Genomic DNA, 48,034 nt, shown 5'->3' with positions numbered 1-48,034 from the left:
GGAAGGCATCCTGCCGGGCGGCGGTACCGCCCTGCTGTACGCCACCCGCGCCCTCAGCGACATCAAGTTCGCCAATGACGACCAGCGTGTGGGCGTGGATATCATCCGCCGTGCCCTGCAGGCTCCCGTCCGCCAGATCGCCGAGAATTCCGGCGCTGACGGCGCCGTGGTTGCCGGCAAGCTGCTCGAGAGCACCGACACCAACTTCGGCTTCGATGCGCAGACCGAGACCTATGTGGACATGGTCAAGGCCGGCATCATCGACCCGACCAAGGTTGTCCGCACCGCCCTGCAGGGCGCCGCGTCCATCGCGTCCCTGCTGATCACCACCGAAGCGATGGTCGCTACCCGTCCGGAGCCGCAAGGCGCCGGTGGCGGCGGCATGGGCGGCGGCATGCCCGACATGGGCGGCATGGGCTTCTAAGCCCCGCCGCACCGAGGAATGGGAGAGGGCCGCCGCGCGGTCCTTTCCCAGATCTTCCCGGACATCCAGACCGCACGCCTTCTACCCACAAATGGAGCACCGTCATGAACGAAGACTGGAACCGCCACCGCGAGATTCAGGAACTCGGCGAGTCAATACAGCTGGAGCGTGACGCCATTTCGAAGCTGAAGATCAGCGATCCGTTGAGAAACGATCACTCCGCACGATTGAATACGCTGCTGCGAACGCGCAACAACCTGAAGAACAGTTAGGCCTTCCCCGCCGATTCACGGCCGTCAGCCGTCTGATCACGCCCTGCGCGACACCAGGACAACGCGCAGCAATTCATCGAAGGTGAGCGTTTGGCCATCGACCCGGATCCTGATGTCGGTTCCGGGCGCGCCCACGCTGCGGGCGTACCGCACAGCTTCCTCTGCTGACAGACGGTCTGTCTGCATGGCCACCCGGTCTGGCCCTGTCCACATCAACGTATAAATCATCGCCGCCGGCACTCTCGGACTTCTAGAAGTCCGACACATTGAGCGTGTACCAGACCTTGCTTCCCCGACGGTACAGCCTGACCGCGACCAGATGGATCTGCTCGCGATTGAAGTCGAAGGCATCGAGATAGCCCTCTTCGCCGCGCTGGTTGCGCGGCGCGATGCGCGCCAGCGCGTCCTCGCTCACGCCGAACGAGACCTCCCGCATGTCGTCGTGGCCCAGAAACCGCACGCAGTGCCGGGCGGGATCGTGAAATCGGCTGGAATTGGGAAAACTCAGGGCCATTGTGCGACTCTACGAAGAGGAGGACGATTTCAGATGCTGCTTCGGGAAGCGCCGGCGCGGCGCTCACGGACGACACCCCGCCCACAAGCGGCGAGGGACCATCGCCGAAACTTCACCATGATTGCTGAATCAAATTTTGGGCCCGACGGGCATGAATGTCCCGTGCCAGGACGGCGCTGATGCGACACGTCTTCACTTAGAGCGCACAGGCGGGAATGTAATGCCTCAGGAAAACTAAACATCCGTCCTGTAGCGCTCCGGTTTTGCTTGCCCCGGCCGCCCCGATCCCTAGGTTTCCTTTAAACTACAGAGGATCGCATGGAATTCATCACCAGGTTTCTGAAGCTCGAGGCCGCCGCAGGCATCATTCTGGTTTTCGCGGCGGCGATCGCCATGATCGCGGCGAATTCACCGCTGTCGCCTGTCTATGATGGCTTGCTGCAGACACGCGTGGCGCCGGCGCCGTGGCTCGACAAGTCGGTGGTCCACTGGATCAATGACGGCCTGATGGTGCTGTTCTTCCTGCTGATCGGTCTCGAGTTGAAACGCGAGACCATTGAGGGCGTGCTGTCGGATTTTCGCCAGATCATCCTGCCAGGCATCGCCGCCATCGGCGGCCTTGCGATCCCTGCTCTGGTCTTCGTGTCCATGAACTGGGGCGATGACCTGGCCATGCAGGGCTGGGCGATCCCGACGGCAACCGACATTGCCTTTACCCTGGGCGTGATGGCCCTGCTTGGCACGCGGGTGCCGCTGGGCGTGAAGGTGTTCGTCACCACCCTGGCCATCATCGACGACCTGGCGGCAATCGTCATCATCGCCGTGTTCTACACCCACGACCTGTCCGTGCCCATGCTGCTGGGCGCCTTCGCCGCTCTGGGCGGACTGGTGGTGCTGAACCGCCTGCGTATCACCAACCTGATCCCCTATGTCCTGCTGGGGCTGGTGCTGTGGGTTCTGGTGCTGAAGTCCGGCGTCCATGCGACGCTGGCCGGCGTGGCGCTCGCCTTGACCATTCCCATGTACGACCACAAGGACCGCACGGTGAGTCCGCTGCAGCGGCTCGAACACCGCCTGCACCCCTGGGTCGCCTATCTGATCTTGCCGCTGTTTGCCTTTGCCAATGCCGGCGTGTTCGTACTCGACATGGCGCCGGGCGACCTGCTTCAGCCCCTGCCGCTGGGCATCGCGCTGGGCCTGTTCCTCGGCAAGCAGGCCGGCATTTTCGGCATCACCCTGCTGGCGCTTCGCTTCGGTTGGGCGCCCATGCCGGAAGGCGGCACGAAGACCATCCTGTATGCGGCCAGCGTGCTGTGCGGCATCGGCTTCACCATGAGCCTGTTCATCGGCGGGCTGTCGTTCGATTCGGGCGACACCGTCGCGATGACGCGGCTGGGCATCATCATCGGCTCGCTGGCCTCGGCGGTTCTGGGCTATGTGCTGCTCGCCGCCGGGACCCGGCGGCCGGCCGCCTGATCGCTCAGTGCGGCGCCGCCGGTGCTTCAATAGTGGGGACGTGGTGGTTGATCAGGCCCAGGTCGTACAGGATGTCGGTGGCGGGAACGAGGACGTAGTACACCATCGCCAGCCCGGTCAGGGTCATGGTGATGGTGTAGGGCAGCGCCATGACCACCATCCGCATGTAGGAAAGCCGGATCAGCGGGGCGAGCGCCGACGTCAGCAGGAACAGAAACGCGGCCTGCCCGTTGGGAGTCGCCACGCTGGGAATATTCGTGCCGGTGTTGATGGCGACCGCCAGCAGATCGAACTGGTCGCGGGGAATCTCGCCCAGGCGCCAGGCTTCGGCCACCTGGTTGATGTAGATCGTCGCGACGAACACATTGTCGCTGATCGCCGACAGCACGCCGTTGGCCAGATAGAAGCTCGCGACCTGCGCCGCGCCGTCGAGCTGGAGCACCGCGTGGATCACGGGCGTGAACAGCTGTTGCTCGTCGATGACCGCCACCACGGCGAAGAACACCACCAGCAGCGCGGTGAACGGCAGCGCTTCCTCGAAGGCGTGGCCGATCCGGTGTTCGTCGATGACTCCCATGAACGCTGTCGTGAGCACGATCACCGACAAGCCGATCAGGCCAACCTCGGCCAGATGGAACATCAGCGCCACCGTAAGCCAGACGCCGGCGAGCGCCTGGACGACCAACGCCATTCTGTCGCGGTCGGTGCGCTTCTCGCTCTCGCGCCGGTCGAATTCCAGCAGGTTGTCGCGCACGATCGTGGGCAGCGTGGCGCCATAGCCGAACAGCTTCGTCTTCTCGAGCAGCGCGCAGGTCAGCAATCCGACAGCGAGGACAGGCATGGTGACAGGCACCATGCGAAAGAAGAATTCGACGAAATCCCAGCTGGTGCGTTCGGCGATGAGGATGTTCTGGGGCTCGCCGACAAGCGTGCACACCCCGCCCAGCGCGGTGCCCACGGCCGCATGCATCAGCAGGCCTCGAAGGAACGCGCGAAACTGATCCAGGTCGCTGCGGTGGAGCTCATGGACGTCGCGGTCATGCGTGTGGTCGTGGATCTGGTCGATCCCCTTGCCCGACGCAACGCGGTGATAGATGGCATAGAAGCCGGTGCCGATCGCAATCACCACGGCCGTGACAGTCAGCGCATCGAGGAAGGCCGACAGCACCGCGCCGGCCAGCGAGAACAGCAGCGAAACCGCCATCTTGTTGCGCACGCGCAGCAGCAGCTTGGTGAAGATGAAGAGCAGCAGGTCCTTCATGAAGTAGATGCCCGCGACCATGAACATCAGCAGCAGGATCACGGGCAACGCGCCCTGCACCTCGTGATAGACCGCCTCCGGCGATGTCATGCCCAGAAATACGGCCTCGATCGCCAGCAGGCCGCCGGGCTGCAGCGGGTAGCACTTGAGGGCCATTGCCAAGGTGAAGATGAACTCGGCCACCAGAACCCAGCCCGTGAACACGGGCCCGAACAGCGCAAGCAGGATCGGGTTGGCAACCAGGAATCCGACGATGGCGGCCTTGTACCAGACCGGCGTATTGCCGATGAAATTCTGCAGGAACGGGTTGTTCAGGACCTTAGACATCATGCGCCGTTAACCTCGGATCAGAATTTGCGTCGGAAACACACCACGCCATCACGCGCGGACGCGGGAAACCTGTCGTTCTCCCGCACCAGCCGCTCTGTCGCCGATGATATCCGGAAAATCGCGTAGGAGCGTTAGCCGCCGACACAATACCAAAACCGCGGCGATAAGGTACCCCTTACCGGCTATGCAGGCATGACGATCATGGGTGGCTCAGGTGGATGCGTACCGGGCGCGGTGTGGCCCGGCACGCACGGCAAGGGCTAGTTCAGGCCCTTCGCCATCAGGTCCGCCATCCTCCGGGCAAACGCCGCCGGATCGGACGGCAGCTCGCCTTCCAGTATCCGGGCCTGATCGAGCAGCAGCAGCGCCGGGTCCTTCAGCGCGTCAAGCGCGCCCGGCTGGTCGGCCCGGGCGGCCATGGCGGCGACCAGCGGATGGTCGGGATTGATCTCCAGGATGCGCGGTGATTCGGTCCCCAGCTGGTTATGCATTTTCAGCAGCCGTTGCAGGTTCAGGTCCATGTCGCCATCGTCGGCCACCAGACACACGGCACTGCCGGTCAGCCGGTCCGTGGTGCGCACGTCCTTCACCGCCTCGCCCAGCGCCTCCTTCAGCGCCACGACCAGGGTGGTGAACCTGCTGTCGTCGGGCTTGTCTTCGCCCTGGGCCTCGCCCAGCTTCGACAGGTCGGCGCCGCCGCGGGTCACCGAGCGGAACGGCTTGCCCTCGTGCTCGTGCACCATGGACAGCCAGAAATCGTCGACCGGGTCGGTCAGCAGCAGCACCTCGACACCGCGCGCGGCAAAGCCCTCCAGGTGCGGGCTGCGCCTGGCGGCCTCGATATCGGCCGCGGTGACATAATAGATCGCCTCCTGGCCTTCCTTCACCCGGCCCAGATAATCCTCGAGGCTGGTCCAGCTGTCGCCATGGGTCGACCGGAAACGAGCGATCTTCAGCAGCGCCGCGCGGCGCTCGCCGTCCTCGTAGAGGCCTTCCTTGATCACCGCGCCGAAGTTCTCCCAGATCTTCACGAAGCCTTCGGGATCATCCTTTGCCTTGGCCTCCAGCGCGCTGACCACCCGTCCGGTCACGGCCTTGCGCATGCGGGCGACGACCGGATTGTTCTGCAGCATTTCGCGGCTGACATTCAGCGGCAGATCCTCGGAATCGACCACGCCGCGCAGGAACCGCAGCCAGCCGGGGATCAGGTCGTCCGTGTCGTCGGTGATGAAGACGCGCTTCACATACAGTTTCACCCGCGGCTTGCGCGCCGGATCGAACAGGTCCATGGGCCGTTCGGTGGGCACGAACAACAGGGCGGTATAGTCGATGGTGCCTTCGGCCCGGTAATGCAGCGTCAGCGCCGGCTCGTCGAAGGCATGGCCGGCATGGCGGTAAAACGCGGTATATTGCTCGTCCGTCACCTCGGCCTTGGGCCGGGTCCAAAGCGCCGAGCCCTTGTTGACCGATTCCTCCTCGGTCGTCTCGCCGTCTTTCACCTCGGACAGGTGGATCGGAAAGGCGATGTGGTCCGAATAGGTGGTGATGATGTGCCGCAGCCGGTGGGCGTCGAGATACTCGTCCTCATCCGGGCGGACGTGCAGCGCGATGCTCGTGCCGCGCTCGGCCTGCTCGGCCGGCGCGATGGTGTAGCTGCCTTCGCCGTCCGACGACCACTTCCAGGCCTGCTCGTCCCCCACCTTGCGGCTGGTCACCTCGACCTGGTCGGCAACCATGAAGGCCGAATAGAAGCCGACGCCGAACTGTCCGATCAGCGATACGTCCTTTTTGGAATCGCCGCTGAGCTTTTCCATGAAGGCGGCCGTTCCCGAACGCGCAATGGTGCCCAGATTGGCGATCAGGTCGTCGTGGTTCATGCCAATGCCGTTATCGGCGATGGTCAGCGTCCGCGCTGCCTTGTCGACGGTCACGGATATCCGCAGCGCGGTGTCGCCTTCCATGGCCGCCGGATTGGTCTGCGCCTCATAGCGCAACCGGTCACAGGCATCCGAGGCGTTGGAGATCAACTCGCGCAGAAATATCTCGGTCTCCGAATAGACCGAGCGGACCATCATGTTGAGCAGGCGGGCGACTTCGGCCTGGAACTCATGTGTTTCGGCGGCGGCTTGTTGCGTCATCGGCGACTCCCTGTTTGGCGAACGGCTACATAGGAACAGCCGCACGGCGCATCAAGGTGCATTCGCCGTCGAGGGATGATTTGGAGGGATTGCGCCGGCCCGAAAATGATGTGCCCGGCCGCATGAGATGAAATGGGCTTGGGGGCTACAGATTCATCTCACAGCGACCGGGCGACGAGGCCAACAATGACCTTATTGCTGTAAAATGTGGCGGGATTTGGACGGTGGCGCGGCAAGGTTGCGATGGATTGACCCAATCCCACTGCGCATGAGCGCCGCACCGGTGGCCCTCGGGGCACAGGAGCCCGAAACATGAGAATGCCCGGCCGTCTCGGTCGGAATGGGCTTGGGGGCTACAGATCCGACTGACACGACCGGGCGACGAGGCCAACAACCAGATAGTCGCTTTTGATTGTGGCGCGAATTGGTTCTCTCTCCGGCGAATGAGAGGTGTTTTCATCGCTTTTCCATGGCAGGCGGCAGGCAGATTCCGTGTTTACATTCCCGTGAACGAGGCGGCTTAATTGCTCTATGCAAAACGTGACCAGCCTCGCCGAATACCGGGCGACACCGCCAAGCATCTTCTTCAACCGGCGCGAGCTCAATCAGATCCTGCGGGTTTACGGGCAGATGGTCGCCGACGGGGAATGGCGGGATTACGCGATGGCCGACGGCGCCGAACGGGCCGTGTTCTCGGTATTCCGGCGATCGAGCGAAGTCGCCCTTTACAGGATCGTCAAATGCCCCAAATGGGCCAAGCGCCAGGGCGCCTGGGCGATCCTGGCGCCAGGCAACCAGATCCTGAAGCGCGGCCATGAACTGGAGACCGTGCTGCGCTTCTTCGAGCGCAAGCGCCTCAACGTGGTCGACTGAACCGCGCCACGCCCCCAACGAAAAACGCCCGGCACTGGGCCGGGCGTTTCGAGTTTCCTTGAACGTGACGCCTAGTCGCGCGAGCTGCCGAACAGCCGCAGCAGCATCATGAACAGGTTGATGAAGTCCAGATACAGGCTCAGGGCACCCATGACCGACAGCTTGGCGGTCTGCTCCTTGCCGTAGCCGGCGTAGTAGAGTTCCTTGATCTTCTGGGTGTCGTAGGCCGTCAGGCCGGCGAAAACGAGCACGCCGATCACCGAAATCACGAACGACATCATGGTCGAGGCCATGAAGATATTCACGACGCTGGCGATGATGATGCCGATCAGGCCCATGAACATGAACTTGCCGACCGGGCCCAGATCCCGCTTCGTGGTGTAGCCGTACAGGCTGAGCGCACCGAACATGCCGGCGGTGATGAAGAACACCTTGGCGATGCTTTCCCCGGTGTACATCAGGAAGATGCTGCTGAGGGACAGGCCCATCAGTCCGGCATAGACCCAGTACGATGCCTGTAGCGCGAACAGGCTGAGCTTGTTCAAGCCGAAGCTCATCACCATCACCAGCGCAAGCGGCGACAGGATCACCACCCACTTCAGCGGCGACAGATAGATGGCCTGCCCGAAGGCGGAAAGCTGACCCGCATCGGTCACGGCCATGCTGGACACGACCAGGGCGACGATGCCGGTAAGCAGCACGCCCGATGCCATGTAATTGTAGACATGCAGCATGTGTGCGCGGAGGCCGCGATCGATGTCGGCGGCAGTCCCCGTACCCACGCTGGCAGGCGCTCTGTAGTCTTGTGCCATTGCTGACAGACTCCTTGATGAAACGAGCCACGCACACGGCTCAAACCAATGGTTCCTAATATCGAGGGGTGGACCTCAGGTTTCAAGGTAAAGCGTTTGGAAAACTTCTGTTAATCTACCCGAAGATGCGGCGCCGGCCGCTCGCCAAGGGCGCGCCAGGTGCCAAGGAAGCCGAAGGTCACGGTAACCGCCAGTCCCGCTGCGGCGGTCGCCACCAGAATCTCCGGGTGCAGGCTCCAATTGGCCTCCATGATCCGGGTGATCACCAGCCACGCCGCCAGGGTGCCGAGCGCCATGGCGATCAGTGCGGTGATCAGTCCCATCAGCGCGTATTCGACCAGATAGACCCGGGCGATATCGGCGCGGCGCGCGCCGAGCACCTTGAGGATCACCGCGTCCCGCACCCGTTCGTTGTAACCGGCGGCCATGGCGCCGGCGAGGACGGCAACACCGGCGATCAGCGCCGCGAACGCGGCGCCCGAGACAGCCTGGTTGATCTGCTTCAGCAGCGTGTTGACGGTGGCCAGCACGTCACGGACCCGCACCGAGGTGACGTTGGGGTGCTCGCGGCCCACCGCCCTGTCGACTCCCGCTTCATGTTCCTGGTCGACCCGCACCGTTGCGAGATAGGTATGCGGTGCGTGCTCGAGCGTGCCGGGCGCGAAGATCACGGAAAAGTTCATGCCCATGCCCGACCAGTCGATTTCGCGCAGATTGGCGATGCTGGCGGTGATGGGCCGGCCCATGACGTTGAAGGTCAGCGTATCGCCGACCGCCAGGCTCATGCCCTCGGCCAGCTTCGCATCGAACGAGATCTGCGGCGGTCCGGCATAATCGGCCGGCCACCAGTCGCCGGCGACGATCGTGTTCTGCGCCGGCAGGGACGCGGTATAGGTGAGGCCCCGGTCGCCGCGCAGCGCCCACTGGGCATCGGCCGTCACCTTGGCCTCCTCGGCGCGGACACCGTTCACCTCGGTGATCGAGGCCCGCAGCATGGGCGCCCGGTCGACCGCGGCCACGCCGGGAAGACCGCGCACCAGCGTCTCGAATCCGTCAATCTGGTCGGGCTGGATGTCGATGAAATAGTAGGACGGCGCATCGGCGGGCACGCCGTCCCTGATCTGGGCCGACAGATTGGCGCTGATCTGCGCGACGGTTACGAGCAGCGTCAATCCCAGTCCCAGCGACAGCACCACATTGGGCGTAGCGGCGCCGGGCCGGTGCAGATTGGCGAGCGCCATGCGCCAGACCCTGCTCGCCGGACGCGGCAGGTAAGCGGCGATGCGCATCAGGGCCAGCCCCGCCAGCCACAGCACCAGGAAACTGGCCGCCGAGCCCAGCAGGAACCAGCCGGTGAACCGGCGCTCATCGGAAAACAGCAGCGCAAGAGCGGCGAGCGCCGTCAGCGCCGCGCCGCTGAGCGCCACGTAACGCCAACGTGGCCGGCCGGACACCGGTGCAACGATCTGCCGGAACAGACCGGCGGCGGGCACGTCGCGCGCCCTGCCCAGCGGCCATGCGGCGAAAGCCAGCACGGTCAGCAGGCCATAGCCTGCCGCAAGCAGCAGCGGTTCGGCATAGACGCCGGGGCGCGCGGGCACCGGCAGCATGTCGCGCAGCCAGGCGATGACCGCGAACGGGATCGCCGCCCCCAGCACAAGGCCCGCGGCGATACCGGCCAGCGCCAGCAGCATCACCTGCCAGAGATAGATCCGGAACACCAGACCGCCACCCGCGCCCAGGCTCTTGAGGGTCGCGACCGCCTCGCGCTTGGTGGCCAGATAGCCGGCGGTGGCGTTGGCGACGCCGACGCCGCCAACCAGCAGCGCGGTGAGCCCGGAAAGCGACAGAAACACGCCCAGCCGTTCGAGGAAGCGCTTGATGCTGTCGGCGCCGTTCTGCCGGTCGCGCATGCGCCAGCCGGCATCGGGGAAACGCTCGGTCAGGTCGCGCTTGGCGGCTTCGAGATCGGCACCCGGCGGCAGCTTCAACCGGTACTGGTAGCGCACGATACTGCCCTGCTGGATCAGGCCGGCCGGCACCAGGCTGGCATCGGAGACGAGAACACGCGCGCCCAGCGTAAAGCCGTCACCGGCCTTGTCGGGTTCGGTAACGGTAACGGCGCTGATGCGGTAGTCGATGTCGCCGATCCGCAACAGGTCGCCAACCTGCGTGTGCGTCTTGTCGAGAACGGCCTGCTCGACGGTGACGCCCCAATGTCCGCCGCGATACGCCAGCGCATCGGCCAGCGGCATGGACGGCGCCAGCACGGCGGTTCCGTAAAGCGGATAGGCTCCGTCGACCGCCTTGAGTTCGATGGTTGCCCGCCGGTCGAGATCGGCGGCGGCCATGGAGCGCAGCGTGGTGGTGCGGCTGACGGGATACAGGCTGGTGACGTAATCGAGCGCGGCCCCGGGCATGGGCTCGCTGGTCATGCGCAATTCGATGTCGCCGCCGAGCAGCGGCCGGCCATGCTCGCCGATGCCTTCGAGCACCGCGCCGCGCACGCCGCCAACTGCGGCGATGGCCGCGACACCCAGCACGATGCACAGCAGAAAAATGCCGAAACCCCGCAGGCCGCCCCGCAATTCGCGCAGCGCGAGGCGCAGGGCCAGCGGCATCAGACCGCGGCCCCGGCAAGAGCCATCTGCGGCTCGTCGTCGATACGGCCGTCACGCAGCCTGATCTGGCGGTCGCAGCGCTCGGCGAGACCCGCGTCGTGGGTGATCAGCACCAGCGTGGTGCCGCGTTCCGCCTGCAGCGCGAACATCAGCTCGATGATCGCGGCGCCGGTCCCCGCATCCAGGTTGCCGGTGGGCTCGTCGGCCAGCAGCAGGCCGGGCTGCGGCGCCAGCGCGCGCGCCAGAGCCACCCGCTGCTGTTCGCCCCCCGAAAGCTGTCCCGGATAATGCTCGGTGCGCGCGCTCAGGCCGACAATGTCCAGTTCCCGGGCGGCGCGGTCGAAGGCATCCCGGTCTCCCATCAGCTCCAGCGGCACCGCCACATTCTCCAGCGCCGTCATGGTCGGGATCAGGTGAAAGGACTGGAAGACAATGCCGACACGTCCCCGCCGGAACCGGGCCAGCGCGTCCTCATCCATGCCGGTGATGTCCTGGCCGTCGATGGCGACGCGGCCGCTGGTGGGCTTTTCCAGTCCCGCCATCACGCTCATCAGCGTGGACTTTCCCGAGCCGGACGGACCGACCATGCCGGCCGCCTCGCCGGCCGCAATATCGAGATCGATTCCGCGCAGGATGTTGACGGGTCCGGCGCGGCTATTAAGTGTTAGATGAATATCGTCGAGGCGGATCATTGGAACACGCATGCAGCCGGACAGGAGTCACCGATATGGGATGGAGCGGCTGGTTGTCAAACTTTGCGCCCTGCTGCTCGTACTCTGCATCCCCCTTGCCGGCCACGCCGCCGCGCCTGACGGCACACTTCAGGTGTTGGTGCTGGGCGACAGCCTGACCGCCGGCTACGGCCTGGAACCGGGCCAGTCCTTCCCATCGAAACTGGAAGCCGCCCTCAAGGCCAGGGGCGTGAAGGTGACGGTGCACAACGCCGGTGTTTCCGGCGACACGGCCAGCGGGGGCGCCAGCAGGCTCGACTGGGCGCTGGCCGGCGTGCCGGGCAAGCCCGACCTGGTGATCCTCGAGCTGGGCGCCAACGACATGCTGCGCGGGGTCGATCCGGCCATTACCACGAGGGCGCTGACCGCCATCATGGACCGCTTCAGCAGGGACGGCGTGCCGGTGCTGATCGCCGGCATGAAGGCGGCGCCCAACATGGGCGCAACCTTCGTGAATCAATTCGACGCGATCTATCCGGCGCTGGCCGCGAAATATGATGCGCCGCTTTATCCGTTTTTCCTCGACGGGGTTGCCGGGAACAAGGCGCTGAACCTGCCCGACGGCCTGCACCCGACGGCCGAAGGCATCGATGTGATCGTGACACGCATCGTCCCGATGGTTCATAATCTCCTTGAGACGCGGCCCGCCGGCCGCACTGTGTCTGGCGCCAAGTAGTGGCGGCATCGAAGAGATTCGCTAATCGCATGCCGGCCCGGCATGCGGAGACGTTACGGTAGATGCCATGTTGCGCCTGTTCGTCGCTCTGCCATTGCCTCCGGAAGTCCGGTCGCGCCTGATCGGCCTGATGGGCGGTGTTAATGGCGCCCGCTGGCAAACCGACGACCAGCTTCACCTGACCCTGCGGTTCATCGGCGAGGTGGACGAGGCCAGGGCCGAGGACATCGACAGCGCCCTGCGCGCCATTAATTTCGCGCCGTTCCAGGTGTCGCTGCAGGGTACGGGACTTTTCGGCGACATCCGCAAACCACGCATGTTGTGGGCCGGCGTCGGCCCGGAAGCGCCGCTGGCGCATCTGGCGCAAAAAATCGACACGGCCATGGTCCGAATCGGCCTGCCCGCCGAGCAGCGCAAGTTCATGCCGCATGTCACGCTGGCGCGCTTCAAGGGGCCGAGCGGCCGTGTGGACCGCTTCCTCGCCGCCCACGACCAGCTCTGGTCGCAGCCCTGGAATGTCGCGCGGTTTACCCTGTTCCGCAGCCACCTGGCGCATTCGGGCGCCATTTACGAGGCGCTCGCCACCTACCCGGACGAGGACGGTGATGAGGATTCGGGCGAGGCGCAGGTGGCCTTGCTGAACCGCGCGCGGGGTATCCGCTAGCCTTTGGCGTTCGAACGCGCGGGCACGCCGTCGAACGCGGGGACGTCTTCCAGACCAGCATCCCATGCGGCCCGGCTGGCCCAGAAAATGTGCGCGTCCGGTCGGAGGTCGATGTCGCTATCGAGGCTTCCGGCGGGAACGACCAGCAAGGCACTTTCCGTCTGGACCCGGGGAAGGGCTGCGCCGCATTCCGTGCAGAAGCTTTTCTCGTGACGGGTGCCGGGAACCCGGTAGGCTTTGACATGGGCCTGCCCCGCCAGCCACGCAAGGGTGGCGGTGGATGAAAACAGATTGGCCGCGTGCGCTGACCCGGTGTCTTTCCGGCATCGCCTGCAATGACAAAGGAAAAAGCCGTCCAACGGACCGCGCACCTGGAATTTGACGGCACCGCACTGGCAGGATCCCGCAATCATGGGCGTACTCGCTTTCTATCCCGGACCGACAAGCGAACCGCCCTAGAACGCCTGCTGCAGCGCTTCCGCCTCATCGGGCGAAAGCGTCTTGCCGCCGGCATGCGCCAGATCGCCCTTCTCGTCGATATTCAGGTTTACGGTCCCGTCCTGCTGGGCCTCGCCGTACCGGGCAACGAGCCCGGCCAGCCGGCCGGTGGCGGCTTCCTTCGGGGTGATGCCCCTGGCCGAAACGGCAACGGCATGCTCGGCGGGCGGGCCGATGACTTCGCGCCGCACATGCAGCTGCATGCGTGCCGCATGGAGCCGCGCCACGGCGGGCTGCTCCAGCGTGACATTCATGGCATCGAGGTCGAGTTGATACTGCCCGCTCTCATAGCCCACCAGACTCGCCAGCGCCCGCTCGGCATTGATGCGGCCCGTGGCGCCCTCGATGCCGAAGTCGACCGGCGCGTCCAGATGCAGGATCAGGTGATCGCCGGCAAAGGGCTGGAAGATGCCCGTCACGGCCGGCGTCGATGCCCAGTCCGTACCCCAGGTCACCTTCACGTCGGCAAGCTGGACGTTGAACCGGAACGGGTAACCGCCCACGCCGGCCGACCTCTGCCGCAGCGCCGCGCCGGGCGGAAGCGACTTGGCCAGCGCCTGTGGGAACGCCGTTTTCAGATGGTCTGCCTCGTTCTGCCACCAGATGGTATAGCCGCCGACCAGGATGCCCAGGCCGCAGAACAGAGCCAGATATCTGTTGATCATGGCAGTGCTTTCCGTTTGCCTCTTCAACTTCGTAGGATAGCGGCCTCTCGAGCGCAACAGGAGACCATGGCGGAACAGGACAATCTTTGGGTATTCGGCTATGGCTCGCTGATGTGGCGGCCCGGCTTCGACTATCTCGAGGCGCAGCCGGCCAGGCTCCACGGTTTTCACCGCTCGTTCTGCGTCTATTCCTGGCATCACCGGGGAACCCGGCAGCAGCCCGGCCTCGTGCTTGGGCTGGACCGGGGCGGCTCGTGCCTGGGCCGGGCCTACCGGATTGCCCCGGAAAACGCCGGGGCGGTGGTGGACTATCTCGACGAGCGCGAGATGGTAACCGCCGTCTACCGGCCGGTTCGGCATGTGGTGCGCCTGCCCGGCCGCATGGTCGCGGCGCGCGCCTATGTGGTGGACCGCGGCCACCCGCAATATGCCGGCAAGCTGTCGCTTGAGGAACAGGCCCGCCAGATCGACGGCGCGCGGGGCGTATCGGGCGTCAATATCGACTATCTGGCAAGCACGGTTGCCCATCTGGACGAGATGGGTATCAGCGACGGTCCGCTGCACCGGGTATGGCGGCTGCTGGGCGCGCCTTCAGCCTAGCCGCACTTGGAATAGCCGCAGGAGATGCAGGTATCGCAGCCTTCCTGGCGAATGAGGGTCGGCGCGCCGCATTTGGGGCACGACCGCATGTGCGGCCGTTCCTCGTTGTCGCCGACGGCGAGCTTCATGCGCTCGGCCTCGGTGCTGAAGTCCTGTTCCTTCTTGATGAAGCCGATATCCACGAGGTGCGCCTCGATCACCTCGCCGATGGCGGCAAGCAGTGACGGCACGTAGTGGCCTTTCACCCAGTGGCCGCCGCGCGGATCGAACACCGCCTTCAGTTCCTCGACCACGAACGACACGTCGCCGCCGCGCCGGAACACGGCGCTGATCATGCGCGTGAGACCCAGCGTCCAGGCGTAGTGCTCCATGTTCTTCGAGTTGATGAAGATCTCGAAGGGCCGGCGCCTGCCGTCCTGGATCACGTCGTTGAGGGTGATGTACATGGCGTGGTCGCTGTCGGGCCACTTGATCTTGTAGGTCTTGCCAGGCAGCGCCTCGGGCCGGTCGAGCGGCCGGGTCATGTAGACGACGCCACCCGCCTCGTATTCGTCGGCATGGCGCGGCGCGGGGGAATCGAGCGGCAATTGCGGCTCGTCCGCATCCTCCTTGGCGGTCGCCAGCACCGAGCCGGTGATGTCGTTGGGCCGATAGGTGGTGCAGCCCTTGCACCCCAGGTCCCATGCCTTCAGATAGATGTCCTTGAAGTCCTCGAACGAGATGTCCTCGGGGCAGTTGATGGTTTTCGAGATCGAGCTGTCGACATATTTCTGCACCGCCGCCTGCATGCGCACGTGGTCGTCCGGCGTCAGGGTCTGGGCGGTCACGAAATAATCGGGCAGCTGCGCCTTGTCGCCGAACTGGCGGAGATATTGCCGGTAGGCATAGTCGCTGACCGTCTCCTCCTTGCGGGAGCCGTCGGGCATCAGCACCTTGCGGGTGTAGTTGAAGCTGAACACCGGCTCCAGTCCCGACGACACGTTATCGGCGAACAGCGAGATGGTGCCGGTGGGCGCGACCGAGGTGAGCAGTGCATTGCGGATACCGTGCTTGCGGATTGCCGCCTTCACGTCCTCGTCCAGTTCGGACACGCTGGCGCCGGCCAGATAGGGTTCGGCGTCGAACAGCGGGAACGCGCCCTTTTCCGCCGCCAGTTCCACCGACGCCAGATAGGCGGCCCGCTGGATCCGGCGCATCCAGACCCCGGTCAATTCCACCGCCGCCGCCGAGCCATACCGCGCCCGGCACATGATCAGCGCATCGGCAAGACCGGTGACGCCCAGCCCGATGCGCCGCTTGGCCGCCGCCTCGAGCGCCTGCTGCTCGAGCGGAAAGCGCGAGGTGTCGACGACGTTGTCCATCATCCGCACGGCGGTCGTCACCAGCGTGTCGAGTTCGCCGAGATCGACGCAGGCTTCGGGCGTGAACGGCTCCTTCACCAGCGCTGCCAGGTTGACGGAACCGAGCAGGCACGCGCCGTAGGGCGGCAGCGGCTGCTCGCCGCACGGATTGGTGGCCGCGATGGTTTCGCAATAATGCAGGTTGTTGCGCTGGTTGATGCGGTCGATGAAAATCACGCCCGGCTCGGCATAGGCATAGGTGGCGCGCATGATCGAATCCCAGAGTTCGCGCGCGGCCATGGTGCGGTAGACGGTACCGCCGAACACCAGGTCCCAGGTGCCGTCGGTCTTCACCGCCTCGATGAAAGCGTCGGTCACCAGCACCGACATGTTGAACATGCGCAGGCGGCCCGGGTCCTGCTTGGCCCCGATGAACGCCTCGATATCCGGGTGATCGCACCGCATGGTCGCCATCATGGCGCCGCGCCGGTGGCCGGCGCTCATGATCGTGCGGCACATGGCGTCCCAGACATCCATGAACGGCAGCGGACCGGAGGCATCGGCGCCCACGCCCTTCACCCGCGCGCCCTTGGGCCGCAAGGTCGAGAAATCGTAGCCGATGCCGCCGCCCTTCTGCATGGTCAGCGCGGCTTCGCGCAGATTGTCGAAGATGCCGCTCATGTCATCGGGAATGGTGCCCATGACGAAGCAGTTGAACAGGGTGACATCGCGCGCGCTGCCTGCGCCGGCGACGATGCGGCCGGCGGGCAAAAACTTGAACCCCTCAAGCGCCTCGTGGAAGCGCGCTTCCCAGTGCGCGCGTCGCTCCGGCGCCTCGGGCTCGGCAAGTGCCCTGGCGATCCGGCGCCAGGTGTCGTCGACCGACTTGTCGATGGGTGTGCCGTCCGGACTCTTCAGCCGGTACTTCATATCCCAGATCTGGGTCGAGATCGGTGCTGTCGCGCTCATCTGCCGTCCATCGGTTGGGGCAAGGATGATAGGCCGGAAAGGCCCGCGCGGCAACCTTCGTTCCTGTTATGTTTCCATGACGGGCGGCTGCCGGAAACGCCGAGAATTCAACGGCCTGTGGACTTATCCCCGCGATTCACCGGGCCGTTCATGCACTTATCCACAGAATCCGGATTCCTCGAGCAGCGCGGCGGTCGCGGTTTCGATGCGCTCCTCCATCTCGGCCATGAAGGCGCGGCGGTCGAGCCCCGGCTCGATCACCGGCAGATATTGCAAGGTTACGGTGCCGGCGTGCTTGTGCACCGTGTTGCGCCCCCAGAAGAGTCCCGAGTTGAGCGCCACGGGCACCACCGGAACCTTGAGGTGCCGGTAAAGCCCGGCGACACCCGGATGATAGTGGGCCGGCGCCCCCGGCGCCGCGCGGGTGCCTTCGGGAAAGATCAGGATCGGCCGGCCCTGCGCCACCGCCGCCTCGGCGGCTCGCAACATCTGGCGCATGGCCGACGAAGAGGCGTTGCGATCGATCGGGATCATCCCCATGCGGCGGCTGTACCAGCCATAGAGCGGGATGTTGAGCAATTCGCGCTTCATGACGATCGCCGGATCGCGCAGGCGCATCTGCATCACGATGGTCTCGTAGACCGACTGATGCTTGCAGGCCACGATCACCGGACCCTCCGGCAGGTTCTCACGGTCGCGCTCGCGCCACGTGATACCGACCACATGGCGGATCAGCCACTCGGCGCCCGTCGACCACCCGCTCTGCGCCTTGACCGCCCAGCGTGCCGGGCCCAGCAGCAACGGCACGAAGCCGATCACGGCGATGGCCGTCCAGATCCAGAGCAGCAGGTTGAACAGGAGGGATCGGAATATGGTCATGCGGCCGCCGGTGCCCCGGCGATCCGGTCGTAAACGTTGACCTTGAACCACACCACCAGGAGTTTGTTGAACTCGCGGGACAGGATACGGGCGGAAGCGAGGTCGCGCCACCACAGACCTGGCCGAATCCGCTCGCTGAACACCGGATGCGGCACCAGAACAAGGTCGGGTGCAACGCGCCTGATCTCGAGCAGGCTCCGCCTGATGTGGAAATCCGACGTCACCACCCGCAGCGACCGGTAGCCGTGCTTGCCTGCCCAGGCGGCGATTTCCTGGGCGTTGCCGACCGTATCGAGCGCCTCCCGGCCCACGTCGATGCAGCAATCGAAAAGTTCGGAATCGGTCTGGCTCTTGAGATCCAGGCTTTTTTTCAGGTCAGGGTCGTTGGTCCGGGCGTCGACGCCCGAGATCAGCAGCCGGCCACTGTGTCCCGCCGCCAGCAGCGCGATGGCCTGGTTGAGCCGGGATCCCGCGCCGGTCAGGACGACGATGCCATCGGTCTCCCGCAGATTGACGGGCGGTTTGTCCGGAATACTGCTGACGAACGCGGCAAATCCAATCAGCCAACCGGCGGCGGCAAGCAGCACGAAAACGACGAATCTGCGCATGATCAGTTCATGTCGGCCAGCGCGCGCATGACCGCGAACCGGGCCGTCAGCATGGTGAGCAGGCCGGCGACAAGCGGCAGGACGAGCAGGCTGACCAGCACTTCGGGCGGCGGCACCAGTTGAGGCAACAGCGCCCCCTCCAGCCGCTGGTTGATCAGGTGCACCACGCCCATGCCAGCTCCCAGCGCGATCAGGCCGATAACGGCGCCCTTGATTCCCACCCAGAGGAAGCGCCACTGGAACGCGCCGGCGATGGTGCTGTCCTTGGCCCCCATCATGTGGACGATCTCGACGGTCTCCCGGTGGGTCGCCAGGCCGGCCCGGGTGGCGAAGATGATGATGGCGACCGTTGCCAGCCCGACCAGGCCGACAATCATGCCGCCAACCCATTGCACGATGCGCATCAGCACCAGCAGGTCGGCCAGCCAGCGCTCGTGCGCGTCGACCCGCGCGCTGGGCGCCACCTTGACGAGTGCGGCGCCAAGCGCGGCCACATCCACCGGCGGCCCATCCGCCAGCCTGACGTCGATCAGCGCCGGAATCGGCAAGTCGGGTCCGACGTTGCCCTTGCCAAGCCAGGGCTCGAGCAACGCGGCGACCTGGTCGCCGGTCTCGGCCACCGCCGAAGCGACCCCCGGCGTCGCGCGCAGCGCCGCCAGCGCCGCGGCCACTTCGGTGTCACGTTCGGCCTTGTCCGGATTGATCACCTGCACGGTCAGGCTCTGCGCCAGCCCCTGGTGCCAGGTGTTCGCGGTCATCTGCAGGCCGAGCGCCACCAGCATGGCGAGGCCGGCGAGAAACACCATGACGGCGATCACCCAGGGCAGCAGACGCCCGTGGATGTTCTCGGATGGCAGGAATCGTATCTGTCGCAGCATGATATGGGTCGTGAAGACGGTTCAGTCGCGGGCGAAGCCGACCGCCTGAGGAAATTCCTCAGGCAGGCGGAGGGCATTCTGCAGGTCGTTCGGCGGATCGACGCCGGGCGCCAGTTGTACCAGTTGTCCGGCCTCCAGATGAAGCCTCGGCACTTCGATACTGTCGACAAGCCCCATGTCGTGGGTGGCGATGACCGTGGTGGTGCCGAGCCGGTTGAGTTCGATGAAGAGACGCAGCAGGCGCGCGGCCATCTCGTCGTCCACATTGCCGGTCGGCTCGTCGGCGAGCAGCACCGTCGGGCGGTTGATCACCGCGCGTGCAATGGCGACCCGCTGCTTCTCGCCGCCCGACAGGGTCGACGGCCGCGCCGTCATGCGCTCCTTCAGTCCGACCCAGACCAGCAGTTCCTCCACATAATCGCGGATCTCGGCCCGGCTCGCGCCACTGATGCGCAGCGGCAGCGCCACATTGTCGTAGGCCGTCAGATGATCGAGCAGGCGGTAGTCCTGAAACACCACGCCGATGTTGCGGCGCAGCCGTGGCAGCGCCTTGCGCCTGGCGGTGACGATGTCAACGCCCATCATCGAGATCAGACCGCGGGACGGGCGTTCGGACAGATACATCAGCTTGAGCAGCGATGATTTTCCCGCACCGCTGCGGCCGGTCAGGAAGTGAAACGAACCACGCTGGAGCTCGAAGGTGATGTCGCGCAGGACCTCATCGCCTGAACCGTAGCGCATTCCAACGTTGTCAAAGCGGATCATGCATGACACCCTAACGCATCGGCTTTGGACTGTCTCAGCAAAGTAGACGGGGTGGCACAGCTTATGCCGAAACACCCCAGGCTATTCAGGACGCCGGCGAGCCACACCTCTCTCACTATACAACCGTTCGTCAGGTCGCAACGCCTCCCATGATCATCACGTGCCCCCACTGCTCGACGCGCTATTCGCTGCCTCAGGACAAGATCAAGCCTGGCGGCCAGAAAGTGCGATGTGCGAAATGCGGAACCGCCTGGTACCAGGCTCCCGAGGAGCCCACTCCGCCGATGCCCGCTTCTGGCGAGGAGACGCCGCCGCCGCCCCCGCCGGCCTGGTCGCCGGCGGCGCCCGCCGAGCCGGCTCCGCCCCAGGTGCCGCCCATCGACGAGCTCGCGCCGGCCGCACCCCCTGCCGAGAGCGCAGCACCGGTCACACCCGCCGAGACCGCCAGCAACCTGCCGCCTGACAGTTTCGCCCAGTTTCACCGGCAGGCTTCCGTCGAGCAGGCCGGCAACGGCGCGGGCCGCAAATGGGCCATCGCGGTCATCGTGCTGGTTGCCCTGGCGCTGGCCGCCTTGGTGTTTTTCAGGCAGGAGGTGCAGGACATGACCGGCATCCAGCTGATGTCGGCGCCCCAGCCCGCGCCACCGGCCGCCGCCGACGTCGCGGCCCCGGCGACGGAAGCGCTGACGCCGCCGCCGCTGACCCTGACCTTCGAGGAAGTGGAATCCTCCATCGAGGAGATCGACGGCATCCGGCGGCTGATGGTCAAGGGCCTGATCGTCAATCCAGCCGATCACGAGCAAATGGTGCCGCCGCTGGCCTTCAGCATGCTGGACAGGTCGGGCGCCCCCATCGACCGATGGACTTTCGATGCCCCCGTGCGCGCCCTGGCGCCGCACACCACCACCCGGTTCTCGGGCCAGCGCGATACGCCGCCGACCACATTGCACGAATTGGTGCCCGGCTTCGACCTGCCCGAGACCCAGCCGTCGGCAATCGAGGCGCCGCCCGCTGCCGAGAGTGCCGCGGACACGGCTCAGCCGCCTGCGGCGACACCGCCGCAGTAGCGAAGACGTTTCAGGTCATCACTTCTTGGTTGCGGTGACGATCCACGCGCCGGCCGCCAGCATCACGCCGCGCTTGGTCTGATGGGATTCGAGAGCGGCACGCACCGTGGCGCGCGCCTGGTCGCGGACGTCGGACGGCGCATCCTTCAGCAGCGAGGCCGCAGGGCCCAGTTCCATGCTGAAGTCGACGGCGTCGTCGAGCACCTGCATGCCGCCCAGCACCACCTCGGTATCGAACGGCTCGACGGCAATATCGGTGAAGCCTGCCGCCGACAGGATGCCGCGCACCCGTTCCTGGTCCGCGAACGAGAACGGACCGGGATCCTCCGGGCCCATGGGCGGCGGCGGCGGCACCAGCGGAAGCACCGCCTGCATCTGGATCGAGACCCACTGGTTGCGCGGCAGCGCCTGCCAGCAGGCGAAGGCGAGCCTTCCGCCTTTGCGCAGCGCCGTGTGGACATTGCTGAACGCCGTCACCGGATGACGGAAGAACATCACGCCGAAGCGCGAGAACGCCAGGTCGAAGCTGTCGGCATGCATCGGCCCGGCTTCCACGTCGGCCTGTTCGAAGAACACATTTGTCAGTTCGCTCTGGGCGGCCATGTATTCGGCGCGCGCCAGCATGGGCTCGGAAATATCGACGCCGACCACCTCGCCGGTGACGCCGACCGCCATGGCCAGGTCGATGGAGGTGTCGCCGCAGCCGCAGCCGATATCCAGCACGGCCTCGCCCGACTTGACGCCGGCACGGCGGATCGCCTCGTCGCCGAATGGCTTGAGCATGAGGTCGAGCGCATTCTGGTAGCGAACGAATTTCTCTCCGCCTTCGCCATTCCAGAATTCGATCTGGTCGGCATTGGGGCCGGCCGCCGCGAGCTTTGACATGCAGTTCTCCTCGGACGCGAGAGTGGCGATTATGGGGTGGGCGGATGGCGGACGCAACACAGTGGACGGGTTCGCCGCACCGCCATACAAATGACCCCGAGGGAGAAAGCCGCGTCATGAAAACGGGAATGGTCACCAGTGAGGATGGCACCCACCTGTTCTACCGGGATACCGGAGGCCAATTGCCGGTCGTGGTGCTGATCCACGGGTTCCTTCAGAACAGCCTGTCGTGGCAGCGGCAGTTCGCCGACGAAGATTTGTGCGCGGCGTTCCGGCTGATCGCCTTCGACCTGCGCGGCCACGGCCGCTCGAACAAGCCGGAGGCGCCCGAAGCCTATCTTGACTCCGCGCGCTGGGCCGACGACGTCGCCGCCGTGCTCGACGAACTGGGCATCGAGAAGGCCGTACTCGCCGGCTGGTCCTATGGCGGCTACGTGATCGCCGACTATCTGCGCAAGTTCGGCACCGGGCGCCTGTTCGGCCTGGTGATGGCCGGCACCAGCCTGTGGCTGGGCGGCGAGAACTCGGTCCGCTTCCTGGCGCCCGAGATCGCCGCGATATTTCCCAGGCTGGTGTCGAGCAAGCCGGAGAAGAACATACCGGCACTGGAGGCATTCACGCGCAACCTGACCGCCGAGCCGCTGCCGGAATCGCTGCATTACGAATGCCTTGGCTATACCGCGGTGGTGCCGCCGGTGGTTCGCTTCAACATGCTGCGCCGGGCGGCGGACAACACGGCCGTGGCACGCGACGCGCATCTTCCCGTGCTGGTGCCGCATGGCGATGCGGACAGGCTGATGCCGCTCGCTTCCGGCCGTCACCTCGCCGACTCCTTTCCGCAGGCCCGGCTTTCGGTCTATGAGGGCATCGGCCATGCGCCGTTCCTCGAGGCGGCCGAGCGTTTCAACAGCGAGTTGTTCGCCTTCGCGGACGCCGCGTATTTCCAGGGATGAATCCATGAGCAAGCCAGTCCGCCTTTATCTGATCCGTCACGGCCAGGCCACCGGCGGCTGGGACCAGGACATGGATCCGGGCCTGAGCGAGTTGGGCTGGGAGCAGGCCAGTGAAGCCGCCGCCAGGCTGGAGCATCTGGGCGCGCTGCCCGTGATCTCCAGCCCCATGCGCCGAACGCAGGAGACCGCCAGGCCATTCACCACCCAGTGGAAGAATGCGGCGCGGATCGAGCCGCGCATTTCCGAGATTCCATCGCCCAGCGAGGACCTGGAGGCGCGCAAGGAATGGCTTGCCGGCGTAATGGCCGGCACCTGGAGCGACCCGGCGGCCCAGAACGCCGGCGGGTACGACCTGAAGGCGTGGCGCCAGGGTGTCATCGAGGCGATCCGCGAGGTGCGCGAGGACACGGTGTTCACGTCGCACTTTATCGCCATCAACGTGGTGGCGGGCCACCTGCTGAGCGACGACCGGATCGTGGCTTTCCGGCCGGACAATTGCTCGATCACGGTCGTCGAGAACGATGGCGGCACGTTGCGGCTGGTCGAGCTGGGCCACGAAGCAGTGACGGAAGTCAGGTAAAGCCCATTGCCAAACGCCGCCGCTCCGGGCTTGAATGGCGGTCCATCGGGGAGATGACCATGACCGAACGCAAGGGAATGCCAGGACTGCGCGGCGTCGAGCATATCGGCCTGACCGTGCCCGACTTCGACGAGGCTTATGACTTCTTCGTCAACGTGATGGGTTTCGAGCCGTTTTACCGCCACGGCCCGTACAAGGGCGACTGGATGGAAAGCACGCTGAATGTGCACCCGGACGCCGAGATCCGGCGGGTGCAGCAGCTGTGCGGCGGCGCCGGCCTGAACATCGAGCTGTTCGAATATGCCTCGCCCGACCAGAAGCGGCAGATGCCCCGCAACACCGACTGGGGCGGGCACCACATCGCCATCTATGTCGACGACATCGACGCCGCCGTCGACCACCTGAAGGCGCACGGCGTGCGGGTGATGAAGGGGGGCGACCCCGGCCCCGAGATCGCCAGCGGCCCCGAGGCGGGCGCGCGGTCATGCTATTTCCTCACCCCGTGGGATTTCCAGATGGAGTTGATCTCCTATCCCCGCGGCAAGGCCTATGAGAAGGACTACGAAAGCAGGCTCTGGGATCCGCGGAATCCGGGACAGTAGAAGCGCAAGCAATCGAGGAGGAAATCTTGGCGGGACGTGTTGAGGGCAAGGTCTGCATCGTCACTGGCGGTGCCATGGGGCTGGGCGAGTCGGATTGCCGGCTGCTGGCGCGCGAAGGCGGCAAGGTGATCGTCGCCGACATCGCCGACGAGAAGGGCAAGGCGCTGGCCGCCGAGATCGGCGCCGAATACTACCACCTGGATGTGACGAAGGAGGCCAACTGGGTCACCTTCCTTGCCCATGTGAAGGACAGATACGGCAAGCTGAATGTGCTGGTGAACAATGCCGGCATCGTCATTCCCGGGACCGTGGAAACCTGCACCGAGGACCAGTGGCGCGCGGTCAACGCGGTCAGCACCGACGCCACCTTCTACGGCATGAAGCACGCCATCCCGCTGATGCGCGAAAGCGGCGAGCCCTGCTCGATCGTCAACATGTCGTCCATCGCCGGCATCGTCGGCGTGCCCTATGTGTTCGCCTATGCGGCAGCCAAGGGCGCGATCCGGCTGATGAGCAAGGCGGCCGCCGTCCACTGCGCCCAGAACGGCGACAAGATCCGGGTGAACTCGATCCATCCGGGCGGCATCGTCACGCCCATGACACAGGCGGTCGGCAAGCAGGTGGCCGAGGCCATCGCCAAGGACCCGCGCAACAAGCCGTCGGTGCGCGGCACCACGCCGGGCGAGCCGGACGACATCGGCTACATGGTGCTCTATCTGGCGTCCGACGAAAGCAAGTACACCAACGGCGCCGAGATGATCGTCGACAACACGGTCACGTCCATGGAAGGCATCGTGCCCTAGACGGCTCCCGCGGCGAGGTAAACCGCCTCGCCGCTGGAATACATCACCGGCACTGCCCTATTCAGCGACCGCCGGCACCATCCGGCGGCGTTCCTCGAGTTGGGCGCGCACATCGGCGTGCACCTTCTCGGTGATCGGGTAGCGCCAGGCAACCAGGCCCGCGCCCAGGAAGAAGATCGACGGCACCAGCGCAAACATGATCTTCAGGCCTTCGATCTGATCGGGCCCGTTGGTGAACACTTTCGGATCGAAACCGAACCACGCCAGCCCCATCAGCGCCAGCCAGGCGGCGAACGACGATGCCGCCTTCTGCGCGACAGACCAGACCGAGAAATACAGCGCCGCCCGGTCCTCGCCGCTGCGCAGCGAATCCACGTCGATGACATCGGCCTTCATGGAATTCGGCAGCGCAGCGAATGCGCCTGCGGCAATACCCGAGGCCATGGTCATGGGCAGCATCCACCAGAAATCTCCGGGGCCCAGCAGCATGTAGAATGGATTGGCCAGGCTGATCAGCACGAAGCTGAAGATCCATGCCTTGTGCTTGCCCACATGGCGCGACAGCCAGACCCAGAACGGCACCGCCGCCATGTTGCAGATGTAGAATGCCATGAGCATGTAGATGCCCATTTTCTCTTCACCGACCACATGCCGGATGTAGAACAGATAGAGCGTCGTGGTGATCGAAAGCGCGGTGAAAGCGACCAGAAAAGCCAGCACGAGCCGAAGGAACGGACCATTGGCGAACATCAGCTTAATGCCCTTGCTCAGGGGCATGACGGAGCGGACGTAATTCTGCTTTTCGGGAACCTGGGTGACCGTCAGCAGGATGCAGACCGGCACCAGCACCACCACCATGATGCCGACCAGCTTGAGGGTTTCGCCGGTGCCTCCGTAACCGAAGACGAGCAGCGCGAAGACCGGCAACGTCTGTGCGAGGAGCTGGCCGACGACGCCCGCCATGGAGCGCCAGCCGGTGACGACCGACCGCTCGTGGAAATCCTCCGTCAACTCGGCCGCCCAGGCATAATAGGGGATCAGCAGCATGGACCAGCCGATCCACATCAGCATGATCCAGCCGGTCAGATACCAGATGGTCGCATCGGGCGGCGGCAGGAAGAGCATGTAGAACGAGATGGCGAGGACCGGCGCGGACGCCAGGATCCAGGGACGCCTGCGGCCCCAGCGAGACTGGCTCCTGTCGCTCAGCCAGCCGATGACCGGATCGACCAGCAGGTCGAGCAGCCTGGTGACGAGCAGCACGTTGGCCACCATCACAAGATCGAGTTTCAGGTCGCTGGTGTAGAAGTTGGGCAGGAATACGGCCAGCGGTATCAGCGCCATCATCACCGGCATGTCGGTGAGCCCGTAAAAAAAGATCGTCTTCTTGCTCAGTGGCTCGCGCGGCTTCGCCGCAGTATCCGAATTCGACATCGCGTTTCTCCCCGGTAACAACAACTTTGACGAGAGGTTGACGGAATGCCAAGCGAAACCGGCGTTGCGCTTGCACAGGTGCCTGTTACAGTCCCATGAAGGGCGTCCGGGAAGGCGCCCCGCACAGGGGACGACGATGATCAAGACTTTCGGAATGCTGCACAAACGCGGCGATATCACCCAGGAGCAGTTCCACGCCCACTGGCGCGGACCCCATGCCGACCACGCGGTGAAGCTGGTACCGGTGATGCGACGCTACGTGCAAAATCACCGTGCCGCCAAACCCTATCCGGGGTTCCAGCCACCCTCCGACGGTTGCCCGGAAGTGTGGCTCGATTCGCTGGAATCGGCGCAACGCCTGACCTCCATGCCCGAGTACATGACCGGCGCCTTCATCGACGAGCCGGCATTCATGCGAGTTCGCTCGGACGGCGTGCTGGTCCACGAGAAGGTGATGATCGAAGGCCCCAGGCTGGCCAGGGATGCCCGCCCGGTGAAGGTCCTGTACTTCCTGAAGCGGAACCCCAGGGTTAGTCACGCCGCGTTCCGGGAATTCTGGCTGGAGCGCGACGCCCCGATGTTCTCCGGCGGCAAGCACCTGCAGCGTTGGGTAAAGTCGCCGGTCGTTGGCGAGGCCTATGTGGGCACCGAACCGCTCTACGACGGCGTCGAGGAACTGTGGTGGGCCGATAGCGCCGCCCAGGAACAGGACGCCAGCGCCCCCGCCGACCGTACCGTCGAGAACTTCGTCGACCGCAGCGCAACCCGCGCCATGTTCGTCGACGAGAACCGGGTGGTCTGGGAGGGTTGAACGGCCCCCAGGCGTCGAGAGGCCGCGCGCCTCAATCCGTGGGCGCCAGATGATGCAGGGCGCCTGACGCCTCGAGTTGGGCAATCCGGTCCGGTGACATGCCCGCCTCCAGCAACAACTCACGGTTGTGCTCTCCAAGGCCGGGCGGGTCCCTGCGGACCGAGGCGGGCGTCGCCGAAAACTTTACCGGCTGGCGCATCGACCGCCAGATGCCTTCCGACGGATGCTCGCGCTGTTCGAAGAAGTCGACGCTCGAAAGATGCTCCTCGGTCTTCAAATCCTCGACCTGGTTCACCCGCATCACCGGTATGTCCAGATCGGACAGCAGCGTCATCCATTCGTCGCTGGTCCGGGTCCCGGTGACGTCGGCCAGCAGGCCGTAGAGTTCGCGGAAATGCCGGGCGAGACCGCCCATGGTCTGAAGGCGCGGGTCGTCGTCGGCAATGGGAATACCGCCGAGCCGCAGCGCAGCGCGCCACTGGTCGGTCGAATACGGCATGATGCAGATAAACCCGTCCTTCGTCCGGTACGGCTTGCGGTTGATGTTGATGATCCGGTGATAGCCGTAATCGCCCTGCGGCGGCTCCCAGGTATGCCCATTCATGTGTTCGATCATCAGGAACGACGTGAAGCTCTCCAGCATGGGCACCTCGACGAACTGCCCCTCGCCGGTACGTTCGCGGTGGAACAGGGCGGCGAGCGTGGCGTAGGCGGCGTGCAGGCCGGTGGTCTTGTCGGCCGCCAGCGTCGCGATGTAGCGCGGCTCCTCGTCCGGGTCGATCAGCCGGTTGAGGCTGACCGCGCCGGCGGCCGCCTGAACGATGTCATCATAGGCCGGGCGGCCCGCATAGGCGCCCTCGCTGCCGAAGCCGACGCAATGGACGTAGACGATGTCGGGCTTGATGGCGCGGACGGCGTCATAGCCGAGACCCAGGCGCTCGACAGCCTCAAGCCGGACATTGTGCAGAAACACATCGGCGGTCCGGATGATTTCGACCAGCGCCTCGAAGGCGCCGTCCTTCTTCAGGTCGAGACACAGCGACCGCTTGTTGCGGTTGCAGTTCATGAAGATGGGCGAGAATCCCCGATGGGCCGACGGGCCGGCCCAGCGTGTCATGTCCGCCTTGGGCGATTCCACCCGGATCACATCGGCACCCAGATCGCCCATGATCTGCCCGGCATAGGGCCCGAGCAGCACCGTCGACATGTCAACCACCCGGACACCGTCCAGCGGCCCGCGCTTGGGTTCGGCCATTATTCCCCACCTCAGGCTTGTTGTTGCTCAGAATATTGCCGGGTTGGCGCATGCAGACAATGCCTCATGTCCGAATCCCGGCTCGCCAGGCCGGCACGCCCGCGCCATCCCGATTCCTGCTTGAGGGCCGGCGAAGGGCCGCGCGCGCTATTGTGCCGATACCGGGCGGGCTGGGATGAACGACCGTGACGAGTTCTCGCGCGTCAGTTCCAGCACCCAACGCCTGTCGGCCTGGTCGAGATACAACAGTTCGATTCCGCAAAGTCCCTCGCCGTTTGATGTCCATCGCACGACGCCCTGGCCACGAAGCGCATGAGCGTCGGCCTCGAACTCCAGATCCAGATTCAGTTCCATGTCGTCCTGGACAGGCTGGTCGATCCGCATGCAGAAACCGCCTCGCCCGAAGCCGATCATATGCCGCTCAAGGGCGTCCGAAAGACTCGGGAATTTCTGCCGTAAGGTCTGCTCTGCCGGAATGTCATGGGGCTCGCTCCAGAGTTCCTCGCGGTCCGCCAGGCACTGCTGAAGCTTGGCGATCAGGGGCTTGCGCCTGATCGGCTTGTGCAGAAACTCCTCGACACCCAGGTCGAACGCTTCGCGGTCGGAAAGATCGGCAAAACCCGAGACGAAAATCACCTTGATCGTATACCGCTCGACTTCCTTGAGACGTTTCGCGAGCGCTATACCATCCATTACCGGCATTCTGACGTCGGACAACACCAGATCAATGTGGTGCGCCTGCGCAACCTCCAGGGCCTCCGCGCCGTTCGACGCCGAGTATACCGTCGCGCCCTCGCGCCTGACCCAGTCAGCGAAAATTTTCTGCAATGCCGGTTCATCATCGACGACCAGAATTGCCGCGCCCTTCAATTGCATGATTTCTGACCTTCTTTCATTCGCGACAGCACCAGCGTGAAGCAGGTGTGTCCGTCCCGCTCGCCCACCTCAAGCCGGCCGCCATGCTGCTGGGCAATCGTGCTGGAAAGGCTCAATCCCAATCCGGTGCCCTGTCCGACCGGCTTCGTCGTGAAAAACGGCTCCATGATCTTAGCCTTGATATCCTCGCCGATACCCGTTCCGCTGTCGACGACCCTGAATTCGACCGTGTCTTCAAGCATATCGACGTCGAGGCGTACCCAGGCATGCGGTGCGTCCGCCACCACGGCGTCAAAGGCGTTCTGGAGCAGATTGAGCAGCACCTGGGATACCTGCACCTCGCGGCAGACGATCATGGCCGAGGAATCGATAACCGGGACGTCGAGGCGGATAGAGTGGAGCTTGTACCGCTCGGCGCAGAGCGCCAGCGTGCCGTCCACGATCGATCGAATGGACGCGGCGTGCATGAGATCGCCCTCGCCCTCGCGGGATATGTGCCGCATGCTGTTGACGATCTTGCTGGTCCGGTCGCACATCTCGCCGATACGTTTGGCATTCAGGGCCAGTTCCTCGACGTCGATGTCGTCGTCCTCGACCATGTCCTCGATGTTTTCGGCGGACGCGCTGATGATCGCCACCGGATTATTGATTTCATGGGCGATGCCGCCGGCCATCGAGCCGATCGCGGAGAGCCGCGCGGAGGACACGATGCTCAGGCGGTGCGCCTCCAGTTCCTCTTCCAGCCGTTTGCGCTCGGTAATGTTCTCGATCATGGCAAGGGCGTAGGAAACACCGCCCGCCATGTCGCGAAGCACCGACACGGTCAGGTTGACCCAGATAATGCCGCCGGTCTTGACGAAATAGCGCTTCTGGATGTCGTAATGGTCGATATCGCCGCGGAACACCTGCTCGGCGAGATTGACGTCCGCATCCAGATCGTCGGGATGGGTGATATCCTTGAACGTCAATGCATAGAGTTCCTCGGCGGAATATTCCACCATCTGACAGAGCGTCTCGTTGACGGACACGAAGCGCGAGGAGGTATCCACCAGCGCGATCCCCATCGGCCCTTCCTCGAAAATGCGCCGGAATCTCTCTTCGCTGACCCGCAACGCCTCCTCATCCTCCTTGCGGCGGGTAATGTCCTGCACCAGACCGGTCATCCGGACGGCCTCGCCCTGATCGTCGTACAGGGCGCTGCCGCGGGCGGCGATATTCCGCACGGCACCGTCCGGCCGGACAATCCGGTATTCCAGTTGGTAGGGCTGGTAGTCGCGGATCGCGGCACTGACACTCTCGGTCAGCCGATCCAGGTCGTCGGGGTGAATCAGCGCGCGGAACGCTTCGTTGCTCGGCGTCAACGCGGCATTGATGCCAAAGATCTGCCTGAACGCATCCGACCACTGGAAGTCGTCATCATCGATCTTCCAGTGCCAGACGCCGACGCCCGAACGCTCGGTGGCCAGGCGGAGATATTCGTCCCGTGCGCTCTGATTCTCCCGTTCCAGTTCCCTGTCCGCAACGTCGCGAACGCCGGCCAGCACCAGCCGGCCTTCGCTGGTCTCCAGCGGGCTGAGGCGGACTTCCGTGGCAAACTCGCGGCCGTCGCGGGCGCGGCCGACAAGCGCCCGGTCAACCGTGAACGGACCATTGGCAAGCTTCTCGATGAATCCCGGGCGTACCGCGCGAAAGTCGTCGAGCCGGTCGTCCGGCATCAGGGATTCGATGCTTCGTCCGACCAACTCGTCGCGGCCATAGCCGAACAGCCGCTCGGCCTCGGCGTTGGCGAGCAGGATCTCTCCGCCGGCCTGCATCACGAAGGTGGCATCCGGCACCGCGTCGAGCAACGCGGCGAAATTATGCTGCGCGACGGCCTCGCGTTCCTCGTCCCGCTTGTTGAAATCGCGGCCAAGGGACCGAAGCAGCGCATTGTTCCGGAACAGCGACGCGACCACCAGCGCCGTTTGCGCCAGCAAGGCCAGGAGAAACGCCGCGAGCAGCATCCATTGAACGCGCTTCAACGATTCGAGGCTGGAATCGGCTTCTTCCTGGAACAGCGTGACCCCATGGTCCAGCCGCGCGAGAAGCGGTGCGATGGACGCGCTGGAGAAATCCGCCTGCAGCTCTGCCGTTGGGCCGTCTGCGGCCCGGCGCGCCTGCGCGATGAATGTCCGGACTTCGGTGTCGGCAGCATCCGGCGTTTCGAAAAAGTAGCGCTGGAGCGACGGCTGAAGACCGCCATCGCCCCCCCGCCGTCGCCTTTGGTCAGCGCCAGATGCGACCGTTCCATGAGATCGGCGGCCTGCAGGATCCGTTCGCGCACCGCGGCATTTCCGTCCCGCAATTCCGTGACCATCAGGGCGATCTGCTGCGACAGCATCCGCTGCCGGCCCGCCATGTTGATGGTTGCAGCCGCATCCCGCTCCTGCTGGATATGGATGTTCAGCAGCATGTAGGCGGCGGCGACGGCGACCGTGATGACGAGCATCGAGAGCGCGAAATAGCTGACGCGGACCGGCAGCCGCGTGGTAGCCCGCGCCTCACTGGTTTCGCTATTATGCACTGGCTCAATCACGGTCGATAACTGCCCCCACCTGTATCATAGGGTGCAACCAGACGGGCGGCTAGGGGTCCGGTTCGGCCAGAGCCGGCGGCTAGGCCTTCGGCGGCGTCCAGTCCCGGACGCGAATGGGATCCGTCTTGCCATCCCACGCCTCGTGCAGGTCTTTCCATTCCCTGAACGAGGCGCGGACCTGCGGGTTGTCCTGGTACAACTCGACGAAACAGCCGAACAGGTGGCGGGCGTCCATGTAGGAAACGCGGGCTGACGAAAACAGCTCGGTCACCGCCGTACAGCCCGCCTTCTCGAACCGCCGCTTCTCCTCGTCGATGTCGGGCACCAGGATGGCGAAGTGGTGGAAGCCCTGCTCGCCCTTCCTGAACATGTCGCCGTAACAGGAAGGCTCGTCGTTGTGGACCTGGATGAGCTGGATGTGCGCTGGCCCGGCCTGGCCAAAGGCATAGGATACGTCGACGTCGCACGGCTTGCCGCGATAGACCGTGTCACGCGACTTGTGGTGTGGCATCAGGAAGAACGGCCCGGCCCCCACCAGATCGACCCAGCGCATGCACGCCGCCTCGATGTCGTCGACCACATAGGCATATTGTTCGATCGGATAGCGGATCAGGCTCATTGTCGTCTCCCCGTTTGGACTGGAGCGGTTGCAGCTGCGCTGAACCACTCCGCACGTGCCGTCGCAGCTTTCCTGGCTGAAAGCGCTCCGAGCCAGACTGTAGGGGAAATCGGCTGGCGCCGGAAAGCCATCCGGCGGGGTCCGGCCCAAAAATGCGAAACGGGCGGCGGATCGCGCCGCCGCCCGTTGCCGTGATGGTCCGGCCTTATTCGGCGGCCATGGCCTGCTGCTGGCGCAGCCGCTCGTTGGTGTCGTTGGGATGGATCCACTCGTCACCGATCACCGGCTCGGCGCGCAAATTGGCCGGCACCATGTTCGCGCCGATGGTCTTGTCGATATTCTGGTGCATATGGTAGATGCGCGCCTCCTGGTAGCACAGCGGCACCCCCTTGAACGCCAGACTGTCCACCGACTTCTGGATCCAGTCGCCGAACTGGGTGTCCTCGGTGATCACCACGTTGAAATACTCGATCTGCTGGCGCCACACGTCCGGGACCGGACCGGTGCCCCAGTCGGCGGCGAACCAGCGAATCTCGTATTTGGTTTCGCGCATGTTGACCGGCCAGAAATGCAGCACCGGAAACAGAACCGGCCCCAGCGGCGACACCCAGTTGGGCTCGATATGGTACGACTGCGTGCAGGTCCGGCCGATCTCGCCGACGGTATCGATCTCCGGCAGGCCCTGGCCGGCCTGCGCGTAGCCGGACTTCCTGTTGGCCACCCGGTTCGGTGCGACCATGCGCGAATGGCCATGCGGATACAGCGTGTTCACGTTGCCGCGGTAGTCGAGGCTGGGATCCACCGTCTGCGGGTGGATCGACTTGACGTGATAGACCTCCATGTTGGCTTCCATGGCGATCTTCCAGTTGCAGTGGAGATCCCACACATAATGGTCGACCAGCCGCAGGTTCTGGAACTGGAACTCCTGCAATTCGTCGTAGATCGGGCCCATATACTCGCGCAGGCTCGGCGCATCCTCGTTGAAATTCACGAAGATCAGCTTGCCGAACATCTCGGTCTTCACCGGATAGAGGCTCCGGCATTCCATGTCGAAATCGACGAAGTCACGGCGGTCACGCATGCCGACCAGCTCGCCCTGGTGATTGTAGGTCCAGCCGTGATAGCCGCAGACCAGACCGTGCTCGGCGGTGCCGTATTTTTCGGTCACCACCGGCGCACCGCGGTGACGGCAGGTATTGTAGAACGAGCGGACCTCGCCATCCTTGCCGTGGACGATCACGACCGGCTGGCGCGCCATTTCCCACAGCATGTAATTGCCGGGCTCGGGAATCTCGTCTAGGGTCCCGGCCAGCATCCACACCTTGCTCCAGTAGTGCTTGTTCTCCAGTTCGAAGAATTCGGGGTCGTTGTAACGGCCCGCGGGCAGATCGGGGAACTTGGGGAACCCTTCCGGCGGCGCCTTGCGCTTGAACTCGAAGTCGATCTGCTGGCGGATATCCCGAATCTGCTCTTGAGTCAGCATGTCATGGTCTCCTGGCTGGGTATTTTATACGCTGGTGCATCTGTTACACGAAATCGTCGGTATCAGCCCGTCTTCGGCGTCAGCCGTAGCGGCAGCTTGGTCGGTCCCCTGAGCGCGAAGCTGGGGTGGTAGTGAATGTCGGCAGCCGGCACGGCCAGCTCGAAGCGGCTGAACCGGTCGAGGAAGGCCCGGAAGCTGACCAGCATCTCGGCGCGGGCAAGCTGGGAGCCGACGCAATGGTGGATGCCCGAGCCGAAGGCGATGTGGGCGCCATTGTTCTTGCGGTCCAGGTCGAATTCGTCGGCACGGTCGAACTTGGCCTCGTCCCGGTTGCCGGCGGCATAGCGGATCATCACCGTCGAGCCCTCGGGAATGCGTACGCCGCCCAGTTCCGTGTCCTCGGTCACATAGCGGAACAGGCCCTGCACCGGTGATTCGACGCGCAGGATCTCCTCGACGAATTTGGCCACCAGTTCTTGATGTGCACGCAGCCGCGCCTGCAGGTCCTGGTCCTCGGCGAGCTGCTGCAGGCCGTTGGCGATGCCGTTGGTCGTGGTTTCGTTGCCCGCCACCAGGATCTGCTCGACAATGGACAACACTTCCTTGTCGGTCAGCGGCCGCTCGCCGTTGTAAGTGGCCTGGACGAGGTCGCTCATGATGTCGTCGCGCGGCTCGATGCGGCGCTCCGCCATGCGGGCGATCATGTAGTGCTGCATCTGTACCACTTTGTGGGCGGCGTCGATCAACACGTCGTCGGGCACCTTCATGCCCAGGCCGATCACCCAGGCGTCGGACCATTCCTTGAACTTCTGGAAATCCTCGCGCGGCACGCCGAGCTGGTCGGCGATCACGTACATGGGCACCGGAACGGCCAGGTCGGCGACGGCATCGCAGCTGCCTCGGGCGGCGAAGCCCTCGACCAGTTCGGCGACCACGTCGGTGATGTAGGCTTCCATCTGGCGGATGCGGCCGGCGCGAAAGGCGTCGTTGACCAGACCGCGATAGATCGTGTGACCCGGCTGGTCGTTATTGACGATGGTCGGCATGAACCGGCCATAGCCTTCCTCGTCGATGATGCGCTCCGCCTCGGCGCAATACAGGCCGGCGCGGCGGCCGGACGGCGCCAGGTTGGAATAGGTCTTGTTGTTCTTCATCACTTCCATGAGCAGGTCATAGGAGGTGACGATGTACATGCCGGTTTCCGGCATCAGATAGACCGGCGCTTCTTCGCGCAGCACCTTGTAATAGCCGAATGGACACTGCTGCACGGCAGGATCCAGCAGGCTGAACTGCTCTGGCTTGTTCATCTCGGTACGCTTCCCCGTGTTCCCGATGACATGGAGTTTGGGCGCGCGGGCCTGTAACGTCTACCTCTCGGAATCGACAGGTTGGGGGAGAACCAGACGGGGATGGGCCACAACGACCTCAATACATGCCTCGGCGCGCTGGAGCGGGCGAGCTGTCTTGCCGAAGGCGTCAGCCTGCTGCGGCGTATCGGCGAACTGATCGGCATACCGCTGGTCGCCGCGCTCGACGATATCTCGACCACCGTGCCGCTGACCGACGAGGACGGCAATCGCCTGGCCGAGCTGTTCGGCTGGGACAAGGAGGCGATCGACGAGTGGGTCGACCAGAACTACACGCTGATCAGCCCGACGACCCATGCCTGCCGCTTCCAGCATCTGCCGTTCTTCTGGCAGGCGGACCATCCGTTTCCCCAGGAGCAGGCGCTGGAGCCCATTCAGCGCAAGGTGCTGGACTGGCAGGTGGCCCAGGGCATCCACGGCGCCATCATCGTGCCGACACACCTGTCACGCGGCCGGGTGGGATCGGTGTCGTGGCTGAACCGCGACCAGGATCTGGATATCGAGCCGATCTGGCGCGAGCACCGGCGCACGCTGCTGCTCGCCGCGCTGCAATTCATGCAGCTTGCCGACACGGCACGCGGCATCGACGCACCGGAAACCGGGTTCATCTATCTGACCAGCCGCGAGATCGAGTGCCTGACCTGGGCCGCGCGCGGCAAGACAGATCAGGAGATCGGCGTGATCCTCGCCATCTCGCCATCGACCGCCCGCTTTCACATCGACAACGCCACCCAGAAGCTGAACGCGGTCACGCGCACCCAGGCAGTGGCGAAAGCGGCGCAACTGGGGATCATCGGGCCGATTTTCTGAGGTTTATGTCCGCGAGGCGAACTTCCACAGATTGTCGGCGCCGGATTTGGCGACCAGGCGGCCGATCTCGGCCTGCCAGTAAGGCTCACCGCCGAATTCGTCGCGCCATGCCCAAAGCCGCCGGGTGAACTGGTGCAGGGCATATTCGTGGGTGAAGCCGATGGCGCCGTGCGCCTGGTGGGCCAGTTCGGCGGCAATACCCGCCGCCTCGCCGACGCGGGCCTTGGCGACGGCAATGGACACGCCGGGATCGCCCGCTTCCGTTGCCTCGATGGCCACATCGGCTGCCGAGGAAGCCGCCGCCACCTGCCCGGCCATGGCCGCCAGCGACTGCTGGACCGCCTGGAACTTGGACAGCGCCCGGCCGAACTGCTTGCGGTCCTGCACGTACTGGACCGACATGGCGAGAATGCCCTCGAGCGCGCCCGCCATCTGGACCGAGCGCGCCAGCGCCCCAAGCTGCCAGATGCGGTCCGGCGACGCGTTGCCGACGATGGTGGCGGGGGCACCGTCGAAGATGACGGTGTCGCGCGGCTCGCCGGCCATGCTCTTGTCCCGTTCGATCGTCACGCTGGCCGGGTCGACGATCGCGAGGCCGGCCGAGGTCGCCACCACGATGGCCGAGGCGCCCTGCGCGAACGGCACGCGGGTGGCCGTGCCCGACAGCTTGCCGTCGCTGAATTCAATGATCTCATTGGGCCGGACCGGTGCAATGGTCAGCGGACCGGCCGGCACCTGGGCGCCCGCTTCGGCCAGCAGCACGCCGGCGATCAATGTCTCGGCCAGCGGCAGCGGCGCCACGTAGCGGCCCGAGGCCTTGAGGAAGTAGAGGCCATCGCCGATGGTGCCGCCCGCGCCGCCCTGTTCCTCGGGAACGGCGGCCTGGGTAAGCCCCGATTCTTCGAGGGTCTGCCACAGGCCGGCTGGCCATTCGCCCTTCTCGGCCTTGTCGACAAGGGTCTGGTCGCAGATGTCGCGGAAGATGCGTTCCGCCGTGTCTAGGATAAGCGTGCGCATTTCGTTCATCGTAGGCCGAGCCCCCTCGCGATCATGCCGCGCAGGATCTCGCGCGTGCCGCCCTGGATGGTGAGCGACGGCGCAAGCAGGGTCGCCGTCTTCAGCATCTTCTCGTATCTGGAATTGCCGCCGGCGCCGTCTTCGGGCGGGCAGATCAGGCGCGCCGTCTCGGGCACGTCCTTGCAGTAATTGGTGCCCAGGTCCTTGACCAGCGCCGCCTCGGTGACCGGCATCTTGCCGTCGGCCAGCATGCCGGCGACCGACACCGACATGCCCCGCAAGGTCATCAGATGCGCGGTCAGCCGGCCGATGGCGCGGGCCTCGACCTCGGAGGGATTGTCGCCCACCTGGCGCACCAGTTCGACCAGGGTCTGGAAGGTGCTGAGGATACGCTCCGGGCCGCTGCGCTCATAAGCCAGCTCGCTCATCACCTGTTCCCAGCCCGCGCCGATTTCGCCGACCACGTTCTCGTCAGGCAGAAAATAATCGGTGAACACTTCCTGGTTGAAATGATGCTCACCGGCCAGATTGTAGACCGGGCGAACCTCGACGCCGGGAGCGTTGAGGTCGACGATCATCTGGCTCATGCCCTCGTGCCGGTTCTCGGGATTGACCGGCGAGGTGCGCACCAAGGCGATCATGTAGTGACAGATATGGGCGAGCGAGGTCCACAGCTTGGTGCCGTTGAGCAGCCAGCCGCCATCGGTCCGCGTGGCCGACATGCGCACCGACGCCAGGTCCGAGCCGCTGTCGGGCTCGGACATGCCGATGCAGAAGAACGCCTCGCCGGCCACGATCCTGGGCAGGAATCGCTGGCGTTGCTCTTCGGTGCCGTATTTCAGCAGCAGCGGGCCGCTCTGGCGGTCGGCCACCCAATGGGCGCCGACCGGCGCGCCGGCAGCCAGCGCCTCCTCGGTGACCACGTAGCGGTCAAGGAAGGTCAGGCCGCGGCCGCCATACTTCTTCGGCCAGGTGATGCCGATGAATCCGGCCTGTCCCCAGCGGCGGGAGAACTCGACGTCATAGCGGGCCATGGCCTCCTGGCCGCGGCCGAAGCCGCCGTCAGCATAGTCCTTCTGCAGGAACGCGCGCACTTCGGCGCGCATGGCCTCCTGCTCGGGCCCGAGCGTGCGAGGTGGATATGTAAGGGCTGCGGTCATGGCTCTCCCCTGGAAGTTCGGTGCGGACAGATGCTGTACGTGCAGAGTCCGCCGCCGGATTTGTGGCGTGCAACTTAGTGCGGTTGGCGCCCGGCCTGCAAGGCCGCTGAATCCCTTTCCACGCAGGAAACCGCGCCCGTCCCGGCGGGAGATGCAGATTGTATGGCCGCCGCCGCCATGCATTATAGAGCGCGGGAAAACGAAGCGGGGGAAGCATATGCACGGCGTCAATCTGAGCGTATTCGGCACGGCGGTCGGCCTCGCCTTCATCATGGTGGGCTTCGGCATCACCTATGCCTATCGCCGCATCCTGCCCTACATGAAGGACCCCGAGGCTCAGCCCCACAAGCCGCCGCCGGCGCTGATCCCCATATTCGGCGGCTTCATGAAGGCTGCCTGGGCGTGTTTCGCCGTGGGCATCAGCCTGGTGATCCTGGCGATCGGCCTGGGGCCCGGGATCCCCATCGGCCGCGGACTCGCCCAGGTGCCGGTGACGCTGTACTACACGGCGGCGCTGGGCCTGCTGCTGGTGATCCTGACCTACAACGTGCTTCATCACCGGGTACGGTCGACGCTGGAGAATTTCGGCAACGAGGACAAGACCGCCGACCGCATCGCCCGCGTGCATGCCAACTACACCGAATATGTCCCGACCGGCCTGGCGCTGCTGATCGCGCTGGAATGGTCGGGCGCGCCGTCGCTGATGGTGCATTTCGGCGGCGGCCTGTTCACGCTTGCCCGTTACCTGCACGCCTGGGGATACACCAGGCACGAAATGGCCAGCTTCGGCCGCATCGTCGGCATCCAGTCGACCATTCTGGCGCTGTGCTACATGGTGGCGGCGTCGGCCTATTACATCCTGATCGCCTGAGGACCTGACCGATGATCGACCTGTATTATTTCCCGACGCCCAACACCTGGAAGGTCAGCATCTTCCTCGAGGAAACCGGCCTGCCCTACAACATCATCCCGATCAACATCATGGTCGGCCAGCAGTTCGAGCCGGACTTTCTGAAGATCAGTCCCAACAACCGGGTGCCGGCCATCGTCGACCACGATGTGAAGGGACCGGACGGCCAGCCGCTGGCGATCTTCGAATCCGGCGCCATCCTGCTTCACCTGGCCGAAAAGACCGGCAAGTTCCTGTCCACCGATCCGTTCAGGCGCGCCAAGGTCATGGAATGGGTGATGTGGCAGATGGGCGGCCTTGGTCCCATGGGCGGCCAGGCGAACCACTTCCGCGCCTACGCGCCGGAAAAACTGCAATACGCCATCGACCGCTACACCAACGAGGTAGCGCGGCTGTGGGGCCTGCTCGACGACCAGCTCGAAGACCGCGAGTGGATTGCCAATGACGAATATTCCATCGCCGACATGGCCTGCTGGGGCTGGATCACGCTGCACGAGCTGCAGGGCCAGGACCTGAACGACACGCCGCACCTGAAGCGCTGGTTCGAGGCCATGGGCGAGCGTCCCGCGGTCAAGCGCGCCTATGCGCTGGGCCGTGAAATTGCCGCGACCCCGGGAAAGATTTCCGAGGAAGCCAAGAACATGCTCTACGGCCAGACCCGCGAGCAGCTGCTCGAGCGCAGGAAGGCCCGGCGCGCGGCGAAGTAGCCGCGCCCTACCGCTTCTTGAAGGTGATCGGCAGTTCCTTCAGCTGGTGCAGGAAGATGCTCGGCTCGTGGGTGAACTCCTCGAGCGGCCGGGCCAGCTGGATATCGTCGACCCGGTCGAGCAGGATCTCGAATGCCGAGATCATCTCGCGCCGCGCCAGCATGGCACCGGGGCAGAAATGGGTGCCCAAACCGAAGGCGATCTGTGCGCCGGCATTCTTGCGGCTGACATCGAAGGTCTCGCCGTCGTCGAACTTGTCCTCGTCGCGGTTCGCCGAGCCATAGGCCATGAATACGATAGTCCCCGCCGGAATCACCGTACCGCTCAGCTCGACGTCCTGCGTGGCCTGACGGAACAGGCCGAGCACCGGCGTTTCGTAGCGCAGCGTCTCCTCGACGAAATTCTTGATCAGCGACCGGTCGGCGCGAAGCTTGGCCATCTCCGACGGATTCTTCAGCAGGTTCCACAGGCCATGGGCGAGCGCGCTGGTCGTGGTTTCGTTCCCGCCGGTGATAAGCTGGTGCATCATGTTCTGCAGCTCGTGCATGGACATGGGCTCCTCGCCCTCGAAGCGGGTATTGACCAGCACGGACATGATGTCGTCGGTGGGGTTTTTCCGCCGGTCCTCGAACACCTTGTAGAAGAAGTGCTGGGCATCGAGCTCGATCCAGGCGCAGCGCTCGATCTCTTCATCCGTGGCCATCAGGCCGCCGGGCATCAGCATGGCGTCGGACCATGACTTCAGCCGAAGATACTGGTCGTTCGGCAGGCCGAGCTGGTCGGCGATCACCTTGCAGGGCAGCGGCACGCAGAAATCGGCGACGAACTCGCATTCGCCCTGGCCGATGAAGGCGTCGACCAATTCGTGGACCATCTGGTCGACATAGGGCTTCATCTCGTTGACGCGGCTGGCCGTGAACGTGCGGTCGATATATTGCCGCCAGCGATTATGGGCGGGCGGATCGGTCCGCTGCAGCACCTGGACATGGGCCCAGCCATAGGTGCTCAGGATATTTTCGTGGCGCACGAGCGCTTCGCGCGGACCGCCGCGCGAGCTGTGCGTCATGTCCGACGTGAACAGGTCCGGCCGCTTCTTGATGAAGCGGATGTCGTCATATTTGGTGACGTAGTACATGCCCGTCTGCGGGCTGGGATACACCGGACACTGGGCGCGCATGGTCTGGTAATAGGGATAGGGGCAGGCCTGCACCTTGCGATCAAGCGGGTTGAACCCGTCGACCGGAAGCGCTGATCCCATCACCGGCTTTTCTGCAAGCGTGCTCATGGCGTCTTTCCCCGTGTACTGAATTCTCGGGCCCGATATTTACATCCAGGGCTCCAGGCCGCAAGCCTAGCGCTTGCGGAAGCGGATCGGCAGTTCCTTCATCTGATGCAGAAAGACGCTGCGCTGGTGGGTGTCCTCAGGCAGCGGCCGGGCCAGGCTGATATCGTCCAGCCGGTCGAGCAGCGCCTCGAAGGTGCTGAGGATCTCCTGGCGGGCCAGCATGGCGCCGGGGCAGAAATGGGCGCCCATGCCGAAGGCGATCTGGGCGCCGGCGTTCTTTCGGGCGATATCGAAAGTCTCGCCCTCGTCGAACTTGTCCTCGTCGCGGTTGGCAGCCGCATAGGTCAACACCACCAGGGCGTCCTTCGGGATAGCCGTCCCCGCAACTTCCACATCGCGCGTGGTCTTGCGAGCCAAACCCAGCACGGGTGTCTCGAATCGCAGCGTCTCCTCGACGAAGTTCTTCAGCAGCGACCGGTCGGCGCGCAACCGGGCAAGCTGATCCGGGAATTTCAGCAGGTTCCAGAGCGCATGGGAGATGGCGCTGGTGGTGGTTTCGTTGCCGCCGGTCAGCAGCTGATTCATCAGGTTCTGCAACTCGTGCATGGTCAGAGGTGCTTCACCGCCCATGTCGGTGTGGATCAGCGCCGACATGATGTCGCCCCTGGGCTCGCGGCGGCGGTCCTCGAACACCTTGTAGAAATAGTGCTGCGATTCGACCACCAGATGGGCGCACTCGATCACCCGCTCGTCGGGGCAGGTCGGGCTGCCCGGCTCCAGCATGGCATCGGACCAGGCCTTCAGCTTCCAGAAATTGTCGCGGTCGACGCCGAGCTGGTCGGCGATCACCTTGCAGGGCAGCGGAATGGCGTACTGGGAGACGAACTCGCACTCGCCGTCGTCGATCCAGGAATCGATCAGCTCGTGCACCATGCTTTCGATATAGGGCGTCATCTCGCGCACCCGGCTCGCAGTGAAGGTGCGGTCGATCAGGTTGCGCCAGCGGCCATGATCGGGCGGGTCGGTGCGCTGCAGCGTCTGGACGTTGTCCCAGCCATAGGTCTGCAGGATGCGGTCGTGCTCCTTGTGCACCTCGCGCCGGCCACGTTCCTGCAGCGTGATGTTGGAGGTGAAGTCCCGGTGGTTCTTCTTGATGGCGCGGATGTCGTCATAGCGGGTGACGAGATAGGTGCCCGTCTCCGGCATGCGGTAGACCGGGCATTCGCTGCGCAGCCGCTGGAAGAACTCGTAGGGGCAGGCATGCACCTTCGGGTCGAGCAGGCTGTAGTCGTCGAGCGGTTTGTCGCGCTTGAGCGTGGACATGATCGATCTCCCCTTGAGCGAGACCGATTATGCCCACGCGAAACCGCCAGCGTAAACTTACTTGATCGGCGACTCCTCGCCGCTCCAGACGTCGGCGTCGGCCGCCGTTCGGACATAGGGCTTGCGCGCCAGGAGCAGGAATATCGTGCCGAGGAAACCGAAGATCAGCGTCACGCACATGATCGAATACCGCACGCCCTGGTCGCTGGGGAAGATATGTTCGTTGAACATCCCGGCGATGGGCGGCCCCAGCATCATGCCGAATGACACCATGAACATGTAAACGGCCGAGACCCGCGCACGGAGCGCCGGCGGCGTGACATAGGTCAGCGAGGCATAGGCCATGGCGAAGGGCGAGTTCACGAAGATCAGCGCCGGCGCATAGAAGACGAAGGCCCAGAACGGATTGGGCATGACCTGGATCGTCAGCACCGCGGCGACGCCGATCAGGCTGCCGACCAGCGGCGCGATGATGTTGGCGTCCTTCTTGCCGCGCTGGGTGAGCCGTGCGGCGTACATCGCCGCGAAAATCGGCCCCAGTGGACCCGCCAGCAGGAAGATCCAGCCGAAGATCTGCGAGGCGTCGGCATTGTTCATGCCGTGCACGCGGACGAAATACGACACCGTCCAGAACACGAAGGCATAGCCGAGCAGACCGAAGCAGAGGAAGCCCAAGTGGTGAAACACCACCATCCTGGCGTTGCGGCGGTAGAAGTTGACCAGGGACACATCCGAACCCGTGCCCGCTTCGCTGCCGGCCGGGCGGGCGATCGTGCGGCGGATCGGCTCGCGGATCAGCAGAAACAGGAAGGCGATGATCAGGCCGGGCGCGCCGACATAGAGGAACGTTTGCTGCCAGGGCGCCAGCGCGCCGAAGAACGGCAGGGTCAGCGGCTTGGCCTGTTCCACGATGCCGTACACGTAGCCGCCGATGATGAAGGCGATGCCCGAGCCCATGATCGGACCGGCCTGGACGATGCTGAGCGCCAGCGGGATCTTGTCGCGGGGAAAATAGTCGCCGATCAGCGAGTTGGTGGCCGGCGTCAATGTCGCTTCACCCACACCCACACCGATACGCGCCAGGAACACCATCCAGAAGTTTTTGGACAGGCCGCAGGCCATGGTCATCAGCGACCAGAAAAAGATGCCGATGGCGATGATGTGCTTGCGGCTCTTGCGGTCCGACATCCACGCGATGGGCAGGCCCGCGATTGCGTAGAAAATGGCGAACACACCATACAGCCAGCCGATCTGCGCATCGCCAACGCCAAGATCGACCTTCATCTGGTCGACGACGATGGCAACGACCTGCCTGTCGATATAGGCGATCAGCGCGGCGAGGATCAGTACGCCGACAACCAGCCATGCCAGAATGGGTCTTGGATAGGGCGCCTTGTCCGGCGACGCCTGCAGATCAGCCACTCATGTCTCCCCTGTCAATTCCGGCAGGGACTATAACAAAGTGCGTCCGTTCGGCGAGCGCAGAATATTGTCCATTGGTTTTCCGGAACATGAACGCTTTCGGATGCCGGCTTTGCGGGCGAATCGGCACCTCAGCCGTAGAACGAGCGGCGATGATAGAGGAAGTCGTCGCGGTTCTGCTGCATCCTGATTTCCGCGGGCACCGCGTTATAGCCCTTCGACGATGGAGATTCGATGCGCTGCCAGTCGGTGATGCCGGTGCGATTGGTGATCTTCCAGACATTGTCGCGCTTTTCCATTCGGTCCATGTAGCGGCCGCCGACCCAGACATCCATTTCGGTATCGTAGGCCGTAGCCGAGGCAAGCGGGTCACCCTTGGGACGCAGCCGGTGATACGCGGTGAAATAGGCTTCCGTATAGGCGATGGTCTCGCCGGGGCCGACCTCGATGAAGATATTGCCAAGCTGGTGGTGCGTGCGGGTATGGGTGGCAAGCACACCCAGCGCGAATGCGACGAAATCGCCGGGCTCGCCTGGCGCCGACGGCCTGGCGGGATCGGACGACGGGCCGACAAAACCATGCCGGTGCTGCGCCCCGGGATGAAACACGCTGCGCAGCAGTTCCTCGTCGCGGTGATCGATGGCCCGGCAATAGGTCATCATCACTTCGGCGCAGGCCTGCTTGTCGAGCAGCATCTGAAGCTGCGGGTCCGCCACGCTGGCGACCCGGCCGGCCTGGAGCATATGTTCGATGGTCACGCGCTGTTCCCCCATTCCTGTGGCTGGCCGGCTATCCCGAGGCGGCGCGCGCTGTACAGCAGGTCGTCGGGCTTGCGCTTCCCGGCAAGCCGGCTGCGCACCGGGTCGGTGCGCCAGTTCACGGCGGGCTCCAGCCTGCTCCAGTCACTGAGACAGGTGCGGTGCAGGATGCGCCATTCACCGGCCCGCCGCTCGTAGCGGTCGATGTAGCGGCCGACGGCGAGATGATCGTGCACCTGCCCGTCGATCTCGTAGGTGTAATAGCCGGTCCAGTGCACCTCGCCGGTGGCGGTGTCGCCGTCCAGCTCGATCAAAATGTTGGTGTTGTCGTGGTGGACCGAGATCCAGCCCGCCAGCAGGGTCATCACCCAGTCAATGTAGTCGGGCGCGCTGCCGGCAAAGGCGCCGTGGTCGTCGGTGCCGTCCGGCCAGTAGACCGAGGTCAGCAACGCGCGGTCGAGCCGGTCGGCGGCGCGGGAGTAGCGGTAGCTGAGTTCGGCGATGGCCTGCTTGTCGAGCAGCGCCTGAAGCTGGTCGTCGCGCGGCATCATTTGCCCTTTTCCATGCCGGCTTCGAGGCCGTAGATCGGATCGGATGGATGCTTGCCGCTGATCTTCCCAGCCGGCATGGTCCACATGTTGCGGTCGGACGGCGGATCGAAGCGCTCGAAGTCGCCGACGCCGATGCGGGCGATGATCTTCCATTCGCCGCCGCGCCGCTCGAAGCGGTCGAGATACCGGCCGCCGGTGAAGTAGTCCTCCTCGGCGCCGCTTTCCTCGTTGATTCGGCGGTGGTGAGCCCAGAAGTGGCATTCGGAAACGGCGCTGTCGCCGGCCAGCGTCACCAGCACGTTGGAGATCATGTGCTTGCAGGCCTTCAGCGGCCGGCAGATCGCCATGGCCCGGTCGACGAAGTCCCAGGACTTGCCGACGAAACCGCCGTGATTATGCGACGATTCCGGATGGAAACAGGCCCGCAACGCCGCCTCGTCCGCCCGGTCGCAGCCGCGCGCATAGCGGTAGAGCACCTCGGCGATTTCCTGCTTGTCGGCGATCGCGGCAAGGCGCGGGTCCGATCCCGTCATTTGGCTTCTCCCGTTTCCCGCCGCCGAGGATAACGGGCGCGGGGCGCACCGCAAGGGCGCATAAGAAAAAGGCGCCGGTGTTGCCACCGGCGCCTGAATCCGGATCGGCCGGCGATTTGCCGGCCGGCCCTTGGCGAAGGATCAGAAGTCTGCGGTAAGCGTGATGCCGTAAGTCCGCGGTTGGGTCGGCTGTTCGAACGAGAACAGGAACGCAACCGGCGTAACGCTAAGGCGCTGGAAATCGTTCGTCAGGTTCTTGCCCCAGACCGAGACGCGGTATCTGGAGTCCGGCGATTCCCAGGAGATCTGGGCGTCGACCAGCAGCATCGAACGGCGGTCCGACCGCGGCAGGAATACGCCGGCGGTCGCCATCTTCGAGGTGTAGCTGAAGCTGTTGCCGATGCTGAGGTTGCCCATGTTCCCGATCGGGAAGTCGTAGGTCCAGCCCAGGTTGCCGATGATCTTCGGCGCGAAACCGAGCTTCAGGTCGGAGAAGTCGGTGAACGCGATCCAGGTACCGTTCGGCAGTTCGGTGGCGCCCGGCCCGCAAAGTTCACGGCCGTTGGCCGGGGTCGCGAACGGCTCCGGGCCATCGAGATCGGCACAGTAGTTCGTGTACTTGATGTCGCTATAGGCCAGGTTGGCGTTGATCGTCAGACCATCGACCGGGATCAAGACCATTTCCAGCTCGAAGCCATAAGCACGGGCATCGGCGTTATTGGAGATGAAGGTCTCCTGGCCCGAGGGGTTGTCGGCCGGTCGGATGACCTGGCGCTGCAGGCCCTTCAGCTTCTGATAGTAGAAGTTGCCGTTGAACTGCAGCCGGCTGTCGAGCCACTCGGTCTTGAAGCCGCCTTCGAAGTTGTCGATCAGTTCTTCGCCATAGGGCGAGCCGACGAAGGTGGTGTAGGCGGCGGCGTTGTTGACGAAGCCGCCGGATTTGTAGGCGCGCTGCCAGAAGGCGAACAACAGGATGTCGTCATTGATCTTGTAGTTCACGCCGACGCGCGGGGCGAAGTTGTCCCAGCTCTGGCCGGCATCGTTGGTCCAGAAGGCAAAGCAGGGATTAGCCGCCGTCCCCAGGGTGCCGATGGGCGCACAGTCCGGCGCACTGGAATTGGTCGGGAACCTGGACCAGTCGGAATTGGGATCAAGGCCCTGATTGACGACTGAATTGTTCGGGGTTTCGAAGATGTTGAACTTCTTTTCCCATGAGTAGCGCACGCCGGCGACCAGGCTCAACTGGTCGGTGAAGTGAATCTCGGTCTGGACATAGGCGGCCCAGGTCTTCCGGTCCTGGCCGTTCTGGTAATACGACATCAGCGGGTTGTCGTAGGTGAACTTGCCGATGTTCGGGGTCCAGAGGATCTGGCCCAGGTGATAGCTGTCGAACAGGTAGAACACACCGGCGATGACATCGAATGTCTCGGAGAAGTCGGAGACGAAGTGCGATTCGAACTGATAGGTCTCGTACGACTGGAACCGGGTCGACGCGAAGAAGCTGATATTCGTGCCGTCCGTGTCCGTGTTGATCAGGTCGCGCTGGTGCTGGTAATTGGCCAGGAAACTGAACGTGCCGAAGTCGGTGGTGTAGTCGACATTCAGCGTGGCCGTGTAGCTGTTCAGGTCGCTGTTGTTATAGGGCAGATCGTAGCCGACAAGAAATGGGTCGTTGCTCTTGTCCCTGTCGATTCCCTGCGTACCGTCGCCGAAGTAGTTCTTGGTCAGCCCGGGATAGAGCACTTCCATCAGGCTGGTGTTGCAATTGTAGGCAACCGACGTGCCGACACCGCCGCAGAGCGGGTTGGACGGGGTACGAGGATCGTAGGACGGGTTGAGCGACACGGTGCCGTCGCCGCGCTGGCGGATGAACTCGGTGGTCAGCGTGATGTCGAGGTTATCGTTCGGCGTCAGGCGGAAGCTGGGGCGGAGATAGACATATTTGTTGCCCTGGATTCGCATGCCTTCCAGATCCTCGTCGATGTGGGTAACGATCTGGCCGTTTTCGACACCGTCGACGATGATGCCGTCATTCTTGTAAAAGCCGGAATCCTTGTAGAACTGTGCTGCCAGACGCATGGCGAACTTGTCCTGCACGATCGGCACGTTGCCGATCAGACCGACGACCAGCCGGCCGGGATTGCCATATTGCAGGCTGGCCTTGCCGCTGTATTCGGTGACGTCCGGCTTCTTGGTCGTGAGCGTGATCGCGCCCGAATAGGCGTTGCGGCCATAGATGGTGCCTTGCGGACCG

Annotated in this window: 47 protein-coding genes (1 of these 47 only partly in view); 16 read left to right on the top strand and 31 right to left on the bottom strand. The window is 64.4% G+C overall.

What is annotated here, in order from left to right; all coding sequences use genetic code 11:
* Positions 1-424 (top strand): TCP-1/cpn60 chaperonin family protein (locus WJU21_RS11065; protein WP_346323468.1); only part of this gene is annotated, 424 nt, incomplete at its 5' end.
* A 104-nt stretch (positions 425-528) separates the two neighbouring features.
* Positions 529-696 carry a hypothetical protein gene (locus WJU21_RS11060; protein WP_346323467.1) on the top strand — a complete coding sequence of 56 codons (168 nt, stop codon included), beginning with the start codon at positions 529-531 and terminating at the stop codon, positions 694-696.
* A gap of 250 nt (positions 697-946) precedes the next feature.
* Here WJU21_RS11060 and WJU21_RS11055 read toward each other — a convergent pair whose 3' ends face one another.
* Positions 947-1,210 (bottom strand): DUF1488 domain-containing protein, encoded by a 264-nt coding sequence (locus tag WJU21_RS11055; protein WP_346323466.1) that lies wholly within the window; start codon positions 1,208-1,210, stop codon positions 947-949.
* A gap of 318 nt (positions 1,211-1,528) precedes the next feature.
* Here WJU21_RS11055 and nhaA point away from each other — a divergent pair, with 318 nt between their 5' ends.
* Positions 1,529-2,686, top strand: coding sequence for a Na+/H+ antiporter NhaA (gene nhaA / locus WJU21_RS11050; protein WP_346323465.1), 1,158 nt, complete (start codon positions 1,529-1,531; stop codon positions 2,684-2,686).
* A gap of 4 nt (positions 2,687-2,690) precedes the next feature.
* Here the strand turns inward: nhaA and nhaB are convergent, their stop codons facing one another.
* Both nhaB and htpG read right to left on the bottom strand, forming a co-directional pair.
* A complete protein-coding gene (gene nhaB, locus WJU21_RS11045) occupies positions 2,691-4,274 on the bottom strand; it encodes a sodium/proton antiporter NhaB (protein WP_346323495.1) in 1,584 nt (527 codons plus the stop codon).
* A 263-nt stretch (positions 4,275-4,537) separates the two neighbouring features.
* Positions 4,538-6,415: a molecular chaperone HtpG gene (gene htpG, locus WJU21_RS11040; RefSeq protein WP_346323464.1), complete on the bottom strand. Its 1,878-nt coding sequence runs from the start codon at positions 6,413-6,415 to the stop codon at positions 4,538-4,540.
* Positions 6,416-6,946: 531 nt separating this feature from the next.
* Between htpG and WJU21_RS11035 the strand changes: the two genes are divergently transcribed.
* Positions 6,947-7,288, top strand: a complete 342-nt coding sequence (locus WJU21_RS11035; protein WP_346323463.1) for a DUF2794 domain-containing protein — start codon at positions 6,947-6,949, stop codon at positions 7,286-7,288.
* A gap of 71 nt (positions 7,289-7,359) precedes the next feature.
* Here the strand turns inward: WJU21_RS11035 and WJU21_RS11030 are convergent, their stop codons facing one another.
* From WJU21_RS11030 to WJU21_RS11020, 3 genes are all read right to left on the bottom strand, one after another.
* The gene (locus WJU21_RS11030) at positions 7,360-8,100 is read right to left on the bottom strand and encodes a Bax inhibitor-1/YccA family protein (protein ID WP_346323462.1); all 741 of its coding nucleotides are present in this window, start codon (positions 8,098-8,100) and stop codon (positions 7,360-7,362) included.
* A 110-nt stretch (positions 8,101-8,210) separates the two neighbouring features.
* Positions 8,211-10,721: an FtsX-like permease family protein gene (locus tag WJU21_RS11025; RefSeq protein ID WP_346323461.1), complete on the bottom strand. Its 2,511-nt coding sequence runs from the start codon at positions 10,719-10,721 to the stop codon at positions 8,211-8,213.
* Positions 10,721-11,413: an ABC transporter ATP-binding protein gene (locus tag WJU21_RS11020; RefSeq protein WP_346323460.1), complete on the bottom strand. Its 693-nt coding sequence runs from the start codon at positions 11,411-11,413 to the stop codon at positions 10,721-10,723. Before WJU21_RS11020 ends, WJU21_RS11025 begins: the two co-directional genes overlap by 1 nt.
* A gap of 40 nt (positions 11,414-11,453) precedes the next feature.
* Between WJU21_RS11020 and WJU21_RS11015 the strand changes: the two genes are divergently transcribed.
* Together WJU21_RS11015 and thpR are read left to right on the top strand one after the other, a co-directional pair.
* The gene (locus WJU21_RS11015) at positions 11,454-12,128 is read left to right on the top strand and encodes an arylesterase (protein WP_346323459.1); all 675 of its coding nucleotides are present in this window, start codon (positions 11,454-11,456) and stop codon (positions 12,126-12,128) included.
* 67 nt (positions 12,129-12,195) lie between these two features.
* Positions 12,196-12,792: an RNA 2',3'-cyclic phosphodiesterase gene (thpR, locus tag WJU21_RS11010; RefSeq protein WP_346323458.1), complete on the top strand. Its 597-nt coding sequence runs from the start codon at positions 12,196-12,198 to the stop codon at positions 12,790-12,792.
* On the opposite strand, the gene WJU21_RS11005 is transcribed toward thpR, so the two are convergent.
* The gene (locus WJU21_RS11005) at positions 12,789-13,205 is read right to left on the bottom strand and encodes a GFA family protein (RefSeq protein WP_346323457.1); all 417 of its coding nucleotides are present in this window, start codon (positions 13,203-13,205) and stop codon (positions 12,789-12,791) included. The genes thpR and WJU21_RS11005 overlap by 4 nt on opposite strands.
* Before the next feature lie 42 nt (positions 13,206-13,247).
* On the bottom strand, positions 13,248-13,955 hold the full coding sequence (locus WJU21_RS11000) for a DUF2125 domain-containing protein (RefSeq protein ID WP_346323456.1): 708 nt from the start codon (positions 13,953-13,955) through the stop codon (positions 13,248-13,250).
* Positions 13,956-14,021: 66 nt separating this feature from the next.
* On the opposite strand from WJU21_RS11000, the gene WJU21_RS10995 reads away from it, so the two are divergent.
* The gene (locus WJU21_RS10995; protein ID WP_346323455.1) at positions 14,022-14,555 is read left to right on the top strand and encodes a gamma-glutamylcyclotransferase; all 534 of its coding nucleotides are present in this window, start codon (positions 14,022-14,024) and stop codon (positions 14,553-14,555) included.
* Here the strand turns inward: WJU21_RS10995 and WJU21_RS10990 are convergent.
* From WJU21_RS10990 to ftsE, 5 genes are all read right to left on the bottom strand, one after another.
* Complete coding sequence (locus WJU21_RS10990; protein ID WP_346323454.1) at positions 14,552-16,864, bottom strand: adenosylcobalamin-dependent ribonucleoside-diphosphate reductase; 2,313 nt, start codon at positions 16,862-16,864, stop codon at positions 14,552-14,554. The two genes, WJU21_RS10995 and WJU21_RS10990, sit on opposite strands and share 4 nt — an antisense overlap.
* Before the next feature lie 156 nt (positions 16,865-17,020).
* Positions 17,021-17,743 (bottom strand): lysophospholipid acyltransferase family protein, encoded by a 723-nt coding sequence (locus WJU21_RS10985; protein ID WP_346323453.1) that lies wholly within the window; start codon positions 17,741-17,743, stop codon positions 17,021-17,023.
* On the bottom strand, positions 17,740-18,351 hold the full coding sequence (locus WJU21_RS10980) for a YdcF family protein (RefSeq protein WP_346323452.1): 612 nt from the start codon (positions 18,349-18,351) through the stop codon (positions 17,740-17,742). Before WJU21_RS10980 ends, WJU21_RS10985 begins: the two co-directional genes overlap by 4 nt.
* 2 nt (positions 18,352-18,353) lie before the next feature.
* Positions 18,354-19,229 (bottom strand): FtsX-like permease family protein, encoded by an 876-nt coding sequence (locus WJU21_RS10975; RefSeq protein ID WP_346323451.1) that lies wholly within the window; start codon positions 19,227-19,229, stop codon positions 18,354-18,356.
* A 21-nt stretch (positions 19,230-19,250) separates the two neighbouring features.
* Positions 19,251-19,994, bottom strand: a complete 744-nt coding sequence (gene ftsE / locus WJU21_RS10970) for a cell division ATP-binding protein FtsE (protein ID WP_346323450.1) — start codon at positions 19,992-19,994, stop codon at positions 19,251-19,253.
* Positions 19,995-20,278: 284 nt separating this feature from the next.
* Here ftsE and WJU21_RS10965 point away from each other — a divergent pair, with 284 nt between their 5' ends.
* Positions 20,279-21,061, top strand: a complete 783-nt coding sequence (locus WJU21_RS10965; RefSeq protein ID WP_346323449.1) for a hypothetical protein — start codon at positions 20,279-20,281, stop codon at positions 21,059-21,061.
* 18 nt (positions 21,062-21,079) lie between these two features.
* On the opposite strand, the gene WJU21_RS10960 is transcribed toward WJU21_RS10965, so the two are convergent.
* Positions 21,080-21,946 carry a methyltransferase domain-containing protein gene (locus WJU21_RS10960; protein WP_346323448.1) on the bottom strand — a complete coding sequence of 289 codons (867 nt, stop codon included), beginning with the start codon at positions 21,944-21,946 and terminating at the stop codon, positions 21,080-21,082.
* Positions 21,947-22,062: 116 nt separating this feature from the next.
* On the opposite strand from WJU21_RS10960, the gene WJU21_RS10955 reads away from it, so the two are divergent.
* Genes WJU21_RS10955 through WJU21_RS10940 form a run of 4 tightly spaced genes read left to right on the top strand, consistent with a single transcriptional unit; the run spans position 22,063 to position 24,884 of the window.
* On the top strand, positions 22,063-22,899 hold the full coding sequence (locus WJU21_RS10955) for an alpha/beta hydrolase (RefSeq protein ID WP_346323447.1): 837 nt from the start codon (positions 22,063-22,065) through the stop codon (positions 22,897-22,899).
* 4 nt (positions 22,900-22,903) lie between these two features.
* Positions 22,904-23,479, top strand: a complete 576-nt coding sequence (locus WJU21_RS10950; protein ID WP_346323446.1) for a histidine phosphatase family protein — start codon at positions 22,904-22,906, stop codon at positions 23,477-23,479.
* Between the two features lie 59 nt (positions 23,480-23,538).
* On the top strand, positions 23,539-24,081 hold the full coding sequence (locus tag WJU21_RS10945; protein ID WP_346323445.1) for a VOC family protein: 543 nt from the start codon (positions 23,539-23,541) through the stop codon (positions 24,079-24,081).
* Positions 24,082-24,107: 26 nt separating this feature from the next.
* A complete protein-coding gene (locus WJU21_RS10940) occupies positions 24,108-24,884 on the top strand; it encodes an SDR family oxidoreductase (RefSeq protein ID WP_346323444.1) in 777 nt (258 codons plus the stop codon).
* Between the two features lie 57 nt (positions 24,885-24,941).
* Here WJU21_RS10940 and WJU21_RS10935 read toward each other — a convergent pair whose 3' ends face one another.
* Positions 24,942-26,318, bottom strand: a complete 1,377-nt coding sequence (locus WJU21_RS10935) for an MFS transporter (protein ID WP_346323443.1) — start codon at positions 26,316-26,318, stop codon at positions 24,942-24,944.
* A gap of 136 nt (positions 26,319-26,454) precedes the next feature.
* Between WJU21_RS10935 and WJU21_RS10930 the strand changes: the two genes are divergently transcribed.
* A complete protein-coding gene (locus WJU21_RS10930; RefSeq protein WP_346323442.1) occupies positions 26,455-27,129 on the top strand; it encodes an EthD domain-containing protein in 675 nt (224 codons plus the stop codon).
* Positions 27,130-27,160: 31 nt separating this feature from the next.
* On the opposite strand, the gene WJU21_RS10925 is transcribed toward WJU21_RS10930, so the two are convergent.
* From WJU21_RS10925 to WJU21_RS10895, 7 genes are all read right to left on the bottom strand, one after another.
* Positions 27,161-28,384 carry a CoA transferase gene (locus WJU21_RS10925; RefSeq protein WP_346323441.1) on the bottom strand — a complete coding sequence of 408 codons (1,224 nt, stop codon included), beginning with the start codon at positions 28,382-28,384 and terminating at the stop codon, positions 27,161-27,163.
* 147 nt (positions 28,385-28,531) lie between these two features.
* A complete protein-coding gene (locus WJU21_RS10920) occupies positions 28,532-29,260 on the bottom strand; it encodes a response regulator (protein WP_346323440.1) in 729 nt (242 codons plus the stop codon).
* The gene (locus WJU21_RS10915; protein WP_346323439.1) at positions 29,251-31,281 is read right to left on the bottom strand and encodes a PAS domain S-box protein; all 2,031 of its coding nucleotides are present in this window, start codon (positions 31,279-31,281) and stop codon (positions 29,251-29,253) included. The genes WJU21_RS10920 and WJU21_RS10915 overlap by 10 nt, the downstream gene beginning before the upstream one ends.
* A complete protein-coding gene (locus WJU21_RS10910; RefSeq protein WP_346323438.1) occupies positions 31,278-31,835 on the bottom strand; it encodes a type IV pili methyl-accepting chemotaxis transducer N-terminal domain-containing protein in 558 nt (185 codons plus the stop codon). The genes WJU21_RS10915 and WJU21_RS10910 overlap by 4 nt, the downstream gene beginning before the upstream one ends.
* A gap of 79 nt (positions 31,836-31,914) precedes the next feature.
* Entirely contained in the window at positions 31,915-32,454 is a 540-nt protein-coding gene (locus WJU21_RS10905; RefSeq protein ID WP_346323437.1) for a VOC family protein, read from the bottom strand.
* Between the two features lie 205 nt (positions 32,455-32,659).
* The gene (locus tag WJU21_RS10900) at positions 32,660-33,937 is read right to left on the bottom strand and encodes an aromatic ring-hydroxylating dioxygenase subunit alpha (RefSeq protein WP_346323436.1); all 1,278 of its coding nucleotides are present in this window, start codon (positions 33,935-33,937) and stop codon (positions 32,660-32,662) included.
* Between the two features lie 62 nt (positions 33,938-33,999).
* A complete protein-coding gene (locus tag WJU21_RS10895) occupies positions 34,000-35,244 on the bottom strand; it encodes a cytochrome P450 (RefSeq protein ID WP_346323435.1) in 1,245 nt (414 codons plus the stop codon).
* A 102-nt stretch (positions 35,245-35,346) separates the two neighbouring features.
* On the opposite strand from WJU21_RS10895, the gene WJU21_RS10890 reads away from it, so the two are divergent.
* A complete protein-coding gene (locus WJU21_RS10890; protein WP_346323434.1) occupies positions 35,347-36,114 on the top strand; it encodes a LuxR C-terminal-related transcriptional regulator in 768 nt (255 codons plus the stop codon).
* A gap of 3 nt (positions 36,115-36,117) precedes the next feature.
* Here WJU21_RS10890 and WJU21_RS10885 read toward each other — a convergent pair whose 3' ends face one another.
* A complete protein-coding gene (locus WJU21_RS10885) occupies positions 36,118-37,131 on the bottom strand; it encodes an acyl-CoA dehydrogenase family protein (RefSeq protein ID WP_346323433.1) in 1,014 nt (337 codons plus the stop codon).
* Positions 37,132-37,136: 5 nt separating this feature from the next.
* The gene (locus tag WJU21_RS10880; protein ID WP_346323432.1) at positions 37,137-38,291 is read right to left on the bottom strand and encodes an acyl-CoA dehydrogenase family protein; all 1,155 of its coding nucleotides are present in this window, start codon (positions 38,289-38,291) and stop codon (positions 37,137-37,139) included.
* Between the two features lie 217 nt (positions 38,292-38,508).
* On the opposite strand from WJU21_RS10880, the gene WJU21_RS10875 reads away from it, so the two are divergent.
* Positions 38,509-39,162, top strand: coding sequence for an MAPEG family protein (locus WJU21_RS10875; protein ID WP_346323431.1), 654 nt, complete (start codon positions 38,509-38,511; stop codon positions 39,160-39,162).
* A gap of 11 nt (positions 39,163-39,173) precedes the next feature.
* Entirely contained in the window at positions 39,174-39,908 is a 735-nt protein-coding gene (locus WJU21_RS10870; RefSeq protein ID WP_346323430.1) for a glutathione S-transferase N-terminal domain-containing protein, read from the top strand.
* Between the two features lie 7 nt (positions 39,909-39,915).
* On the opposite strand, the gene WJU21_RS10865 is transcribed toward WJU21_RS10870, so the two are convergent.
* The 7 genes from WJU21_RS10865 to WJU21_RS10835 form a co-directional block, all read right to left on the bottom strand.
* Positions 39,916-41,193, bottom strand: a complete 1,278-nt coding sequence (locus tag WJU21_RS10865; protein WP_346323429.1) for a cytochrome P450 — start codon at positions 41,191-41,193, stop codon at positions 39,916-39,918.
* 66 nt (positions 41,194-41,259) lie between these two features.
* On the bottom strand, positions 41,260-42,516 hold the full coding sequence (locus WJU21_RS10860) for a cytochrome P450 (RefSeq protein ID WP_346323428.1): 1,257 nt from the start codon (positions 42,514-42,516) through the stop codon (positions 41,260-41,262).
* Between the two features lie 57 nt (positions 42,517-42,573).
* Positions 42,574-43,938, bottom strand: a complete 1,365-nt coding sequence (locus WJU21_RS10855; protein WP_346323427.1) for an MFS transporter — start codon at positions 43,936-43,938, stop codon at positions 42,574-42,576.
* Between the two features lie 131 nt (positions 43,939-44,069).
* Complete coding sequence (locus WJU21_RS10850; RefSeq protein ID WP_346323426.1) at positions 44,070-44,696, bottom strand: nuclear transport factor 2 family protein; 627 nt, start codon at positions 44,694-44,696, stop codon at positions 44,070-44,072.
* Entirely contained in the window at positions 44,693-45,247 is a 555-nt protein-coding gene (locus tag WJU21_RS10845; RefSeq protein ID WP_346323425.1) for a nuclear transport factor 2 family protein, read from the bottom strand. The genes WJU21_RS10850 and WJU21_RS10845 overlap by 4 nt, the downstream gene beginning before the upstream one ends.
* Positions 45,244-45,780: a nuclear transport factor 2 family protein gene (locus WJU21_RS10840; protein WP_346323424.1), complete on the bottom strand. Its 537-nt coding sequence runs from the start codon at positions 45,778-45,780 to the stop codon at positions 45,244-45,246. Before WJU21_RS10840 ends, WJU21_RS10845 begins: the two co-directional genes overlap by 4 nt.
* Before the next feature lie 141 nt (positions 45,781-45,921).
* On the bottom strand, positions 45,922-48,034 hold the 3' portion of the coding sequence (locus WJU21_RS10835) for a TonB-dependent receptor (RefSeq protein WP_346323423.1). The gene runs 455 nt beyond the window's last position; 2,113 of the gene's 2,568 nt are visible here — the last part of the coding sequence; its start codon lies off the right edge, out of view; it ends in the stop codon at positions 45,922-45,924.

The organism is Emcibacter sp. SYSU 3D8, assembly GCF_039655875.1.
Lineage (GTDB): Bacteria > Pseudomonadota > Alphaproteobacteria > SMXS01 > SMXS01 > RI-34.
This window is presented reverse-complemented; position numbering and strand designations above follow the sequence as displayed.

Bases quoted from the DNA above. Each gene is read 5' to 3' on its own strand.
- WJU21_RS10905 (WP_346323437.1), bottom strand. From the start codon at position 32,454: ATGAGCCTGATCCGCTATCCGATCGAACAATATGCCTATGTGGTCGAC.
- WJU21_RS10925 (WP_346323441.1), bottom strand. From the start codon at position 28,384: ATGGCCGAACCCAAGCGCGGGCCGCTGGACGGTGTCCGGGTGGTTGAC.
- WJU21_RS10895 (WP_346323435.1), bottom strand. From the start codon at position 35,244: ATGAACAAGCCAGAGCAGTTCAGCCTGCTGGATCCTGCCGTGCAGCAG.
- WJU21_RS10945 (WP_346323445.1), top strand. From the start codon at position 23,539: ATGACCGAACGCAAGGGAATGCCAGGACTGCGCGGCGTCGAGCATATC.
- WJU21_RS10965 (WP_346323449.1), top strand. From the start codon at position 20,279: ATGCCCGCTTCTGGCGAGGAGACGCCGCCGCCGCCCCCGCCGGCCTGG.
- WJU21_RS10935 (WP_346323443.1), bottom strand. From the start codon at position 26,318: ATGTCGAATTCGGATACTGCGGCGAAGCCGCGCGAGCCACTGAGCAAG.
- ftsE (WP_346323450.1), bottom strand. From the start codon at position 19,994: ATGATCCGCTTTGACAACGTTGGAATGCGCTACGGTTCAGGCGATGAG.
- WJU21_RS10985 (WP_346323453.1), bottom strand. From the start codon at position 17,743: ATGACCATATTCCGATCCCTCCTGTTCAACCTGCTGCTCTGGATCTGG.
- WJU21_RS10980 (WP_346323452.1), bottom strand. From the start codon at position 18,351: ATGCGCAGATTCGTCGTTTTCGTGCTGCTTGCCGCCGCCGGTTGGCTG.
- nhaB (WP_346323495.1), bottom strand. From the start codon at position 4,274: ATGTCTAAGGTCCTGAACAACCCGTTCCTGCAGAATTTCATCGGCAAT.
- thpR (WP_346323458.1), top strand. From the start codon at position 12,196: ATGTTGCGCCTGTTCGTCGCTCTGCCATTGCCTCCGGAAGTCCGGTCG.
- WJU21_RS10860 (WP_346323428.1), bottom strand. From the start codon at position 42,516: ATGTCCACGCTCAAGCGCGACAAACCGCTCGACGACTACAGCCTGCTC.
- WJU21_RS10840 (WP_346323424.1), bottom strand. From the start codon at position 45,780: ATGACGGGATCGGACCCGCGCCTTGCCGCGATCGCCGACAAGCAGGAA.
- htpG (WP_346323464.1), bottom strand. From the start codon at position 6,415: ATGACGCAACAAGCCGCCGCCGAAACACATGAGTTCCAGGCCGAAGTC.
- WJU21_RS10960 (WP_346323448.1), bottom strand. From the start codon at position 21,946: ATGTCAAAGCTCGCGGCGGCCGGCCCCAATGCCGACCAGATCGAATTC.
- WJU21_RS10890 (WP_346323434.1), top strand. From the start codon at position 35,347: ATGGGCCACAACGACCTCAATACATGCCTCGGCGCGCTGGAGCGGGCG.
- WJU21_RS10865 (WP_346323429.1), bottom strand. From the start codon at position 41,193: ATGAGCACGCTTGCAGAAAAGCCGGTGATGGGATCAGCGCTTCCGGTC.
- WJU21_RS10885 (WP_346323433.1), bottom strand. From the start codon at position 37,131: ATGCGCACGCTTATCCTAGACACGGCGGAACGCATCTTCCGCGACATC.
- WJU21_RS10900 (WP_346323436.1), bottom strand. From the start codon at position 33,937: ATGCTGACTCAAGAGCAGATTCGGGATATCCGCCAGCAGATCGACTTC.
- WJU21_RS10930 (WP_346323442.1), top strand. From the start codon at position 26,455: ATGATCAAGACTTTCGGAATGCTGCACAAACGCGGCGATATCACCCAG.
- WJU21_RS10955 (WP_346323447.1), top strand. From the start codon at position 22,063: ATGAAAACGGGAATGGTCACCAGTGAGGATGGCACCCACCTGTTCTAC.
- WJU21_RS11035 (WP_346323463.1), top strand. From the start codon at position 6,947: ATGCAAAACGTGACCAGCCTCGCCGAATACCGGGCGACACCGCCAAGC.
- WJU21_RS10990 (WP_346323454.1), bottom strand. From the start codon at position 16,864: ATGAGCGCGACAGCACCGATCTCGACCCAGATCTGGGATATGAAGTAC.
- nhaA (WP_346323465.1), top strand. From the start codon at position 1,529: ATGGAATTCATCACCAGGTTTCTGAAGCTCGAGGCCGCCGCAGGCATC.
- WJU21_RS11015 (WP_346323459.1), top strand. From the start codon at position 11,454: ATGGAGCGGCTGGTTGTCAAACTTTGCGCCCTGCTGCTCGTACTCTGC.
- WJU21_RS10920 (WP_346323440.1), bottom strand. From the start codon at position 29,260: ATGCAATTGAAGGGCGCGGCAATTCTGGTCGTCGATGATGAACCGGCA.
- WJU21_RS10995 (WP_346323455.1), top strand. From the start codon at position 14,022: ATGGCGGAACAGGACAATCTTTGGGTATTCGGCTATGGCTCGCTGATG.
- WJU21_RS11055 (WP_346323466.1), bottom strand. From the start codon at position 1,210: ATGGCCCTGAGTTTTCCCAATTCCAGCCGATTTCACGATCCCGCCCGG.
- WJU21_RS11025 (WP_346323461.1), bottom strand. From the start codon at position 10,721: ATGCCGCTGGCCCTGCGCCTCGCGCTGCGCGAATTGCGGGGCGGCCTG.
- WJU21_RS11030 (WP_346323462.1), bottom strand. From the start codon at position 8,100: ATGGCACAAGACTACAGAGCGCCTGCCAGCGTGGGTACGGGGACTGCC.
- WJU21_RS10870 (WP_346323430.1), top strand. From the start codon at position 39,174: ATGATCGACCTGTATTATTTCCCGACGCCCAACACCTGGAAGGTCAGC.
- WJU21_RS10845 (WP_346323425.1), bottom strand. From the start codon at position 45,247: ATGATGCCGCGCGACGACCAGCTTCAGGCGCTGCTCGACAAGCAGGCC.
- WJU21_RS10875 (WP_346323431.1), top strand. From the start codon at position 38,509: ATGCACGGCGTCAATCTGAGCGTATTCGGCACGGCGGTCGGCCTCGCC.
- WJU21_RS11000 (WP_346323456.1), bottom strand. From the start codon at position 13,955: ATGATCAACAGATATCTGGCTCTGTTCTGCGGCCTGGGCATCCTGGTC.
- WJU21_RS10880 (WP_346323432.1), bottom strand. From the start codon at position 38,291: ATGACCGCAGCCCTTACATATCCACCTCGCACGCTCGGGCCCGAGCAG.
- WJU21_RS11005 (WP_346323457.1), bottom strand. From the start codon at position 13,205: ATGATTGCGGGATCCTGCCAGTGCGGTGCCGTCAAATTCCAGGTGCGC.
- WJU21_RS11060 (WP_346323467.1), top strand. From the start codon at position 529: ATGAACGAAGACTGGAACCGCCACCGCGAGATTCAGGAACTCGGCGAG.
- WJU21_RS11020 (WP_346323460.1), bottom strand. From the start codon at position 11,413: ATGATCCGCCTCGACGATATTCATCTAACACTTAATAGCCGCGCCGGA.
- WJU21_RS10950 (WP_346323446.1), top strand. From the start codon at position 22,904: ATGAGCAAGCCAGTCCGCCTTTATCTGATCCGTCACGGCCAGGCCACC.
- WJU21_RS10975 (WP_346323451.1), bottom strand. From the start codon at position 19,229: ATGCTGCGACAGATACGATTCCTGCCATCCGAGAACATCCACGGGCGT.